This is a genomic window from Aliivibrio thorii (genome assembly GCF_057368585.1).
Genome location: NZ_CM170654.1, coordinates 403,700 through 461,370 on the forward strand (window position 1 = coordinate 403,700; position 57,671 = coordinate 461,370).

A 57,671-nucleotide genomic window follows, 5' to 3' on the forward strand; every position below is an offset into this window, starting at 1 on the left:
ATCTTTTGCTACCGTAATAAAGAAATTTAAAAATTGGATACTAAAAGAGTTTTAACCTGAGCGAACAGGAAGGAACGGAGAGAACAGATGTTTGAGCCGATGATGGAAATGTCCGACGACGCAGTAATTAAAGTTGTTGGTGTAGGTGGCGGTGGCGGTAATGCTATCGAGCACATGGTACGTGAGTCAATTGAAGGTGTTGAATTTATCAGTGTAAATACTGATGCTCAGGCACTTCGTAAGACTAGTGTAAATACAGTTATTCAGATTGGTGGAGACATCACAAAAGGTTTAGGTGCAGGTGCAAACCCGCAAGTAGGCCGTGATGCAGCTCTAGAAGATCGTGAAGCCCTTAAAGAAGTTCTTGCTGGTGCCGATATGGTATTTATCGCAGCGGGTATGGGCGGCGGTACTGGTACTGGTGCAGCTCCTATCATTGCAGAAGTAGCAAAAGAATTGAATATTCTAACTGTTGCTGTTGTGACAAAACCGTTTAGCTTTGAAGGTCGTAAACGTCTTGCTTTTGCTGAGCAAGGTATTGAAGAGTTATCAAAACATGTTGACTCATTAATTACGATTCCAAACGAAAAGCTACTAAAAGTACTAGGCCGTGGTATCACATTATTAGAAGCATTTGCAAAAGCAAATGATGTTCTACGTAATGCTGTTCAAGGTATTGCTGAGTTGATTACTCGCCCAGGTATGATTAATGTCGATTTCGCCGATGTTCGTACTGTTATGTCTGAAATGGGACATGCAATGATGGGGAGTGGTATCGCAGTAGGTGAAGACCGAGCAGAGCAAGCAGCAGAAGAAGCGATTTCAAGTCCTTTACTGGAAGACATCGATTTAGCTGGAGCTCGTGGTGTTCTTGTTAACATTACTGCAGGTCTTGATATGCGTCTTGATGAATTTGAGACCGTAGGTAATACAGTAAAAGCATTTGCATCAGATAATGCAACCGTTGTTATTGGTACCTCTCTTGATCCTGATATGACTGATGAAATTAGAGTGACGGTTGTTGCTACAGGTATCGGTACAGAAAAAAAGCCTGAAATCACGTTAGTGACAAATAAAGCAGCTGCACCAACTCAACCTGCACCAGTTGCTCAACCTGCAGTTCAGCCACAAGCGAAAGCACCAGTTGTTGAACCAACGGTAGAAAAACCGGCACAAAATGTGCAGGTGACTAAGCCAGCAGCACCGCAAACTACACCATCAACGTCGCCAGCGGCAGGTGTTCAGAATGCAGGTGCAGCGCAAGCTAAGCCAGATCAAAAAGAAGATTACTTAGATATCCCAGCGTTTTTACGACGCCAAGCTGACTAATTAATCATCAAGCGATTTGGTTTTATTGAAAGTTGTGTGCTAGAATATCAGACCAGTTCTTAGAATTGGTTTGAAATCAAGCATATTTATAGTTGAGATGAGCATATGATCAGACAACGTACACTGAAAAGTATCGTACAAATGACAGGCGTGGGTTTACACTCAGGTCGAAAAGTCACGCTTACTCTTCGTCCAGCAGCATCAAATACAGGTGTAATTTATCGTCGTACAGACCTTAATCCACCGGTAGATTTTCCTGCGGATCCAGAGTCAGTGCGCGATACGATGCTATGTACAGCGTTAGTTAATGATGAAGGCGTCAGAATCTCAACGGTTGAACACTTGAATGCTGCTTTAGCAGGCATGGGCATTGATAACGTTGTTATTGAAGTTGATGCACCTGAAATTCCAATTATGGATGGCAGTGCAAGTCCTTTTGTTTATCTTTTACAATCTGCGGGTATTGAAGAGCTTAATACGGCGAAGAAATTCATTCGTATTAAGAAACCTGTTCGCATTGAAGATGGTGATAAATGGGCCGAAATTCGTCCTTATAACGGTTTCCGCCTAGATTTTACTATCGACTTCAATCATCCAGCGATTGAATCAGATGACCAAAAGTTAGTGTTTGATTTTTCAAGCCAATCGTTCATCAAAGATATCTCACGAGCTCGTACTTTCGGGTTTATGCGTGATATTGAGTACTTACAATCACAAAACCTATGTTTAGGTGGTAGTTTTGATTGTGCAATCGTACTAGATGATTACCGTATTCTTAACGAAGACGGATTACGTTTTGATAATGAATTTGTAACGCATAAAGTACTAGATGCTGTTGGTGACCTATATATGTGTGGTCATAGTATCTTAGGTGAGTTAAGTGCTTACAAATCAGGTCATGCTCTGAATAATCAGTTACTTCGTGCTGTTCTTGCTGATCAAGAAGCATGGGAGTGGACAACCATTGAAGATGAACAAGAATCACCAGTTGCATTTATGCAGCCAGGAATGGTACTTGCCTAATCCATCATCAAATTAAAAAAGCCAAGCAAATTACTTGGCTTTTTTGTATCTATCGCATTTCTTATTTCTTATTTGCTAAAGCCGCTAAACTTTCTAATCGTTTTTTTAATTTTGGTGATGCGGTTTCTGCTACCATTTCTAATGCACTTGCTGCTGCGGCAGATAATTCTCGTTTGGCTTGTTTCTCTGATTTATAGACAGCTGGTTTCTCGCCAATAAAAGATCGGGCTAGATCTGGGTTGATCTTAATTTCTAAATTAGATAAACCAGGTAAGCCGTGACGGCGAAAAGCCGATAAAATAGCTAATCTTTCATAGTTAATTCGTGTCGCCCATACACTGCTAGATACTTCGATCACTAATGATCCTTGGCGGTAATTTGCCACACGGCAATGATCTTCACAGCCCGTAGGTAATGAATCTTTTAGTACTGTAGATAGTTTAGATAAAATAATCGCTTTTTCTTGAAGATCTTTGAAGCGAGTATTATTAAAAAAATCATTTGCAGGCTGAGGCCTGTGGTCTCGCATCATTGTGAACTCTCACTAATAGGACGTTATTTAACTGCGGTTTCTCAAAAAAAAGTCATAAATGCCAATTAGATCTGACTTTTTCAGAATTGAAATCAAACTCTACGGATTTAGCTTAGGATTGCTTCGCATTATCGCTTATACTTTCTTAATTATTACTTATGATGACTAGCAACACAACAATCATGATTGGCCTTGAAAAATCAAAGTCGAATCCCCATAAGGTAAGTATATAAAGAAGTTTTTTTCTTAGAGTAATTTCTCTAGGTGATTGATTCACATTTCAGATAAACCGATCAGAAATGATCATAGAGATAAGAGAAGCAACGGAATCATGTTTTCTAAAATTCTAACAAAAGTTATCGGTAGCCGTAATGATCGTACATTACGTAAGCTACGTAAAATCGTAGATCAAATTAATAAACTCGAACCACAATTCGAATCATTACAAGACGAAGAATTAAAAGCGAAAACAATCGAGTTCCGTGCACGTTTAGAGCAAGGTGAAGATTTAGATAGTTTATTGCCAGAAGCCTTTGCAACAGTTCGAGAGGCATCTAAACGCCTATATGGTATGCGTCATTTTGATGTTCAAATGATTGGTGGTATGGTTCTAAACGATAGTCAAATTGCTGAAATGCGTACAGGTGAAGGTAAAACACTAACGGCAACCTTACCGTGTTATTTAAATGCATTAACAGGTAAAGGTGTACACGTTGTAACCGTGAATGATTACCTTGCAAAACGTGATGCAGAGACAAATCGTGAATTGTTTGAATTCTTAGGTATGACCGTTGGTATCAACGTACCTAATATGCCACCTCAAGAGAAAAAACAAGCATATTTATGCGATATTTTGTATGGCACAAATAATGAATTTGGTTTTGACTACTTACGTGACAACATGGCTTTCCGTGCTGAAGACCGTGTTCAGCGTGAACGCTATTTTGCCGTGATCGATGAAGTGGATTCAATCTTAATCGATGAAGCTCGTACCCCTCTTATCATTTCTGGTCCAGCAGAAGATAGCTCAGAACTTTATACTCGAATTAATACATTGATCCCGCAGCTTGTTAAACAAGATGAAGAAGACAGTGAAGAGTATCGTGGTGAAGGTCACTACACATTAGATGAAAAAGGAAAACAAACTCACCTGACGGAAAACGGTCAAGAGTTTGTTGAGCAATTACTAAAAGATGAAGGCTTAATGGAGGCAGATGATACTTTATATTCTCCTGCGAATATCAGCTTACTTCATCATATTAATGCTGCATTACGTGCACATGTATTGTTTGAAAAAGACGTAGATTATATTGTAAAAGACGATGAAGTTATTATCGTTGATGAACATACTGGCCGTACAATGCCAGGACGTCGTTGGTCTGAAGGTTTACACCAAGCGGTTGAAGCAAAAGAAGGTGTGAAAATTCAGAATGAAAACCAAACATTAGCATCAATCACTTTCCAAAACTTCTTCCGTCTATACGACAAACTGTCAGGCATGACAGGTACTGCTGATACAGAAGCCTTTGAATTCCAATCTATTTATGGTCTTGATACGGTAGTTATTCCAACTAACCGTCCAATGACTCGTAATGATATGGGTGATTTAGTCTACATGACAGAAGCTGAAAAATTTGCAGCTATCATTGAAGATATTAAAGGGTGTTCTGAACGTGGTCAGCCAGTACTGGTTGGTACCGTTTCGATTGAGAAATCAGAGCTACTTTCAAATGCATTGAAGAAAGCAAAAATTAAGCACAATGTACTTAATGCTAAATTTCATGAAAAAGAAGCAGAGATTGTTGAAAATGCCGGTACATCGAGTGCTGTAACCATTGCTACTAACATGGCTGGCCGTGGTACGGATATCGTACTTGGCGGTAGTTGGCAGGCTGAACTTGCTAAAATAAATGAGCCAACTGAGGCTCAAATCCAAGAAGCTAAAGCTAAATGGAAAGAAGCTCACGATGCAGTACTTGCTGCCGGTGGTCTTCATATTATTGGTACTGAGCGCCATGAATCACGTCGTATCGATAACCAATTACGCGGTCGTGCTGGTCGTCAAGGTGATGCTGGTTCTTCTCGTTTCTACTTATCAATGGAAGATGCATTGATGCGTATCTTTGCTTCAGACCGTGTATCTAGCATGATGAAGAAGTTAGGTATGGAAGAAGGCGAAGCAATTGAGCACCCATGGGTAACTAAAGCCATTGAAAATGCACAGCGTAAAGTTGAAGGCCGTAACTTTGATATTCGTAAGCAACTTCTTGAGTATGATGATGTAGCCAATGACCAACGTAAAGTGGTTTATGAGTTACGTGATGAACTAATGAATGTTGATGATATTAGCGACATGATTGCACACAACCGTCAAGATGTACTTGAAGGTCTATTTGGCCAATACATTCCGCCTCAATCTCTAGAAGAGATGTGGGATGTCGAAGGGCTAACTACACGTCTACGTGCTGATTTTGATTTAGATATTCCTGTTCAAGAATGGTTAGACAGTGATGATAAACTCCACGAAGATAATTTACGTGAAAAAATCATCGAAACGGCAATTCAAGTATACAAAGATAAAGAAGAGTCTGTTGGCGAATCTGTTCTGCGTAACTTTGAAAAAGCTGTTATGTTACAAACGCTTGATGGTTTATGGAAAGAACATTTAGCAGCAATGGATCACCTTCGTCAAGGTATTCATTTACGTGGCTATGCTCAGAAGAACCCAAAACAAGAATACAAACGTGAGTCTTTTGAGTTATTTGAAGGCCTGCTTGATACCTTGAAGTTTGATGTAGTTTCGATTTTAAGTAAAGTACGAGTACAACAACAAGAAGATGTTGAGCGTATGGAAGAGAAGCGTCTTCAGCAAGCAGAAGCTGCGGCTCGCCGTCAACAATTACAACATCAAAATGCAGAAAACCAATTGGATGATGGTGAAACATCAGAAGATGGTCATACTCCTGTAGTACGTGATGAACGTAAAGTTGGACGAAATGAGTCATGTCCATGCGGTTCTGGTAAAAAATACAAGCAGTGTCACGGAAAAATCTAGTTGATATAGACTGTTTATAATTAATATAAAGCCGCTATTTTTAGCGGTTTTTTTATAACTAAAACGTATTGTAGGTAAGATTATTGATGAAACGATTACATATTGTCGCAGCGATTATTTTGAATCCTAAACTGGATAAAGTATTTATTACTAAACGTCCTGATAAAGCACATAAAGGTGGTTTTTGGGAGTTTCCTGGTGGTAAAGTCGAAGCTGAAGAAAGTGCAGAACAAGCATTAATAAGAGAGCTTAATGAAGAGGTTGGCATTAACTCAACTGAACTTCATTTATTTGAATCTTTATCTCATGATTACCCTGATAAATCGCTTTATTTTGATTTTTTTACTGTAACTCAATTTGATAATCAACCTTATGGGAAAGAAGGCCAAGAAGGCTTGTGGGTATCAATTTCCCAGCTTAAAAAGTATGAGTTTCCAGAAGCGAATGTACCTGTATTAAATAAAGTCGTAGAGCAATTTAGTTAGTAGTAATCTAATATGAATAAGTATAAAAAAGCGATCATAACGATCGCTTTTTTATTTTTATTAGTATTGTTCTTCAGACCAACCATCAGAATCTGACATGTCAGGTGCACCTGGAATTGATTTCTCTTCATCAGCCCACTCACCGAAATCAATCATTTGACATTTTTTACTGCAGAATGGGCGAAACGGGCTTTCGGTATTCCATATAACAGCAGATTGGCAAGTTGGACATTTAACTATAGTTGGTTTAGTTATTGATTGTTCGTTATTTGATTCTGACATGTTTTCCTCAGCAGACAGCAAGCATAAACTCAATGTCTTTTTCACAATTCTTATTAGTTTCGAAAGACATAAAGCGTAACGCAAAACGACTTTTATGCCCAGAGATCATTGGATAAACACCACTATCTATTGGGATCTCTAAACGTAATAGATTCGCATTTTCCATTTCGCTTTGCATAAAACCATTACGTGCTATTTGTGGTTCAAAGCGTGCAGTCTCTCTTGTTAATCGCAACCATAACGACAATGCATCAGAAAGAGAAAGTAGTTGGGACATCCAATTATGAGTATTCCTGCATCTTACTTCTAAAGGGAGATGTAGCCAATGGTGTAATGCAGGAAGATCAAAACAACAATCTCCACCAGGGATAAAAAAGCGCTGTTTTAAGGCCGATAAAAAGCGGTCTTCTTTTAAAGAATGACCAGGGCGAGTGGTTTGCATCAAATTATGATGAACTTGACTAATTTGCTCTAATACCGAAAGCAAAGCAGATTGATCAACACCTTCGATATCCATCCAAGCTCTGTATTGTAAACGAAGCTTTTCTAAATCTTTACCTAAGTCCGCTTTAACTTGAACTTGCTCTAGAATATCGAGCATATTAAAAAGGGAACTAAAGAAAACTTGGTATTCAAACGGTTGAGTTAAATCTGCAGAATGCCCAAGCTTACGAAAGAGAGATTCTATTCGTAAATAAATTCGAGTCCTTTCATTTAAAGGGTGTTCAAATTTTTGCATGCCCAATCCATTCATAGTCGTTATTGATTCTCTTCATTTATCGATTCTTGAGACAATAGCAGATATTTATTATGTAGCAGAGCTATTTCACTGTCCAAGTCATGAATATTGTGATCATTCTTAATAATGTCGTCAGCGATAGCTAATCGCTCAGCTCGTGAAGCTTGTGACATTAATATTGCCTTAGCCTGCTCTTGATTTACTTTATCACGATTCATGGTTCGATTAATTTGAGTTTGCTCTAAAACATCAACAACAAGAATGCGATTTGCTAAATATTGCAATTGGTTTTCAACTAATAAAGGGACAATAAGTAATACATAATCAGAAGTAGCTAACGAGAGCTGGCGTTGCATTTCTTTTCTAATAAGAGGATGGAGTAGATCGTTTATCCATTTTTTCTCTTCAGGGTTTGAAAAAATACGCTGCCTAAGTTCTGTTCTGTCTAAGTGACCATTATTTAATAAAATAGAATTGCCAAAATGTTCGATGATTTTAGTTAATCCAATAGTGTTTGGCTCAACAACTTCTCGAGCAATAATATCAGCATCAACAAGGTCAATATTATGATTATAGTGGAAATTATCTGCAACGGTGGTTTTTCCACTTCCAATACCGCCAGTAATAGCTACAACATAACTCATACTGGAAATCCTAATATTGAAGTAAAGTACCAATGGCTGATTTCATGTCCCCATAACAGACATATCCAACCGGCAATGGCGAGATATGGACCAAATGGAATGGCTTTATCAAAGCCATTTTTTTGAGCTCGGAGCATTGCTATACCAATAATAGCACCGACAACAGAAGAGAGTAGAACAAGTAAAGGTAATTGTTGCCAGCCAAGCCAAGCCCCAAGAGCGGCTAATAATTTGAAGTCACCATACCCCATGCCTTCTTTACCTGTTATAAGTTTAAAGCCCCAGTAGATGGACCATAAGATAAGATAGCCTGCCATTGCCCCCATAACAGAATCAATTAAAGAGACTGAGCTCCAACCAACTAAAGCGAGATATATTCCTGTCCATAATAGTGGCAAGGTTATTTGATCGGGCAGTAACATTGTATCTATATCAATAAAGGTGAGAGCAATGAGTACGAGGGTAAATAGAACGGCAGCAATTGCAAAATAAGAGAAGGGCAAGAAATAAGATACGGCGAAACACATAGCACCAGATAACAGTTCAATTGCAGGATATCTAAAACTAATTGGATTACTGCATTGACGACATTTTCCTTTTAGTAATAACCAGCTAATTACAGGAATATTATCGTAGAATTTAATTTGTGTATTACATTTTGGGCAGCGAGAGCGAGGGACACTTAAATTGAATGTTTCTTCTTGTTCAGATGTGTTTTTTTGAGGCTGTAAGTCAGGAAAACAATCGATGCACTCTTTTTTCCATTCTTTTTCCATCATTATCGGTAAGCGATAAATAACAACATTGAGAAAGCTACCCACAAGTAAACCAAAGAGAGTTGCAAAGAGTGGAAAAAGCCAAGGGTAGTAATCAAAAACAGCCATGTAAATGCATCCGATATCATTATAATTTAATGCATTTATTTTATCAGAGTTCATCTAAAGGAAGTAGGTAAGAGCAGGTATTTCCTGACGAAATAGAGTTAAGCTTATCCAATAACATTCATTAAATTGAAAATAGGGAGGTACATAGAGACAACAAGACCACTAATCATGACTCCTAAAAATAGAATAATAAAGGGCTCAAGGATCTTCCCTAAATTATCGACGGTATTATCAACTTCGTCTTCATACACGAACGCAATTTTATTGAGCATGTCATCCAATTGACCTGATTCTTCACCAATCATGACCATTTGCAATACCATCTCAGGAAAGGCTTGAGTGTGTCGCATTGCTAAATAAAGAGGCATCCCTGCAGCAGTGTTTTGTTGTACGGATAAGATAGCTTCTTGGTAGTAAAGATTGCCTGCAGTTTTACTAGTGGTTTGTAAGCTATGTAAAATAGGTAACCCCGAGCTAAAACTGGTGGCGAGAGTTCGACTAAATTTTGCAATGGCTGCTTTGGAGAGTACCGCTCCAATAATTGGCAGTTGCAAACTGCGTCGGTTGAGCATAAATCGAAAATAATAAGATTTCTTTTTTAATAAATGCAGCGATAGGGAAGCAAGCCCCAACATGAATAAAATCCAGAATCCATAATTTTGTAAAAAATGGGAAGCATTGACGACTTGCTGGGTAAACCAAGGAAGATCGGCCCCAAACCCTTTAAAAATCGATTCAAATTCAGGGATAACAAACATAAGCATTAAAACGGTAACCGCAATCGCGATTAAAAAAACCATTGTAGGGTAGATCATCGCTTTGACGACTTTTGCTCGTAATGCCTCACTTTTTTCTCTGTATTCAGCTAAACGAGCAAATGCGTGCGATAAACTGCCTGTTTCTTCACCTGTCGCCACTAAATCAATATAAAAAGAATCAAAGAGTGAGCAACTGGTAGAGAGTGCTTTTGAAAGTTGGGTTCCAGCCTCTATTGATAAACAGACCTGACCAAGTATGGATTTCATTTCTGCTTTAATATTATTTTCTGCGATGAGCTGTAATGATTGCACTATGGGCACACCAGCACCAAGCATTGTGGCTAATTGACGAGTGAAAAGAGTGATGTCTTTTCGTTTAACGGCGTGTTTCATTTTTTCAAAACTAGAAATGCTGCGCTTTTTAATTTTCTTTATTTGAATGCTTTGCTCGTTGAGCTTTGCTCTAACTTCTACTTCGGTAAGTGCAAGGATTTTCCCTGATACTTTTTTACCAGTGCTATTAATGCCACGCCATTGGAAGTTATGCAGGGTAAGCGTTTTTATTTTGTTTTTTGGTTTTAGCATAGGAGTACTTACTTAAGAATTAAAAATAAAGAACACGAGTGAGTTCTTGTAAGCTCGTTGTGCCATCTTCAAGTCGTTTAATGCCGGATGTAGCTAGGTTGTCCATACCTTGTTTGATGGCGAGTTGTTCAATTTGTCTTACTGTCGCTCCTTTAAGGATGGCGATTGATAATTCACGCGTAAAGGGCATAACTTCGTAAATACCGATACGGCCAGAGTAACCATGAGTACATTCATTACAGCCCTCAGGTCGAGCTTTAAAAATAGTACTTAATAAATCGATACTATATTCTTCTCGTGTTTCTGAACTCAGAGGGTCAACTTCTTTACAGTGAGGGCAAAGTCTCCTCGCTAAGCGTTGGGCGATAATTAAACTAAGGGAAGAAGCAAGGTTGAAGTTTTCTATCCCCATATTACCTAAGCGAACTACGGTTTCTGCTGCTGAATTGGTATGGAGTGTCGAAAGTACTAAGTGCCCTGTTTGCGCCGCTTTTACTGCGATTTCTGCCGTTTCGAGATCTCGAATTTCACCGACCATAACGATGTCTGGATCTTGTCGTAAAAAAGAACGTAAGGCATGAGCAAAAGTAAAACCAATTTTAGGGGCAACTTGTACTTGGTTTACCCCATTAAGATTTATTTCTACAGGATCTTCAGCGGTGGATATGTTTTTTTCTGTGGTATTTAAAATGTTCAAACCAGAATAGAGAGAGACGGTTTTACCACTGCCTGTTGGGCCAGTCATTAATATCATCCCTTGAGGGCGTTTTAATGCGTTAAGATAAAGCTCTTTTTGTTTGTCGCTGTAGCCTAATTTATCAATATCTAAACTTGGGGCACTGCTGTCTAATAAACGTAAAACGATTTTTTCTCCCCATAAGGTGGGAAGGGAAGAAACTCGCATATCTATCGATATATCACTGTTCAGTTTTAATTTAATTCGCCCATCTTGTGGTAAGCGACGCTCTGCGATATCAAGTTTAGCCATTATCTTTAAGCGAGCGGAAAGGCGACGACTTAAATGTGAAGAAGGTGAACTGTTCTCTACTAAGATCCCATCACAACGAAAGCGAACTCGATAAGTGTCCTCATAAGGCTCAAAATGAATATCAGAAACGCCTTTTCGGACGGCCTCCAATAGAATCTGGTTAATAAAGCGAGTAACTGGCGCATCATCTTGACTGAGATCTTCGGTAGACGTCATTTCATCAAGAGAGACATCAACCAATGAAGCGAGTTCATCTTGGGTGATGTCTTTACGATGTGATGAATCGGAAGTTGAAATTGAACGTCCATACAGACGACGAACAGCCGCTTCAAGCTGACCTTGGTCGGCTAAAACGAGAGTGATTTGTTTTCCTGTGGTAAAGCGAAAATCATCTTCAACTTGAGCAATACTTGGATCGCTTACCGCCAGTTGAATATTGCAACCATCGTTAGAAATAGGCAGCGCTTGATATTTAGTGATGAGATCACGTAAGCCCAACTTTTGACAACAATCAGCATAGTCATATTGGGTGATATTAATAACATCTAACCCAAAGATGTGAGCAAGATGGCTGATAAGTTCATCAGGGGTAAATATCCCTTGAGCTAAAAGAGCAGAAGGCACAGTGTACGTTTCTGCTTGAACTGACTCTATGATGCTGCTTTCTTGCGTCGCACTGATTAACTCAGCTTGACGCAAGATAGAGGCGAGGTTGGTGTGCATTTATTTACAGTGTTTTGGAAGTAGATCATCTGTTACTGGAGTTCCAGCAGGAGCATCACACTTCCAAGAACCATCTCCACCAGTTCTTGCTAGTTGAAATTTTTTATTTGTTAATAGAGTACTCACACCAGCAGAGGCAAAGGTATAAGTGATTGTACCTGAACCCGCAGAACTTGAAGCTGAAAATGCAATTGCACCACCAGGGATAGATGCAGGGACACCTAAATCACTCTCTGTACCACTAGCAGGAAAAGCTCCATTTTCTACTGAGTAAGCTTCTACATTAGTTTTAATCCCAGTTAAAGTAGCTAATGCAGAAGCTACCTCTGCTTTCGCCACATATTTTTGATATTGAGGCATCGCTATAGCCGACAGCACCCCAATCACCGCAACTACAATCATTAACTCAATTAAGGTAAAGCCTTTCTGTCCTTGATGTTGTTTCATTTTTCTCTCCAAGATGAATCAGGTTGATTCATGTTTTATTTGATGTGCAAAATAATAAATCGAATAAAAAGAGCGTGCAGAGAGAAAAGGATAAGGTTCGAGTGAGACACCACTTTATTATGTTGACAATGAAATTTGCAAAATCAAATACGATAAACTTCAAGTTATGACATTTTTTAGTTTATGTTCGATCGCAATTCTTAATTGAGAAACAAAGAGTTAATTAACTATATTGAAGTTGTGTAGTGCGGGGTTAGTCAAAGTTATTTATGGGGGATTATGTACAAAGAAATAAAAAAGGCTAACGTAATGTCAGCCTTTTTAATCAGTTAGATAGCGGTTACTTAAAACGCATTGATAAATCCATTGCGTTTAGATGCTTAGTTAATGCGCCGACAGAGATGTAATCAACTCCCGTTTCAGCGAATTCTGCAATCGTATCTAAAGTGACATTGCCTGAGTTTTCTAGTGCAGCGCGACTCGCATTTAATTTAACGGCTTCACGCATCATGTCGGTAGTGAAGTTATCCAACATAATAATGTCAGCACCTGCATCAATCGCTTGTTGCAGTTCTTCTAGGCTTTCTGTCTCTACTTCAACAGGCTTTCCTGGATTTAGCTCTTTAGCTGTAGAAATCGCTTTTTCAATACCGCCACAGGCAATAATGTGATTTTCTTTAATTAGATAAGCATCAAACACACCAATACGGTGATTGAAACCACCGCCACAAGCTACGGCATATTTTAATGCACTGCGTAAACCCGGAATGGTTTTGCGAGTATCAAGTAGACGACATTTGGTGTGTGCAATTTTTTCAGCGTAAATTGCTGTGGTGGTAGAACAACCAGAGAGTGTTTGAATGAAGTTCATCGCATTGCGCTCACCGGTTAATAGTGCACGTGATGGGCCTGTTAAGGTACAAAGTGTTTGGTTTGGTTCGACTTTATCTCCATCTTCTACGTGCCATTCGATAGAAACAGTACCTCCGAGTTGTTTAAAGACTTCATCGGCCCACATTTTTCCACAAAACACACCATGTTCACGCGTGATGATCGTTGCAACAGATTGTGTTTCTTCTGCGATTAAGCTTGCGGTAATGTCCGTACTTATATCGAGAGTTCCACCTAAATCCTCACGTAGTGTATCTGAAACGGCACGAGTAATTTCGGTTGGAAGCTGTTGTTTTAAATATTCAAGACGAGAGGCGCTGTCATGGGTTTTGATCATGGTGAGGTCCATTGAATTATTTGAAATAGAATTATGGTAACAATAATACTCGCGCTAGAGCAGAATTTCATCATAAGATACATACAAGTTGCACAAGATACTTTAATTGAGATAGGAATAAATGATGAAATTCACTTTATCAACAGATCATTGGCTTAATGAAGCAAAGCATGTGGTATCGCCATTTTATGATGCTCGTCCTGATGATAAAGATATTTCCTTACTTGTGGTGCATAACATCAGTTTACCGCCGGGGCAATTTGGTGGTCCTTATATTGAACAGCTATTTACGGGCACGCTAAATCCAGACGATCATCCATTCTTTAAGGTGATCCATCAATTTAGAGTATCGGCGCATTGTTTGATCAGGCGTGATGGCTGCGTTGTGCAATTTGTTCCTTTTAATGCAAGGGCTTGGCATGCAGGAACCTCCTTCTTTGCAGGACGAGAGCGGTGTAATGATTACAGTATTGGTATTGAGTTGGAAGGGACTGATTTTACTGCCTATACTCAAGAGCAATATGACAGTCTGGCCGTTGTAACAAACGTGCTACAAGACGCTTACCCATTGATTGTTGATAAGCGCATTACTGGTCACCAGTACATAGCCCCATTAAGAAAAACAGATCCGGGGTTATCATTTCATTGGGAAAAGTACCATAAGTTAAGGAAATAGAAGAGGTTAGCCCTTAAATTTATGGGCTCTAATTTCTTGATTTTGGCACATGAATCTCTATTTATAAATCAAACTAGTCAGACCAATTGTGTTTATTGTGTGGTTATATTGTTAATTAACAATGTAAACCAACTCCGTTCCATGATTCAAATCAACTTTTATCTAGACAAATTCCCTTTTTTTATGATAACTTGCACCTCAAATAAAATTGGTATTACCAATTATTTAAAGTGACGAATGACTCACGGTAATGTGGGAAGTAATCAACTTAAATTAGGTTGAGCTACGATGACATATCAAAGGATACGTCAGCCAAAGCTGTCCGATGTAATCGAGCAAGAGCTTGAACGGCTGATTTTAGAAGGAACCCTTTCTCCTGGGCAAAAATTACCAGCTGAAAGAGAGTTAGCAAAACAGTTTGATGTTTCTCGCCCTTCGGTACGGGAAGCAATACAACGTTTAGAAGCAAAGCATTTATTAACGCGCCGTCAAGGTGGTGGAACGTTTGTTAATAAAGGGCTGTGGCAAAGTTTCTCAGAGCCATTGTTAGATTTACTAGCAACGCATCCTGAAACACAGTTTGATTTATTGGAATCGCGTCATGCGTTAGAAGGTATTTCTGCTTATTACGCGGCTTTACGTGGTAATGAAGAAGATTTTAAACGGATTAAAGAGTCACATAAATTAATCCAACAAGCACAACAAGATGGTGATTTAAAAGCGGAAGCGTCTGCGGTTATGCATTGTCTTATTACGGTCACAGAATCGGCGCACAATGTGGTATTACTTCACATGGTTCGCAGTTTAGAGCCCTTGCTTGAGCAAAACGTATTACAAAATTTTACCTTATTAAATCGTCGTGAAGCGGTGGTAAAAAAGGTAAGAGAGCATAGAGCTGAGATTGTAGAGGCGATAGTGTCAGGAAAGCCTGAAGAGGCGCGTTTGGCATCACACTCACATCTTGCCTATATTGAAGAAACATTGTTGGAATTGACAAAAGAAGAGAGCCGCCGAGAGTGCTCGCTTCGTCGAATTCAACAAAGTAATGATATGGATTAATTCGATTCATTTCATTGTCACCCTATTTGAACCAACAAATAAAAGGATAGCTCGCATGTCTGACATGAAGCATGACGTTGATGCACTAGAAACTCAAGATTGGTTAGAAGCTCTTGAGTCAGTTGTACGTGAAGAGGGTGTTGAACGCGCCCAGTATCTATTAGAGCAAGTTCTTGATAAAGCTCGTTTAGATGGTGTTGATATGGCTACAGGTATCAATACTAACTACATCAATACCATCCCAGCAACGCAAGAACCTGCGTACCCTGGTGATGTTACTCTTGAGCGTCGTATCCGTTCAATTATTCGTTGGAACGCAATCATGATCGTTCTACGTGCTTCGAAGAAAGATTTGGATCTAGGTGGCCATATGGCTTCTTACCAATCTGCAGCTGCATTCTACGAAGTATGTTTCAACCATTTCTTCCGTGCTCCAAATGAGACGGACGGTGGTGATTTAGTTTATTACCAAGGTCATATATCTCCTGGTATCTACTCTCGTGCTTTCGTTGAAGGTCGTTTAACTGAAGAGCAACTAGATAACTTCCGTCAAGAAGTTGATGGTAAAGGTATTCCTTCTTACCCACACCCTAAACTGATGCCTGAATTCTGGCAGTTCCCTACAGTGTCTATGGGTCTTGGTCCTATTTCTGCTATCTATCAAGCGCGCTTCCTTAAGTACCTTGAAGGCCGTGGCATGAAAGAGACTGGCGCTCAGCGTGTATACGCTTTCCTAGGTGATGGTGAGATGGATGAGCCAGAATCACGCGGTGCGATCTCTTTCGCTGCTCGTGAAAAACTGGATAACCTATGTTTCCTAATTAACTGTAACCTACAGCGTCTAGATGGCCCTGTTATGGGTAACGGTAGCATCATTCAAGAACTAGAAGGCCTATTTAAAGGTGCTGGTTGGAATGTTGTTAAAGTTATTTGGGGTAGCAACTGGGATTCACTACTTGCTAAAGACACGACTGGTAAACTTCTTCAATTAATGAACGAAACTATTGACGGTGATTACCAAACATTCAAATCTAAAGATGGCGCTTACGTACGTGAGAACTTCTTTGGTAAATACCCTGAAACTGCAGCGCTTGTTGCTGATATGACTGATGACGAGATCTTCGCTCTTAAGCGTGGTGGTCATGATTCATCTAAACTGTTTGCTGCATTCAATAATGCAAAAGAAACAGGCGGTAAGCCAACAGTGATCCTAGCTAAAACTGTTAAAGGTTACGGCATGGGTGATGCAGCTGAAGGCAAGAATATTGCACACGGTGTTAAGAAAATGGACATGACTCATGTTCAACACCTACGTGATCGTTTAGGTCTAGAAGACATTCTTTCTGATGAAAAAATCAAAGAACTTCCTTATCTTAAACTAGAAGAGGGTTCTGCTGAGTACAACTACTTACACGCTCGTCGTGATGCGCTACACGGTTACACACCTAAGCGTCTGCCTAAGTTTACTCAAGAATTTAAAGTGCCTGAGCTTGATGCATTTGCCCCTCTATTAGGTGAGCAGAAGCGTGATATCTCAACAACGATGGCTTACGTACGTACACTAAATATCTTACTTAAAGATAAGAACATTGGTAAGAACATCGTTCCTATCATTTGTGATGAAGCACGTACATTCGGTATGGAAGGTCTATTCCGTCAGGTTGGTATCTACAACCCACACGGTCAAGATTACACTCCTGAAGATAAAGGCATTGTTTCTTACTACAAAGAAGCAACTTCTGGTCAAGTTCTTCAAGAAGGTATCAATGAACTAGGTTCAATGGCATCTTGGGTTGCTGCTGCAACATCATACAGCACAAACAACCTACCAATGATCCCATTCTACATCTACTACTCAATGTTCGGTTTCCAACGTATTGGTGACATGGCATGGTTAGCGGGTGACCAACAAGCACGTGGTTTCCTATTAGGTGCTACTGCAGGTCGTACAACGCTTAACGGTGAAGGTCTACAACACGAAGATGGCCACTCACACATCATGGCAAACACAGTTCCTAACTGTATTTCTTATGACCCAACGTTTGCTTACGAGCTAGCGGTAATCATGCAAGACGGTATTCGTCGCATGTACGGTGAGAACCAAGAAAACGTTTACTACTACCTAACAGTTATGAACGAAAACTACGCAATGCCAGCAATGCCAGAAGGCGCTGAAGAAGGCATCCGTAAAGGTATCTACAAGCTTGAGTCTCATGCTGGTTCTAAAGCTAAAGTTCAGTTAATGAGCTCTGGTACTATCATGAATGAAGTACGTAAAGCTGCACAGATCCTAAGTGAAGATTACGGCGTAGCGTCGGACATATTCTCTGTTACTTCTTTCAACGAGCTAACTCGTGATGGTCAAGATGCAGAGCGTTACAACATGCTACACCCAGAAGCAGAAGCTAAAGTACCGTACATCACAACTGTTCTTGGTAACGAACCAGCAATCGCTGCGACAGATTACATGAAGAACTACGCTGAGCAAGTACGTGCATTTATGCCAACTGAATCATACAAAGTACTTGGTACTGATGGCTTTGGTCGTTCAGACAGCCGTGAGAACCTACGTCGTCACTTCGAAGTTAACGCAGGCTACGTAGTTGTTGCTGCTCTAACTGAACTTGTGAAACGTGGTGATATTGAGAAATCAGTTGTTGCAGAAGCTATTGCTAAATTCAATATCGACACAGAAAAAACTAACCCGCAATACGCATAAGACTTCCATTAATTAAGGAAACAAACAATGACAATCGAAATTAATGTACCTGACATCGGTGCAGATGAGGTTGAAGTAACTGAGATTCTAGTTAAGGTCGGTGACCGAGTTGAAGAAGAGCAGTCACTGATCACTGTTGAAGGCGATAAAGCTTCAATGGAAGTTCCTGCGTCTCAAGCGGGTATCGTTAAAGAAATTAAAATTTCTGAAGGCGATTCAGTAACAACTGGTTCTCTAATCATGATCTTTGAAGCTGAGGGTGCTGCTGCACCTGCAGCTCCAGTAGTTGAAGCGGCTCCAGTAGCTGCTCCTGCTGCGGCATCTGTTGCTGAGCTTAAAGAAGTTCATGTTCCAGATATCGGCGGTGATGAAGTTGAAGTCACTGAAATCATGGTTTCTGTTGGCGATACAGTAGAAGAAGAGCAATCTCTTTTAACTGTTGAAGGCGACAAAGCTTCAATGGAAGTTCCTGCACCATTCGCTGGTACAGTTAAAGAAATCAAAATCGCTTCTGGTGATTCAGTGTCAACTGGCTCTTTAGTTATGATCTTTGAAGTTGCAGGTTCTGCTCCAGTAGCTGCTCCTCAAGCGGCAGCAGCACCAGTTGCAGCGGCTCCAGCAGTATCTGCTGAGAAAGAAGTAAATGTTCCAGATATCGGCGGTGATGAAGTTGAAGTAACTGAAATCATGGTTGCTGTTGGCGATACAGTAGAAGAAGAGCAATCTCTAATTACTGTTGAAGGCGACAAAGCATCAATGGAAGTTCCTGCTCCTTTTGCTGGTACTATCAAAGAGATTAAGATTGCAGCTGGCGATAAAGTATCAACTGGCTCTCTAATCATGACATTTGTTGTTGAAGGCGCAGCACCAGTTGTAGCACAAGCGACAGCAGCACCAGTTGCACAAGCAGCTCCTGCACCAGTTGCAGCGGCTTCTGCTCCAGCAGCTACGGGTGAATTTGAAGCAAACAACGAATACGCACACGCGTCTCCAGTTGTTCGCCGTCTTGCTCGTGAGTTTGGTGTAAACCTTGCTAAAGTTAAAGGTACTGGCCGTAAAGACCGTATCCTAAAAGAAGACGTTCAAAGCTTTGTGAAAGATGCGCTTAAGCGTCTTGAATCTGGTGCTGCTGCATCAGGTAAAGGCGGTGACGGTTCTGCTCTTGGTTTACTTCCGTGGCCAAAAATTGATTTCAGTAAGTTTGGTGAAACAGAAGTTAAGAAACTTTCTAAGATTAAGAAAATTTCTGGCGCTAACCTGCACCGTAACTGGGTAATGATCCCGCACGTTACACAGTGGGATAATGCTGATATCACAGAGCTAGAAGCATTCCGTAAAGAACAGAATGCAATCGAAGCGAAGAATGATACAGGTATGAAGATCACGCCACTTGTGTTCATCATGAAAGCGGTTGCGAAAGCACTTGAAGCATTCCCATCGTTTAACTCTTCATTATCTGATGATGGCGAAAGTATCATCCTTAAGAAGTACGTAAACGTAGGTATCGCAGTTGATACGCCAAACGGTCTTGTTGTTCCTGTATTTAAAGACGTGAACAAAAAAGGCATTTACGAGCTATCTGAAGAGCTAATGGCTATTTCTAAGAAAGCACGTGCTGGTAAATTAATGGCTTCTGATATGCAAGGCGGTTGTTTCACAATCTCAAGCCTTGGCGGTATCGGTGGTACAGCATTTACACCAATCGTAAATGCTCCAGAAGTAGGTATCTTAGGTGTATCTAAATCTGAAATTAAACCAGTTTGGAATGGCAAAGAGTTCGCTCCACGCCTACAGCTTCCTCTGTCTCTATCTTACGATCACCGTGTGATTGATGGTGCAGAAGGCGCTCGTTTTATTACTTTCTTAAACAGTGCATTATCAGACATTCGTCGCTTGGTACTGTAATTAGCGGTAATTGAAATAAACAATAAGGTGGCAAATAAGCCGCCTTATTGCTTCATAAATTGAAGGTTAACTTCAGTTTTTAGAATTAAATACAATTTGCGTTTTTTAACACTTTTTATAGGAAGTGTATTAACGTGAATTGTTGTCTAGCTCACAGGCTAACCCCATCTTGCTTTCACACTGTTAACATATATGTAAAATAAAGTCAGTCTGAAAACAATACTAGAACATCGGTCAGCCTGTTAGGGAAATGACTATAACGAGGTCAAAATGAGCAAAGAAATTAAAGCCCAAGTTGTGGTACTTGGTGCCGGTCCTGCTGGTTACTCTGCAGCATTCCGTTGTGCAGATTTAGGTTTAGAAACAGTTATCGTTGAACGTTACAACACGCTTGGTGGTGTATGTTTAAACGTTGGTTGTATCCCATCAAAAGCATTACTTCACGTAGCTAAAGTTATTGAAGAAGCAAAAGCGATGGCAGATCACGGCATCGTATTTGGTGAGCCTCAAACGGACATCGATAAGATCCGTTTATGGAAAGAAAAAGTAGTTACTCAACTGACTGGCGGTCTTGGCGGTATGGCTAAGATGCGTAAAGTAACAGTAGTAAATGGCCTTGGTAAATTTACTGGCGCAAACACTATTGAAGTAACTGGTGAAGATGGCAACACAACAATCAACTTTGATAATGCGATTGTTGCTGCGGGTTCTCGTCCAATTAAGCTGCCGTTCATTCCTCATGAAGACCCACGTATTTGGGATTCAACGGATGCGCTTGAGCTTAAAGAAGTTCCTAAGAAGCTGCTTATCATGGGTGGTGGCATCATCGGCCTAGAAATGGGTACGGTTTATCATGCGCTGGGTTCTCAAGTTGACGTTGTTGAGATGTTTGACCAAGTAATTCCTGCGGCAGATAAAGATATCGTTAAAGTTTACACTAAGCGTGTGAGCAAGAAGTTCAACTTAATGCTTGAAACGAAAGTGACAGCAGTTGAAGCAAAAGAAGATGGTATCTACGTTTCAATGGAAGGCAAAAAAGCACCAGCAGAAGCTGAGCGTTATGATGCTGTTCTTGTTGCTATCGGTCGTGTTCCAAACGGTAGCTTATTAGATGCTGAGAAAGCGGGTGTTGCTGTTGATGAACGTGGTTTCATTAATGTTGATAAGCAAATGCGTACTAACGTACCTCATATCCACGCTATTGGTGATATCGTAGGTCAACCTATGCTTGCTCACAAAGGTGTGCATGAAGGTCACGTTGCTGCTGAAGTTATCTCTGGTAAGAAGCACTACTTCGATCCTAAAGTGATTCCTTCAATTGCTTACACTGAGCCAGAAGTCGCTTGGGTTGGTAAAACAGAGAAAGAAGCAAAAGCCGAAGGCATTAACTACGAAGCTGCAAGCTTCCCTTGGGCTGCATCAGGCCGTGCAATCGCTTCAGATTGTGCTGATGGTCTAACTAAGCTTCTTTTTGATAAAGACACTAACCGCGTTATCGGTGGTGCAATTGTTGGTACTAACGCTGGTGAACTTCTTGGCGAAATCGGTCTTGCAATTGAAATGGGTTGTGATGCAGAAGATATCGCATTAACTATCCATGCTCACCCAACATTGCATGAATCAATTGGTATGGCTGCTGAAATTTATGAAGGTTCTATTACTGACCTTCCAAATGCAAAAGCAGTGAAGAGAAAGAAATAATTTCTCCTAATAACCATTAGAGTTTAAATATAAAAAAACCGCTGATTAATCAGTAATGCCAGTCAGTTAAGCTGACTGGCTTTTTTCTTTTTCCAGCAAGGGTACTTCACGGCTTTAGCTCGAACTCTCCTTGGATAGCGCCTATCTTCTCTCTTTGGCGGTAAAATGTAGTGAGCGGTATTTGCCTGTAAAGAGGCGATAGTCTTCGGGATATTACCTGCACTATTTAGTGACATTGTGTACAACATATTTATGATTGCCAGCGAGCATGATGTGAAACTTAATTGGTTTGCGTGAAGCCCCTTCACCGTATGTGACATCTTAACCATTTGATATCTAAGTAAGTTATAACCAAGTAATATCCCCCATAATTCTTGTCTAATCATCTCAGGCTTTTTACTTCGAAGGTGATGCTCACTATTTAGAAGCGTCTGTTTCATTTCTCTATAACCGACTTCTATCTCCCAACGCTCACTGTACAGCTCTACCATTTCAGACGATGGAAAACGCATTGGATCAACCATTGAAGTTAAAATTTGAGTCTCTTTTCCTTTCACTTTTTTACTCACTAACCGAGCTTCAATATATTCCGGCAGATCAAGGAACTTCTTTCTAGCTTGTGGCGATGTTTTTAAACGCACTAATTTATCTTGTCGACCTAAAGTTCGTACTTCCTCATATATTGTTCCTTTCTTCACAGGAAGCAACCAATGACGTTCCGATCCTGTTGTAGACCATTTATGAAGTAAGCCAAGGGAATAAAATCCTTTATCAAACAAAGTTATAGAGTTATCTGGAGTGGATGAGATAAGTTGTTCAGCTAAAACCATTTCACTGACTTTTGTGCTATCAAAAGCACTATTGATCAATAAATGGCTAGTGAGTTCCATTTGGCATACCATTCTGATTTTAGGGTAGCAGGTTTCGCCATGCTGATTACTTTTAGGTTCAAATACTTGAAGGTTTTCTTTTGTGTCAGGCGCTCGCCAAACTACGCCATCAACACCTAATAATTGTAAACCGTTCCATGTTGGATGGTTTGCTTCGGTATTCCAGATTTCAGCTGTTGATGTGAAAATATGTCTTACTGCTTCGCTTCCAAGTCTTTGTCTCGCTTGAACTACTGCACTCGGAGCCACTAGTGGCCGCTTTCCTGGCAGCATAAGCTGCATATTACTGGTAATGTCCCAGACTGACTCATCTCGATAGAAAGCCATGCCTAACACAACCCAAATCATCATATCTAATGGTAATCGGCGCTTACGGATCGTAGCTATCCCAGCCTCTTCTAAACATTGATTAATAAATTCAGGAGGTAATATATCACTGAGTTTTCCGAGAGAATCAGAATCAGGGACGAAATCATTAGCCAGTGTTAGAGCTTTAGTTAGTTGCATAAAAAATCCGATATTGGTTACCCAATATCGGATTTTGAAGGTTTTTAACGATCAGTCAAATGATCTGGAAAATTTCTTAACTGATCGGCATTACTGATTAATCAGCGGTTTTTTATTATCTACTTTCTGAGTTCTGAATATTATTTATAAATACACAGCATATTTAAGAAGCAGTTAGCCGTATCTTCAAGCTCTTCAGCTGCGTGATTACGGTTTGCTTGGATAAATACAGTATAGCAGATGCCATGAAGCATTTTCGCTAGGTTTTCAGGAGTATGGTCATTACATACTTCATTACGTTCAATTCCTTCAGTAAACATAGTGCGAATAATTTTTTGATTATTCACATGTGTACTTAAGAAAAGAGGCCATACTTCTTCACGAGTCGAAGTACTCCACTCAAACCATACCTTAATCCACTTATTACCAGATTGAACAGTATCAATAATGTTCATTAATAATGTATGAAGGTTTGATCGAACATCTACATCAAGATCAATGGAGTCTTTAACGAATTGATGAAATTGCTCTTCTACTTTATTTAATACATCATCAACAAGATCTTCTCTTGTTGGGAAATAATTAAATACAGTAGCGACTGAGACTTGCGCTATTTCAGCAACATCAGCATGGCCGCCACGACCAATACCACGTTGTGAAAATACCTCAATTGCAATATCAAGCAGTTGTTCTTTGCGCTTTTCTGGAGATAGCCTTGTTCTAGGCCTTTTTTGGATCGTATCCATATTATTATATCCTTGCCAACAAATTATTATTTTATATAGGGTTTTATTATTATTATGCTCAATAACTTTACATAAGGCAGCTTATATATTCAACAAATATTCACTTAATCAATTAAAAATATGACGTACTTAAAGGTTATTTATAAAAAATTGCAATGGTTTACCGTATTAATCCTTTTGATTTTAATTGATTTTATAAAATTAGATGGTTAGTCATAAAGTGGCATGAAAAACTTTTGTAATTCGACGCATGTCATTAGTGGTTTTGTTGTAGACTATATAGGTCTAAATCCTACCGTGGGTAGGTTCAACGAATAAGTGAGATGGTATGAAACATACAGTAGAAGTGATGATCTCTGAACAAGAGGTAAGCCAGCGAGTTAAAGAGTTAGGCCAACAAATATCTGAGCATTATAAAGCATCAGAAGGTTTAGTCATGGTTGGTTTATTACGTGGTTCATTTGTATTTATGGCTGATTTAGCTCGTGCGATTGAAACACCAATGACGGTTGATTTCATGACGGCATCAAGCTATGGCAATAGTATGGAAAGTACTCGTGATGTACGAATCTTAAAAGATCTTGATGATGATATTAAAGGTAAAGATGTTTTATTAGTTGAGGATATTATTGATACTGGTAATACTCTGAGTAAAGTGTGCGAGATCTTATCTATTCGTGAACCAAACTCAATTGCTATTTGTACTCTACTTGATAAGCCTTCTCGCCGTGAAGTTGATGTTAAGGTTGATTGGATTGGTTTTTCAATTCCTGATGAGTTTGTTGTTGGTGTTGGTATTGATTACGCTCAAAAATACCGTAACTTACCTTATATTGGTAAAGTCGTACCTCAATAATAAGTATTGAATTAAATAAACGCATTATTAAAGGCGGGGGATACAAAGTATTTTCCGCTTTTTTATTATCTATAGAACTACTAATTATAATATATAGCTAATAATAGTGTGGTTTGGATATATACAAAATATTTACTAAGTAAATAGTGAAGTTAATTCAGAATATCAGTGTGTTTATTTTGTTTTGTTTTTGTTGAAGTTTTGTGCTTGATTATTAATCACTAGCGGTTACAATTTAACCGTAAATCAAATTTACAACTTACCTATTTATAGAGTTAATTTTAAGTTTTAGGAGGTCAACATGACAGTTATTCATTCATACAAAATGTGTTGTGCCACCATTACATCGTTTACTACTGGTAACGATCAAAATTTATAATTAATTCGTAACCTTCTTGGCTGCGAATATTGCGGCTATCTAAGAAGGTATACTCCCATCTTTACTATTTTAGTCGCGTTATTTCTAGCCATATTTTGGAGAAATATTATGCGTCATTCACTATATCTACATTTAGCTACTTTATTAATTAAAGCCGATTTTGCACGAGAAGCACGCGAGTGGAAACGAAGAGTTCGTAAAGTTCAGTATGAAATCCCATGGGGAAATGAATATCTTTTAAAAGACATTGGCTTACATATTGATGGGCGTACTATTAGCCATTTTGAAGTCACTGAGATTAAAGCGGAACGTCAAGTTCGACATCTTCGCCGACTCATACGTTTGCGAATAACAACGTAATAAAAAGCCAGAGAAAGAAGATGTGAATACTTTCTCTGGCTAACTTTCTTGATGGTAAAAAGTAGAACTATTCGCTTTTTATCATCAATTATTCACATGAGTGATTACTGACATAGCTGCTTGATAGGATATTTCTAATGATTCACGGCTGTGGCCTTTAACGCCAAGATCATTTAATACACCATCTCCCATACCATAAACAACGCCGTGAACTTGAACATCTTGACCTCGTTCCCAAGCGGTTTGCATTACGGTTGAATTACCTACGTTATAAACTTGCTCAGCAACATTTATCTCACATAATTTATCGCCCCACTTTTCACGAGGGATTTGACCAAATACGGTTCTATGTTTTAGGTATAAGTCTCTAATATGAAGTAACCAGTTATTGATTAACCCTAACGGTGGGTTTTCGATGGCAGCATTAACACCGCCACACCCATAATGACCACAAACAATAATGTGCTTAATTTTTAATACATCGACAGCGTATTGTAATACGGATAAGCAATTTAGATCGGTATGAATCACTTGATTGGCTACATTACGGTGCACAAATAACTCACCTGAATGTAGTCCTGTTAAACGCTCTGCAGGAACTCGACTGTCTGAGCAACCAATCCATAGGAACCCTGGGCTTTGTCCTTCCTCAAGTTGGGCAAAATATTCTGGACGTCCAGCTTTAATTGATTTAGCCCATTTAGAATTGTTTTCAAAAAGCTCTTTGATCTCTGGCATTTTAAATTTTTCATCCCTTAAATACATAAGAAGAAGGGGTTTTACCTAAACTTCTTTCTGTTAAAAACGTCAACAGGTTTATTTACTATACACAATGTTACAATTTCAATCTGCTAAAAAGTTACTCTAAAAGCACTCATCTGAGGAGTAGAAGCTTGAAATAAGGCGCTTTATGGTGAGTACTAGATAAATAGGACACAAGGAAACGTGAATGGTTCTAATTAACCGTTATGAGAGGTGAGTTACATTTGTTAAATTAAGTATCTTATCTTTGAGTTCATTATTTATAAAAACAAATAACATAACAAAGTTACCATTATTTATTGCAGGGAGTGATTTGTGTTTGGGCAACGATTTGAAAATATAAATCTAAAGGGTGATTTGTTTGGTGGCGTTACAACCGCCATCATTTCATTGCCATTAGCGTTGGCGTTTGGTGTTGCTTCAGGAGCAGGAGCAGAGGCGGGTCTCTGGGGCGCAATAATGGTTGGTTTTTTTGCGTCCTTATTCGGTGGATCTTCAACATTGATCTCGGAACCTACCGGGCCAATGACCGTGATTATGACCGCGGTCTTAACCAGTATGGTTGCTAAATACCCTGAGACTGGAATTGCAATGACCTTTACCGTCGTAATGATGGCGGGTGCTTTCCAAATATTATTGGGGACATTAAAGCTAGGGAAATACATTACATTAATGCCTTACAGTGTAATTTCAGGCTTTATGTCTGGGATTGGCGTTATTCTCATTATCTTACAGCTTTCACCTTTACTGGGTCATGCGGCGCCATCTGGTGGTGTCATGGGTACGCTTACTGCTTTACCTGATACATTAGCTAACTTAGACATTAAAGAATTATTTCTTGGCTTACTGACGCTCGCAGTTCTGTTTCTTTTTCCCCTGCATTATCGTAAATATGTTCCTGCGCAATTAGTCGCTTTAGTCGCAGTAACCTTCATTTCAGTCATTATCTTTGATATGAGTTCTATTCGCCGTATTGGAGAGATCCCTGCCGGTTTGCCCTCCATTGTCATTCCTACCATTAACAGTGATATGTTTATGACCATGGTGATTGATGCACTTGTTTTGGGGACATTAGGGTGTATTGATACGTTGTTAACCGCAGTTATAGGCGATTCTTTAACTCGTAAAGAGCATGATTCAGATAAAGAATTACGAGGTCAAGGTTTGGCTAATATGATCTCTGGGCTATTTGGTGCTTTACCGGGGGCGGGCGCAACAATGGGAACGGTAACGAATATTCAGGTTGGCGCTCGTTCTCCTTTATCAGGTGTATTTAGAGCTGCAGTACTTGCTTTAGTCGTATTAGTCGCTGGTGGGTTAACTGAACCTATTCCAATGGCTGTATTGGCAGGCATTGCTGTATATGTTGGTTTTAATATTCTGGATTGGAGTTTTATCCAACGAGCGCATAAAGTAAGTTTTGCAGGTATGGCGATCATGTATGGCGTAATGCTACTGACGGTATTTGTTGATTTGATTGTTGCGGTTGGTCTTGGTGTTTTTATTTCAAACATTATTATTATCGAAAGGTTGAGTCGTGAACAAGCAAGACAAGTTAAAGCAATTAGTGATGCTGATGAAGACGACGTACCTTTAACAGATAGTGAAAGAGCGCTGCTTGATAAGGCAAACGGAAAAGTATTGTTCTTCTATCTATCTGGCCCGATGATCTTTAGTGTGTCAAAGGCGATCTCACGTCAACATAGTAGTATTTCTGACTATGAGGTGATGATCTTAGATTTAACGGATGTGCCGATGATTGATGTTACTGTTGGCTTAGCCTTAGAGAATGCAATTAAAGATGCGTTAGATACAGATTGCCAAGTGTACTTACTATGCCCTAATGAGAATACGAGAATGCAGTTAGAAAAATTCCATATCTTAGATTTAATTCCGGAGCAAAAAACCTATTCTTTTCGTTATGAAGCACTTAAATCAGCGATTAAACAAGTCTCGCCCAATATTGATTAGGAGTGTGAGTTGAACTTTAAAAATGGCTAAATATTATATTTAGCCATTTTTTATCCAAGCGATTTCTTTTTTGATGATTCAATACGTTTAGTAATAGATTGTTTTGATTAATCGCAATCATGCAATTGCATTCATCGTCATTCAACGATAAGCTAGTTGTATTAATAGATGCTTAATCTAGGTGCTAGGTAAATATATGTACGCATTAGAAATAGAACAATTAAGAAAAACCTATGCCGGAGGCTTTGAAGCTCTAAAGGGCGTAGATTTAACGGTTGAAGAAGGTGATTTTTACGCTTTGTTAGGACCAAATGGGGCTGGGAAATCAACTACTATTGGGGTTATTAGTTCACTTGTGAATAAAACCTCTGGCCGAGTGAAGGTGTTTGGTCATGACATTGGTACTCATCTGGTTCAAGCAAAGCAACAAATTGGATTAGTACCTCAAGAATTTAATTTTAATCCATTTGAAACGGTGCAACAGATAGTTATACAACAAGCTGGCTATTATGGTGTATCTCGAACTCTTGCTAAAGAGCGAGCTAAAAAATACTTATCTCAACTCGATCTTTGGGATAAAAAAGATGATCGAGCACGTAATTTATCTGGTGGTATGAAGCGTCGCTTGATGATTGCTCGTGCATTAATGCATGAGCCAAAGTTATTAATTCTTGATGAGCCAACAGCGGGCGTTGATATTGAACTGCGTCGTTCTATGTGGGAGTTTTTAAAACAGATCAACGAACAAGGGGTCACTATTATTTTAACAACGCATTACCTTGAAGAAGCGGAAATGCTATGTAGGAATATCGGGATTATTAATAAAGGGGAAGTCATTGAAAATACCTCAATGAAACTGCTGCTTAATAAGCTTCAAGTTGAGACCTTTATTTTAGATTTGGCTGAAGGTAGCCCTATTCCTCAGCTAGAAGGCGCGAAAGTAACAAGCAGTAAAGAAGGATCTATAGAGGTTGAAATCGATAAGTCTCAAGGATTGAATTACCTTTTTGAGCAATTGAATCATCAAGGTGTCAATGTGCTTTCTATGAGAAATAAAGCGAACCGATTAGAAGAGTTATTTGTCAGCATTGTTCGTAATGGAGAAGCTAAGTAATGATGAATTTATATTGGACTGCGTTTAAAAGTCTTATTTCTAAAGAGATAAATCGATTCACTCGTATCTGGGTACAAACGCTTGTACCACCTGCGATCACCATGACTCTTTACTTTATTATTTTTGGTAACTTGATTGGTTCTCGAATTGGTGAAATGAGTGGTTTTAGTTATATGGAATATATTGTTCCAGGCTTGATTATGATGTCAGTTATTACGAATTCTTACTCTAATGTGGCTTCTTCATTCTTTAGTGCTAAATTTCAAAAGAACATAGAAGAGCTATTAGTTGCTCCTGTACCTAATTACATCATTATTGCAGGTTTTGTTGGCGGTGGTGTTGTTCGTGGACTATTGGTTGGAGCTTTAGTTACTTGCGTATCACTGTTTTTTGTTGATATTCAAATTGCTCACCTTGGTGTAATAATGCTAACCGTATTAATGACATCAATTGTGTTCTCTTTAGGTGGATTAATTAATGCCGTTTTTGCGAGAACATTTGATGATATTAGTATTATCCCTACTTTTATTTTAACGCCATTAACGTATTTGGGTGGTGTGTTTTACTCTATTAATTTATTGCCTGAGTTTTGGCAAGGAGTATCAAAGTTAAACCCTATTGTTTATATGGTGAACGCTTTCCGTTATGGCTTTTTAGGGGTGTCGGATGTAGGTATTGGAACTGCTTTTTCTGTGTTAACGGTTTTTATTCTTGCTTTGTACGCTATTGCTTTTCGTTTAATATCAAAGGGAACCGGCTTAAGAAGCTAAGGGATATGTTTTAAAAAAGGGCTGATGATTAATAATCATCAGCCCTTTTCAATATGGTGATAGATTTAGAACTACTCTTCTGTTTCTTCTTCGTTTGCTGCAATATGAAGTTCAACAACCAAGTTATCGATTAATCGAACTTGGCCTAGAAAGGCTGCCATTAAGATAACGGCTTGAGTTGTTTCTTCGTTTGGCTCTTGAAGTGTTCTTGCATCACGAATGAAGATTTCATCAGGTTGTAAATCAGCCGCACGCAGTTGATCACTGGCATCTTCAATTAGTGAAGCGTAATCTGTACGACCACCGCGCATTTGACTGCTGATCCAACGCATTGTGCGCGCTAAAACGGGAGCTCGTTGACGTTCATTTAATGTCAGAAGATTATTGCGTGAGCTCATAGCTAAGCTATCAGCTTCACGCACCGTAGCAACGCCTACAATCTCAATATCTAAGGCCATATCAATCACCATCTGACGGATAAGAGCAAGTTGTTGGAAGTCTTTCTCGCCAAAACAAGCAACGTCAGGTTGAACGATATTAAACAACTTATTTACAACAGTAGAAACACCTTTAAAGTGCCCAGGACGAGAAGCGCCTTCTAAGATAGTCGAGATAAAAGGAACATCAACCGTTGTTTGTTTATCTAATCCTTCTGGATACATGATTTCAGGAGTAGGAGTAAAAACTAAATCTACTTTTTCAGCCGTTAGTTTCTCTACATCATCATCAAGGCTACGAGGATAGTTCGTTAAATCATCAACATTGTTAAATTGCATTGGATTAACAAAAATACTCGCAATAACAATATCTGCGTGTTCGCGTGCAGTGCGAACAAGGGTAAGGTGACCTTCATGCAGATTGCCCATGGTAGGAATAAAAGCAATACGCTTTCCTTCACGTTTCCATGTTTTAATCTGCTCACGTAATGGCAGAATTTCAGAAAAAATGTCCATTACGTTCCTTAATTAAATGTATGTTCAGCAGCAGGGAATAGCCCTTGCTCAACATCTTGAATATATTTAGTTACCGCGGTGCGCATATCACCGGTTTCAGCTAAGAAGTTCTTAGAGAATTTAGGCATGTAGTTCGCAGAGATACCAAACATATCGTGCATAACTAGGATTTGACCATCAGTGCTGTTACCTGCGCCAATACCAATTACTGGAACTTTACATGCTTTAGTGATGCGGTCAGCAAGTGAAGCCGGAACGCATTCTAGTAAAATAATTTGAGCCCCTGCTTTTTCAAGCGTTAATGCATCTTTTACCATTTGATCTGCTTTTTCTTGATTACGGCCTTGGATTTTGAAACCACCAAAAATATTAACTGATTGAGGCGTTAAACCAAGATGTGCACAAACAGGTACTGCACGTTCAGCAAGGATGCTAATCGTTTCTGCTATCCATTCACCACCTTCAATTTTCACCATATTAGCGCCAGCTTGCATTAATTTAGCAGCGTTTTCACAGGCTTGTTGAGGGGTTGCATAGCTCATGAATGGCATATCAGCCATTACTAAGCTATTTGGGCTCCCTGCACGAACACAGCGAGTATGGTAAGCGATCTCTTCTGTTGTTACAGGTAATGTGTCATTTTTACCCTGTAAAACCATACCTAATGAATCACCAACAAGTAAAACAGGCATTTCTTGCTGTTCAAATAGTTGAGAGAAACTAGCATCGTAAGCCGTTACTGTTGCAAATTTACGACCTTCTTGCTTCCATTTCATTAAGTCATTAATAGAGATTTTTTTCATAAAACATCCTTACTAGAAGCGATTACGCTTTCCAAATCGTTAAGCCATTTCTGTCTACTTTTTTGAGTAGTTGAGAAAGTGTTGTTCCGTCTGGAAATGTTAAATCGTTATAAATTTCTGCGAGCGGATAAAGAACAAATTCACGTTTTTTCATGCCGTAATGAGGCACCGTTAATCGCTCATTGTCGATCGTTTGATCGCCAAATAAAATAATATCGAGATCGAGGGTTCTTGGTCCCCAACGTTCATCTTTACGAACACGACCTTGCTCAAGCTCAATCTTTTGAGTGAGGTCAAGTAGGTCAAGAGGTTCAAGGTTTGTTTCAAGCTCAACAACGGCATTAATGTAATCGGGTTGATCTTGAGGGCCCATTGGAGAGCTACTGTAAAGCGAAGACGTTACTGTCACTTTAGAGTTTGGCAGGTGATGAAGTGCTTCAATCGCAACTTTCGCCTGCTCTACTGGGTTTCCAAGATTACTCCCAATTGCAATAATTACTTTGATCATGAGTCGTTATTTGCTCTTTTTTTCTTACGATATGGACTACGACGCTTGCGTGTACCTGTAGAACGACCGCCATGTAAACCTTGAATCATGTTATTACGATGTGGGGCTGGGGCATCTTGGAATTCAGTCCACCAATCAGCTAAAGTTTTCACTTCCCCACCTTCGACCGCCCCACGCATTTCTAAGAAGTCATAGGCAGCTCGGAACTTTTGCTGTTCAATAAGAACAAAGGCGCGTTTTCCATTACGACGAGGAAGTCGAAGCTGAAGTTGCCAAACGTCACGAATAGTCGCGGTTAGTCTGCGTGGAATCGCAGTACTTTTAACTTGAATATCAAGCATGATATTAGACGCTTCCATAATGGATTCGTAGTGATCATACTTTGGATTCTCATCTTGCACTTCTTGCGCTTTAGCTGTTAATGGATACCATAACATTGCTGCAAACATAAAGGCTGGGTTAACACGCTTGCCACTATTAATACGCTTGTCTGTTGAGCGTAATACTAGTTCGATCATTTGCTCTGTTGGGCTATTACCTTCTTCAGTTAAGAAAGGAGTAAGCGCAGGGAACAATTGCTGAAATAAATTAAACTTACGTAGCATGTAGTAGGTGTTTAGCCCCTTACCTGCTTGCAGTAATTTTAGTGACTCTTCAAATAAACGAGCGGCAGGGATATCACGCAATAGTGGTGATAACTCAACCATTGGTTCTGCCGTTTTATCGCAAATCGTCATATCTAATTTAGCAGCGAATCGCACCGCTCGAAGCATACGAACTGGGTCTTCACGGTAACGCGTTTCAGGATCACCAATTAAACGTACAATGCCGTTATTTAGATCTTCAATACCGTTGGCATAATCGTGAATCGAGTAGTCAGCAATATTGTAATACATTGCATTTATTGTGAAATCACGACGCTGTGCATCTTCTTCAACTGTGCCATATACGTTATCACGTAATAGCATGCCTTCTTTAGATTGAGATGATATGTTTTTTTTCTCTGACTCTTCTTCTTTATGGTGACCACGGAAAGTCGCCACTTCAATGACATCTCTACCAAAAAGAATATGAGCTAGACGAAATCGGCGACCAATTAATCGACAGTTTCTGAATAGTTTTTTGATTTGCTCTGGTGTGGCATTTGTAGCGATGTCGAAGTCTTTAGGTTCTTGGCCTAGAAGAATATCGCGTACACCTCCGCCTACTAGATAGGCGTCATATCCAGCATTGCTCAAACGGTAAAGTACTTTTAGCGCATTATCGCTAAGGTCTTTACGTGAAATATTATGTTCTTGGCGTGTGATTACGTTCAGTTTCAAATCCTCTGTAGAGCAAATATCACTGTTGTTTTTGAGTAAATTACGACAAAAACGGGCAACTTGATTAAAGATAATTTACCTCGATATTCAAGTGAGCAGTCAAAAATAGGCGCACATCATAGCTTAAATTGCAGGTTTTGAGAATGGGGTAGTGATCTCAAGCCCAGTTGGAAGCTGTTTTAGTTGCCAATTTTTGATTGCCCATTGAAAAATTTCATTCAATGTGGCGGTTTCTATGTCCTTTGGTAAGGAAAAACCTAAGAATTGTAACGCAGCAAGTAACGTTGGTTTTGGATCCGCGTTATCAATAGCAGGAGCATAGTTTTGTTTTGATAGTTTATTCCCTGAATCATCAACAGCAAGTGGTAAGTGAAGATAACTGACTTCTTTTTTACCTAATTGACGATAAAGAGAGATTTGACGTCCTGTAGGTTCAATTAAATCTGCCCCTCGAACGACTTCTGTTATTCCTTGTTCAATATCATCCAATACAACTGCTAGATTATAAGCAAACAAGCCATCCCGACGTTTGATAATAAAATCTTCTTGAGCTAATTGAGATGGTATTTGAATAGTGCCATGTTTCATATCAGAAAATGATTCAACAGGGTGTTGCATAACAAGACGGACGGAAGCGCTTTCTTTTGGATGTTGCTTATGTTTGCAATGCCCTAAATAAAATCCACCATCCTCCTTGATTTGTTTACGAGTACATTGACAGAAATACGCGTTATGCTCTTTAACCCATTGGTCGATTTGAGATTGATAAAGATCATGTCTTTGGCTCTGATAAACAATCTCACCATCCCATTCAAATCCATAGCTTGCTAGGGTTTCGATAATTAGACTTGACGCACCTGCGATTTCTCTAGGTGGGTCCAAATCTTCAATACGAACTAGCCACTGGCCTTGTTGAGACTTTGCTTGTAAATAACTGCCTAAAGCAGCAACAAGAGAACCAAAATGCAATGGGCCTGATGGAGATGGTGCAAAGCGACCTATGTATTGAGTAGTCATCGTATATCACTGTATAAACGTAAAAAAGGGAGCCAGCGCTCCCTTTTTATTATTTTGATTGGTATTAGCCAGCCATTTGCTTTTCTTTGATTTCTGCAAGTGTTTTACAGTCAATACAAAGATCAGCGGTTGGGCGTGCTTCTAGGCGACGAATACCGATTTCAACACCACAAGAATCACAGAAGCCGAAATCTTCTTCTTCAATTTTGTTTAGTGTTTTTTCAATTTTTTTAATTAGACGGCGTTCACGATCACGATTACGCAGTTCTAAACTAAATTCTTCTTCTTGAGCGGCGCGATCTACTGGATCTGGGAAATTCGCTGCTTCGTCTTTCATGTGATTTACTGTGCGTGCAACTTCATCCCTAAGTTGATTACGCCAAGCTTCTAGAATCTTAGTAAAGTGTTCAACTTGAGCTTGGCCCATGTACTCTTCACCAGTTTTTTCTTGGTAAGGTTCAACACCAGCGATAGCTAGAATACCTAGCGTTCTTTTTGTATTGCTCTCAGGCATTACAGCTTCTCCTAAACGTCTTTGACTTTCACCAGCCAATGAGGCCGCTATCTATAACAGAAAGAAAAGGGGCAATCAAATATTGAATACACCAATTGAGATCTAGTAGCAAGAACGTAGCACTTTTCTTAAAAAGAATGTAATGATTGCTTATTAAAGCAACTAAATACTAAAAGGTAGCTTACGCACGATCTTCATCTCTTTTGGTGACATCTCTGCTTGGTAACAGAGAACCGTAACCCCACTTTCAATCGCATCTATTAATAAAGAATTATATTTTTGGTCTATATGGTGTGCGATTGATACTTTTTCAATACCTGAATGTAAAACAGCGAAAAATAAAACGGATTTTTTTCCATTTAATGCCATTTCACTCAGTTCTCGTAGGTGTTTTTGTCCTCGAGTGGTCACTGCGTCAGGAAAATAACCCTGACCTTCCCTACCTAATAAAGTAACGCTCTTCACTTCAATATAGCAGTCAGGTAATGAATCTTCACTAAGAAGAATATCAATACGGCTATTTTCTGAACCATATTTCACTTCTGTCTTAAGTGTGTTGTATTCATTTAGCTCATCAACTTGTTTATTTTGAATTGCTTCAACGACGAGTTGATTCGCTCTAATGGTATTAACGCATATTGTGTGATTCTTTTCTGTGACGCTTAACTCCCAACTATTAGGATATTTGCGCTTTAGGTTACTGGATGTCGAAAAAAACACCGTATTGCCAGGGGTTGCACAGCCAGTCATCGCACCAGTATTGGCACAATGGATAGTTCGCTCGCTTTTATCTGGTAATTCAATGTCGGTTAAAAAGCGTTTATAGCGTTTTATTAACACTCCAGATTCTAATTCAGGTTCAAATTTCATTTAACTACTGTTTTTTTGTACAATGGTTTAATTCGAGATAATGCCATAAGGCGAAACGATTGTCACAGTTACCTATTGAAAGAGTGATCCCGTCATTAATTGAAGGGTTATGTCACCATTCTCAAATTATTTTAAAAGCATCTACAGGCGCAGGTAAATCTACGTATCTGCCTTTAATGCTGTTAAAAGAAAATGTGATTGAGGGTAAAATCATTATGTTGGAACCTAGACGGTTGGCTGCGCGAAATATAGCTAATTATTTAGCTTCTCAACTAGGTGAGTCAGTGGGGGAGCAAGTTGGTTTTAGAGTGAGAGGTGAGACTAAAGTCAGTTCAAAGACTCGTTTAGAGATCGTAACTGAAGGTGTGATGACTCGAATGATCCAAGCTGACCCTGAATTATCAGGGGTAGGGCTACTAATATTTGATGAATACCATGAACGTAGTTTACATGCTGATACTTCTTTGGCTTTTTCTCTTGAGGTTCAAGAAGCCTTAAGGGATGACTTAAAAATAGTAGTCATGTCGGCAACGTTAGATCAAGAATCACTAAAAAGTTTATTACCTATGGCTCTCTATCTTGAGTCTGACGGTCGATTATTTCCTGTTGAGACCTTCTATGCACCCTTGAAAGTAAACCAAAGAATAGTCGAAGCGGTTGAATCTACAATTCGTCGAGCTCTTAGCGATGAGCGAGGTTCGATACTTGTGTTTCTTTCTGGTGTTGGTGAAATAAAGCAGTTAGAAGAGCGATTAAGCGATCTTCCTTCTGATATCGTGATTGCCCCCCTGTATGGTCAGCTTGATCCTAGAAAGCAACAGCAAGCTCTAAAAGCTGCGGCTAAAGGGCAACGTAAAGTGGTGTTAGCGACCAATGTTGCTGAAACCAGTTTGACGATTGAAGGGATAAGGATTGTTATTGACAGTGGCTATGAACGTAAAGCCACATTTGATGTTAAAACTGGCATTACAAAGTTAGAGCATAGACGTATAGCACAGTCATCTGCAGAGCAAAGAAAAGGGCGCGCAGGACGTTTAGAGGTGGGTATTTGCATTCGTTTATACAGTGAGTCGCAATACTTGCAACAAGCTTTACTGCAATCACCAGAAATTGAATCTTCAGATTTATCTTCTTTGGTATTAGAGCTTACTAAGTGGGGGGTGACGAATCCACTCGATTTACAGTGGTTAACACCACCGCCAACTGCAAATACGGAACAGGCTCGTTCTTTATTATGTCAATTAGGATTTATTGATTTACAGGGTCAATTGACTGCACTTGGTGAGCAATCACAACGATTAGGCCTTGAACCTAGACTTGCGGCTATTATTTTACAAGCTCAACAGCATTCAATTGAATACTTGCATACTGCTTTGTATTTACTTCCTATTATTGAAGAACCTGCAAAATCTATTTCTTCGAAAGATTTGAGCTTTCATCTTTCTTTATTGATTGATGGTAAGTATCCAAAGCAAGCTTATTATCAACAGCGTATTCAACGTTTAGCAAAATTACTATCCGTAAAAGAAGAGGCCAAACTTGCGTCTATAGATATTATTGGCGAAGTTCTTGCTGTTGGGTTTCCAGAACGATTAGCGATGGCTAAAGGTTCTATAGGGCAATTTCAATTAGCAAATGGTCATGGCGTTCAAATGGATGAAATTGAGTCTATTGCACAAAGTGATTATCTAGTCGTGGTGGATTTGTTAAAAGGCAATCAAAATCGAAGTTATGTATTTCTTGCGGCATCATTATCTAAATCATCATTAATGAACGCCGCATCTCATTTAATCACCGAAAATGAATATGTTGATTGGGATGAAAAATCAAGCAGGATGGTGGCTGAAAATAGACGTTATCTAGGGAGACTAATTCTTGAAAGGAAAAGCATAAGTTCACCTGATCCTGAAAAAATATCTTTCGCATTACTTAGTATGCTCAAACGAAAAGGCTTGATGTGTTTGGATTGGAATAAAGACGTTCAAGCGTTACATTCCCGTTTATTGTGTTGTTGTGAGTGGTTGCCCGAAATTTCTCTCCCTGCTATGCGGGAAAGTGACCTGCTTGAGAAGGTTGATGAATGGCTATTGCCTTTTATGAATGGGATTAAAAGCGATAAGCAACTTAAAAGCCTTAATCTGATTGATGTGTTAGAAGCGTATGTTGGTTGGGATAAGATAAAGCTGATTAATGAGTATTTTCCAACACATTATTTATTACCTACAGGGACAAAGGCAAAGATCTGTTATGAGTTGCAATCTGATCCTAAAATTTCAGTTAGAATGCAAGAAGTCTACGGTGAAGCTCAAACGCCGTTATTAGCGAAAGGAACAAAGAAATTAGTGATGGAGTTATTATCTCCAGCTAAAAGACCGCTGCAAACGACCAGTGATTTAGCTGGGTTTTGGAGTGGTTCATACAAAGAAGTACAAAAAGAAATGAAAGGACGGTATCCCAAGCATATTTGGCCTGATGATCCCGCAACTCATCAAGCGACAAAAAAAACAAAACGTCACTTTAATTAATTTCTCAATTTAAAAGATCTCTCATGGCTGAAAAGAAAAAAACACCAGTAAAGGCTGCGCCGAAAAAGGCGACGACAAAAAAGAAAGCGGCAACCAAAAAGAAAACGACAACTAAAAAGAAAGTACAATCCTCTCGTTCATTTTGGAAAGGGTTATTGGTGCTGTGCTTTAAGCTAGGTTTAATTTTGCTAGCTATTCTCGTTATCGCTGGTATTTACCTAGATACCGTGGTTAAAAAGCGGTTTGATGGACAATTATTTAGCTTGCCGACGGTGGTTTATAGCCGTGTTCTGACATTATCTCCTGGACAAAGTATTAGCCTGCAGTCAGTTAAAAAAGAATTGGATTTATTAAAGTACCAAAAAGTGAGTCAACCTCAACGATCTGGTGAGTATTCATCATCATCAACAAAAATTGAATTGATCCGCCGCCCTTTTGAGTTTCAACAAGGGCCTGAGCCAGATCGTCATGTCATGTTGTATTTTAATGCTGACGAGTTACAAAAGATTGAGAATAGAACTGCAAAAAAACAAATGGGTTTTTTACAGATAGAGCCTCAATTTTTAGGAATGTTAGATGCGGATGATGATCAACAGCGTTTATTCTTACGAAGAGAACAGTTTCCTGAAGTGATGGTTGATGCGTTATTAGCGACAGAAGATAGAGATTTTTATCAGCATGATGGTGTATCACCGTTGGCAATTGCTCGTGCTGCATTAGTCAATGCAAAAGCAGGAAGAACAGTTCAAGGTGGAAGTACTCTAACTCAGCAATTAGCTAAAAACTTATTTCTATCTAGAGAGCGAACCTTATGGCGTAAAGTTCGCGAAGCCTATATTGCTTTAATACTTGATTATCGTTATAGCAAAGACCGTATTTTAGAAGCATATTTAAATGAAGTGTATCTAGGGCAAACTGGTGGAGAGGCTATTCATGGTTTTGGGTTGGCTGCTCAAGTGTATTTCGGACGTCCAATTGAAGAGTTACGTATTGATCAACTTGCTATGTTAGTTGGCATGGTAAAGGGACCTTCTTATTACAATCCAATGCGTTTTCCTGAAAGAGTAAAAGAGCGCCGAGATTTAGTATTACGTCTTATGATGCAAGAAGATATTTTATCCCCTCGTCAATATGAGATGGCCGCGGGTCGTTCTTTAGATGTAAAAAAACGAGCAACGATTGCGACCAGACAGCCAGCATATTTCCAACAACTCAAATGGGAATTGAAAGAGAAGGCAGGAGCTGCATATCAAAAAGGAGTGGGTTTACGAGTGTTCACTACTCTTGATCCTTTATCTCAACAAAAGGCAGAGCAAGCGGTAGAGAAGAGGATCCCTCAATTAGAGAAACGAGCGGGTAAAGGCTTAGAAGCTGCTATGGTGATCGTTGATCGTCAAAGTGGAGAGATCAGAGCTATGATCGGTGGAAGTCGCACTGGATTTGATGGGTTCAACCGTGCGATTAATGCTAAGCGTCCAATTGGCTCTTTAGTGAAGCCTGCTATTTATTTGTCTGCACTAGAAAGTCCAGATAAGTTTTCTTTAGCTACGACTTTAGATGATAAGGCTATTTCATTAAAAGGGAGTAAAGGGACAACTTGGACCCCTCGAAACTTTGATCGTAAATTCAGAGGGCAAGTTCCTTTATATTACGCGCTCTCTCGCTCGTTGAATGTACCCACTGTAAATTTAGGCTTGATGGTTGGTTTGAGTAAGGTGACTGATACCTTGGTTAAATTAGGTGTAGATGCGCAAGAGATTAATCAAGTACCAAGTATGCTGTTAGGGTCACTTAACTTATCGCCATATCAAGTTGCTCAGATGTATCAGACTCTTGGTAATGGAGGAAAGAAGGCAAAGTTAACAGCATTAAAGGCGGTTGTAGATAATGATGGTAACTTACTATATGAAAACTTCCCACGCTCTTCTAGTGTCGCTCCTGAACAGGCAACTTGGTTGACTATTTATGGTATGAAAAAAACAGTGAGTGAAGGGACAGCAAGGTTTTTGAATAGTAAATACAGCTGGGCAGGTTTGGCGGGCAAGACTGGGACGAGTAATGACTCTCGAGATAGTTGGTATGCTGGGATTGATGGACGAGAAGTTGTTATTACTTGGCTTGGTCGTGATGATAATAAACCGATGAAATTAACCGGTTCAAGTGGTGCATTAAGAGTTTATGCTGATTATCTTGATTTGCGAACGCCAGAAGCATATCAATTGCCATGGCCTAATGACGTAACAACCGCTGGATTTGATTTGGAAAGAAATAAAACGCTAGAACCAAATTGCAGAGGAAGCGTAAAGTTACCTATATGGGATAAAAGTGGTCAATATAAAGCAGAGTGTGATAGAAAAAACAGCCCAGCGGCTTGGTTAACAGATGTTTTTGGGCTATAAATAACGTCTAATTATGATTGATACCATAATGCTAATTACGAATGAAAGTGATGTTTGATCTTATCTATCAGTGTTTTGTTTAATGAAACGTTATAAAAACAAGCATTCAGTACGTATTTTCATCAAACGAACTTTTATTTGTAATTATAGGTTGACCTAAAGGTGTAAAAGCCGTTTAATACACCTCGTTGCCCGGATAGCTCAGTCGGTAGAGCAGAGGATTGAAAATCCTCGTGTCGGTGGTTCGATTCCGCCTCCGGGCACCATATTAAATTGTTGGTGCTTAGTGATTTATTAACACGAGCAATAAAAAAATTAGTGTGCCGACTTAGCTCAGTAGGTAGAGCAACTGACTTGTAATCAGTAGGTCACCAGTTCGACTCCGGTAGTCGGCACCATTAATTCTCCTAGTGAGATGTAACACCTGTTCCCTTTTAGTTCAGTTGGTAGAACGCCGGACTGTTAATCCGTATGTCGCTGGTTCAAGTCCAGCAAAGGGAGCCACATTTAAAGCCTCGTCAGAAATGACGAGGCTTTCTTCGTTCTTGTTATAGTAAAATATACTCGTTTTAAATTACGCCATATATTAATTGATGTATCTTCCGATATAAAAAAGGCACACCAAAGTGGCATGCCATTTATAATTTATTCAGCAGTTAACTAGTTTTTGACACGAAACTTATTTAGCCAGGTCTCTAGGTCATCAGCTAGTTCCGTTAATGTATGAGTACTGTCTTTACTTTCAGCAACAACATTTGCTAACTTCTGACCACTTTCTTCAATCATATTTACTCGTTGAGTAATGTCTTCACTAACATGCCGCTGCTCTTCAGAAGCCGTTGCAATTTGATGACTCATGCTTGATATAGATTCAAGAGCAGTAACGATTTGTTGTAGAGCATCAGAAGCATTTTGAGATTCTGATACGGTACTTTTGCTTGTTTCAGCACAAATTTCCATTGTTGAAATGGCGTTACGAGAACCTTCTTGCAAGTTAGATATCATTTGCTGTATTTCTTTAGTGCTGCCTTGGGTTCTTCCTGCAAGGTTGCGAACTTCATCTGCTACCACTGCAAAACCACGTCCTTGTTCTCCTGCTCGAGCGGCTTCAATCGCTGCATTTAAAGCAAGTAGGTTAGTTTGCTCTGCAATATCACCAATAACATCAAGCACTTTAACAATGTTATTAACTTCACTATCTAATTCGGCTACTGCTGTACTTGCAGTGTTTAGTTGTTCTGCTAGTCCTTCTATATTGTGGACAGTTGCAGTAATTAACGTTTGAGTAAGAACACTTTGTTTATCTGCTTCATCCGTATTCATTGCCGTCTGCTGTGCTGATTCTGCTACATTATTTGCAGAGGAAGCCATTTCTGTTATTGCGGTGGCGATCATTTCGGTTGATTGATGCTGGCTTTCCGTTAATTGACTTACAGATCCTGATCTTGAATGTACATCTGCTAATTCTGCTTTTAAAGCTAACATTGATTGAGTTAAGTGTTGAACTAATTCAGCTAATGAAAGATTCATCGTTTGTACTGCGTGATAAATACTGCCTTCAGTTGCTTTTGTATCAAATTGAGTAACTATCTCTCCAGCCGCAACAGTTTGGATTGCAGCATGCACATCCTTTGGTTCTCCGCCTAATAAAGAGATCATGCGCTTCATAGATATCATCAGAATACTAAAAATTAAACTAGCAATAATAAAAGCTAATCCAAATTGCCATTGGGCGGTAGACCAAAAACGAGCATTTACTTCTGTTTCACCGATTCCTGTACCTACGATCCAATTCCAGTCTTTTGTTTTTTCTGCAATAGATAGCTTTTTATCAATACTGCCGTCAGGCATTTTTAATGACCAAGTATATTCAGCGATACCATTTGGAGTTTTAGAAATGGCATCATCTAAGATTTGTCCAACACTTTGGCCTTTACTATCTCTAAATTCATGAAAGCTTGTGCCATGAAGCTGAGGATCAAGAGGGGCGGCTAAGAACATTAAATTATCATCAGCGACGTAAACATATTCATTATCTTTATAAATATTATTACGTAAGATAGCTATGGTGAGTTTTTTTGCTTTATTTTCTTCAATCTTACCTTCTCTTACCATTTCTTCCATTGTGGTAATTAAATTATAAGTTGTTTGAAAGATTTCTGTGACTCGAGCTTTATTGTCTATAGTACTCGCTACTCGTAGCGTCCATAAGCCAGTCGCAGTCATTGTTATCAGCGAAAATAAAATAATAGCAGCAAGAACATATGATTGTGTTTTCAACTTCATGTCGTTTGTCCTAAATATAATGGTTATCCTTAAACTACTAAATCGGCTGATAAATAACTTTAAGGAATGATTTCGGGATTCTTGATAGATCGAGCTTATATAGCACTAAAAGGGGGGGGTGTGTAGATCTAAATCATGATTTCCGTTGGTTGTAGAAATAAAAGATATCTTTATAAAATACTTAGTTTTAATTGTTTTTGTTTTAAACTGAGACTATTTGAACGTTATATATACGGAAATTTCGTATTTTGGTGGTTTTTTCCTCATTTGAATTGAAAAATAGTTTTAATTTAATAAAAGAGCTTGCCAATGTGTTCGAACTCTCTATAATGCGAGCCCACTGACATGGAGAGCCTACCCCATAAGGGGGTTGCAATCTAGAGTTAGTAAGATGGTTTAGAAATTAAGTTTTAAATAAGTGCTTGACACTGAGACTTAAATCGATAAAATGACCGTCCTCTTCACAGAAAAGCGAAAACGCTTTGAAAGTAGAAGAAAAGCTCTTTAATAATTTGAAACCTATTAATCTGTGTGGGCACTTGTGAATTGATAATCACTAGTTTTTTCACTTTTCGAAGTGATGATAAACAAAATAATCAATGAACTGAGTGACTACACAAAATTACTTTTATGTAACAATCAGTATTAATCATTGAGCTGGTTTTGTTTCTGCTTCTCTTTATAGAAAAGACAGAGCAGCCAAAAAAACTTTAATTGAAGAGTTTGATCATGGCTCAGATTGAACGCTGGCGGCAGGCCTAACACATGCAAGTCGAGCGGTAACAGGAATTAGCTTACTAATTCGCTGACGAGCGGCGGACGGGTGAGTAATGCCTGGGAATATGCCTTAGTGTGGGGGATAACTATTGGAAACGATAGCTAATACCGCATAATGTCTTCGGACCAAAGAGGGGGATCTTCGGACCTCTCGCGCTAAGATTAGCCCAGGTGAGATTAGCTTGTTGGTGAGGTAAGAGCTCACCAAGGCGACGATCTCTAGCTGGTCTGAGAGGATGATCAGCCACACTGGAACTGAGACACGGTCCAGACTCCTACGGGAGGCAGCAGTGGGGAATATTGCACAATGGGCGAAAGCCTGATGCAGCCATGCCGCGTGTATGAAGAAGGCCTTCGGGTTGTAAAGTACTTTCAGTCGTGAGGAAGGGTGTGTAGTTAATAGCTGCACATCTTGACGTTAGCGACAGAAGAAGCACCGGCTAACTCCGTGCCAGCAGCCGCGGTAATACGGAGGGTGCGAGCGTTAATCGGAATTACTGGGCGTAAAGCGCATGCAGGTGGTTCATTAAGTCAGATGTGAAAGCCCGGGGCTCAACCTCGGAACCGCATTTGAAACTGGTGAACTAGAGTGCTGTAGAGGGGGGTAGAATTTCAGGTGTAGCGGTGAAATGCGTAGAGATCTGAAGGAATACCAGTGGCGAAGGCGGCCCCCTGGACAGGCACTGACACTCAGATGCGAAAGCGTGGGGAGCAAACAGGATTAGATACCCTGGTAGTCCACGCCGTAAACGATGTCTACTTGGAGGTTGTGGCCTTGAGCCGTGGCTTTCGGAGCTAACGCGTTAAGTAGACCGCCTGGGGAGTACGGTCGCAAGATTAAAACTCAAATGAATTGACGGGGGCCCGCACAAGCGGTGGAGCATGTGGTTTAATTCGATGCAACGCGAAGAACCTTACCTACTCTTGACATCCAGAGAATTCGCTAGAGATAGCTTAGTGCCTTCGGGAGCTCTGAGACAGGTGCTGCATGGCTGTCGTCAGCTCGTGTTGTGAAATGTTGGGTTAAGTCCCGCAACGAGCGCAACCCTTATCCTTGTTTGCCAGCACGTAATGGTGGGAACTCCAGGGAGACTGCCGGTGATAAACCGGAGGAAGGTGGGGACGACGTCAAGTCATCATGGCCCTTACGAGTAGGGCTACACACGTGCTACAATGGCGCATACAGAGGGCAGCAAGCTAGCGATAGTGAGCGAATCCCAAAAAGTGCGTCGTAGTCCGGATCGGAGTCTGCAACTCGACTCCGTGAAGTCGGAATCGCTAGTAATCGTGAATCAGAATGTCACGGTGAATACGTTCCCGGGCCTTGTACACACCGCCCGTCACACCATGGGAGTGGGCTGCAAAAGAAGTGGGTAGTTTAACCTTCGGGAGGACGCTCACCACTTTGTGGTTCATGACTGGGGTGAAGTCGTAACAAGGTAGCCCTAGGGGAACCTGGGGCTGGATCACCTCCTTAAACGATAGATTGCGATTTATGAGTGTTCACACAGATTGATTAGGTTTTAATAAGTTGAAGTGACAGAGCTTTAATTAATGATTTCGATTATTGATTAAAGCTTTTTGCTTTAAGCTCTTTAACAATTTGGAAAGCTGACTGATTTAAATAACTTACGAGTTGTCTAAATCAAAATTTAAAAGTTCTTAATATCTTTTGTTTATCTTTAGATAAACAAATTAAAAACACATTCAAGTGTTCTTGTATTTTGAATCCGGCGAAAAACCAGAACTCGCAATGACGAGTTCAACCTTGGTTGCTGTTTTGTCTTCACTTTTGAAAAGTGAAAGCAAACGGTCCATACGAAACCTCTTGGGGTTGTATGGTTAAGTGACTAAGCGTACACGGTGGATGCCTTGGCAGTCAGAGGCGATGAAAGACGTATTAACTTGCGATAAGCGTAGATTAGGTAGTAAAAACCATTCGAGTCTACGATTTCTGAATGGGGAAACCCACTAGCATAAGCTAGTATCGCTGCGTGAATACATAGCGCAGCGAGGCAAACCGGGAGAACTGAAACATCTAAGTACCCCGAGGAAGAGAAATCAACCGAGATCCCGAAAGTAGCGGCGAGCGAAATTGGGTTAGCCCTTAAGCTTTTAATGAGACAGGTGAAGCCTCTGGAAAGTGGCGCGATACAAGGTGATAGCCCTGTAACCGACATCTCATCATCAGTGAAAACGAGTAAGGCGGGACACGTGATATCCTGTCTGAATATGGGGGGACCATCCTCCAAGGCTAAATACTACTGACTGACCGATAGTGAACCAGTACCGTGAGGGAAAGGCGAAAAGAACCCCTGTGAGGGGAGTGAAATAGAACCTGAAACCGTGTACGTACAAGCAGTAGGAGCATACTTGTTATGTGACTGCGTACCTTTTGTATAATGGGTCAGCGACTTATATTCAGTGGCAAGGTTAACCGTTTAGGGGAGCCGTAGGGAAACCGAGTCTTAACTGGGCGTTCAGTCTCTGGATATAGACCCGAAACCAAGTGATCTAGCCATGGGCAGGTTGAAGGTTGAGTAACATCAACTGGAGGACCGAACCGACTAATGTTGAAAAATTAGCGGATGACTTGTGGCTAGGGGTGAAAGGCCAATCAAACTTGGAGATAGCTGGTTCTCCCCGAAATCTATTTAGGTAGAGCCTCGGACGAATACTACTGGGGGTAGAGCACTGTTAAGGCTAGGGGGTCATCCCGACTTACCAACCCTTTGCAAACTCCGAATACCAGTAAGTACTATCCGGGAGACACACGGCGGGTGCTAACGTCCGTCGTGGAGAGGGAAACAACCCAGACCGCCAGCTAAGGTCCCAAAGTTATAGCTAAGTGGGAAACGATGTGGGAAGGCTCAGACAGCCAGGATGTTGGCTTAGAAGCAGCCATCATTTAAAGAAAGCGTAATAGCTCACTGGTCGAGTCGGCCTGCGCGGAAGATGTAACGGGGCTAAGCTATACACCGAAGCTGCGGCAATGCAATTTATTGTGTTGGGTAGGGGAGCGTTCTGTAAGCCGTCGAAGGTGTGCTGTAAGGCATGCTGGAGGTATCAGAAGTGCGAATGCTGACATGAGTAACGATAAAGGGGGTGAAAAACCCCCTCGCCGGAAGACCAAGGGTTCCTGTCCAACGTTAATCGGGGCAGGGTAAGTCGACCCCTAAGGCGAGGCTGAAAAGCGTAGTCGATGGGAAACGGGTTAATATTCCCGTACTTCCTATAATTGCGATGGGGGGACGGAGAAGGCTAGGTGGGCTTGGCGACGGTCGTCCAAGTTCAAGTGCGTAGGCTAAGAGTTTAGGTAAATCCGGACTCTTGTTAGGCTGAGACACGATGTCGAGCTACTACGGTAGTGAAGCCATTGATGCCATGCTTCCAGGAAAAGCCTCTAAGCTTCAGATTATAAGAAATCGTACCCCAAACCGACACAGGTGGTCGAGTAGAGAATACTAAGGCGCTTGAGAGAACTCGGGTGAAGGAACTAGGCAAAATGGTACCGTAACTTCGGGAGAAGGTACGCTCCTAGCGGTGATGAGACTTGCTCTCTAAGCTGCCGGGAGTCGCAGATACCAGGTGGCTGCAACTGTTTATTAAAAACATAGCACTGTGCTAAATCGTAAGATGACGTATACGGTGTGACGCCTGCCCGGTGCTTGAAGGTTAATTGATGGGGTTAGACTTCGGTCGAAGCTCTTGATCGAAGCCCAAGTAAACGGCGGCCGTAACTATAACGGTCCTAAGGTAGCGAAATTCCTTGTCGGGTAAGTTCCGACCTGCACGAATGGCGTAATGATGGCCACGCTGTCTCCACCCGAGACTCAGTGAAATTGAAATCGCTGTGAAGATGCAGTGTACCCGCGGCTAGACGGAAAGACCCCGTGAACCTTTACTACAGCTTGGCACTGAACATTGACCCTACATGTGTAGGATAGGTGGGAGCCTTTGAAACCAGTACGCTAGTATTGGTGGAGGCAATCTTGAAATACCACCCTTGTATGCTTGATGTTCTAACGTTGGCCCCTTATCGGGGTTGCGGACAGTGCCTGGTGGGTAGTTTGACTGGGGCGGTCTCCTCCCAAAGAGTAACGGAGGAGCACGAAGGTGGGCTAAACACGGTTGGACATCGTGTGGTTAGTGCAATGGCATAAGCCCGCTTGACTGCGAGAATGACAATTCGAGCAGGTGCGAAAGCAGGTCATAGTGATCCGGTGGTTCTGAATGGAAGGGCCATCGCTCAACGGATAAAAGGTACTCCGGGGATAACAGGCTGATACCGCCCAAGAGTTCATATCGACGGCGGTGTTTGGCACCTCGATGTCGGCTCATCACATCCTGGGGCTGAAGTCGGTCCCAAGGGTATGGCTGTTCGCCATTTAAAGTGGTACGCGAGCTGGGTTTAGAACGTCGTGAGACAGTTCGGTCCCTATCTGCCGTGGGCGTTGGATGATTGAAAGGGGCTGCTCCTAGTACGAGAGGACCGGAGTGGACGAACCTCTGGTGTTCGGGTTGTTACGCCAGTAGCATTGCCCGGTAGCTAAGTTCGGGATCGATAAACGCTGAAAGCATCTAAGCGTGAAGCGAGCCTTGAGATGAGTCATCCCTGATACTTTACGTATCCTAAAGGGTTGTTGGAGACTACGACGTAGATAGGCAGGGTGTGTAAGTGCTGCGAGGCATTGAGCTAACCTGTACTAATTGCCCGTGAGGCTTAACCATACAACACCCAAGGGGTTTTGAACGGATTTGAAGTAACAAGAAACAGATTGAATGTGATTAAGAACAGCTCTTTATATAGAGAAACAGCTTTCCAGATTATTATTTATCTCTTATTGAGGTAGATAGAAAGAATTTGCTTGGCGACCATAGCGTTATGGACCCACCTGATCCCATGCCGAACTCAGAAGTGAAACGTAATAGCGCCGATGGTAGTGTGGGGTTTCCCCATGTGAGAGTAGGACATCGCCAGGCTCCTATTTATTTTTACTTTTTAATAAAAGTAAAATCAAAAATAGCATTATGCTGAATAGACACTGCGGAGTGGTAGTTCAGTTGGTTAGAATACCGGCCTGTCACGCCGGGGGTCGCGGGTTCGAGTCCCGTCCACTCCGCCACTATACCCAAAAAGCCCTAATCGAAAGATTAGGGCTTTTTTACGCCTGTATAAAAGTAAAAGAATGCTAAATAGACACTATGAAGCGGCAGTTCAGTTGATTAAGCTTTTTATCTCCTCTCTCATCCTGTATTCTTTTTATATCAATATTTCAAGGATGATCTTATGCGCTTCAAGCCTCTCCTACTTTCTTCTATTTTTTTATGTATATCTTATTCAACAGTCTTAACTGCTGAAACTCGCCCTAAAATTGGTCTTGTACTTGCTGGGGGCGGAGCTAAAGGGGCTGCGCATATTGGTGTATTAAAAGCATTAGAAGAAATGCATATTCCTATTGATTATATTACTGGCACAAGTATGGGAGCTTATATTGGTGGTTTATATGCTTCAGGAATGAGTGCTGATGAAATAGAAGAGTTTATCGATACGGTTGATTGGAATAGTGGTTTTGTTGATAAAGTAGAGAGAAGTGAAAGAGAAATTAGAGATAAAGAGTATGAAGACCGTTATCAAATAGGTACTGATATAGGTTTTTCATTCACAGAGTTAAAGGCTCCGAAAGGTCTTGTTCAAGGCCAAAACATGGCAAAGATTCTTCGTACAACGTCGGGGAATGTATCTTACTTACAATCATTTGATGATCTTCCTATACCATTTAGAGCAGTCGCTACTGATATTGAAAAATTAGAACCCGTAGTTTTAGATAAAGGCAATTTGGCAGAGGCAATGATGGCAAGTATGTCAGTACCTGGTGCTTTACCCCCCGTTGAATACGAAGGGCGTTTACTCGTTGATGGCGGAAGTGTAAATAATATGCCTGTAGATGTTGCTAGGGATATGGGAGCAGATATCATCATCGCAGTAGATATTGGTTCTGATTATTTAGAAGCAAAAGATATCTCAAGTTATTTATCAGTAATGGGCCAATTAACAAATTACATCGTAAAAAATAGCACAAAAGAGCAAGAAAAATTATTAACTAATGACGATATACTTCTTTCTCCAAATGTAGGGAAAATGGAAACGGCAGAGTTTAGTAAGATGCCTTTTGCGTATGGAAAAGGTTATGATATCGCTTATGAGCAGCATTTAGAGTTAGATAAATTGGTATTACCTACTGCTGAATATCAAACTTATTTAAAAGAAAAAGAACAAAAAACCAGTCAGTTAAAACGTGGTGATAATCTTAAAATAGATCATGTAACGTTAAATAATAACAGCTCATACAGTGAACGTATGTTATTTGAATATCTTCAAATAGATGAGGGTAAAACTTATACTTCAGAACAATTAGAAGCTAAAGTTAGAGCGCTGTATACGATTGATAGGTTTGAAAGAATTGATTATTTTTATCAGACAACCAATGATGGATCTACAGAACTCGTTGTTGATGTAAATGAAAAAAGTTGGGGACCAAATTATTTAGATTTTCGTTTTTCATTAGAAGATGACTTTTATAATCAAAGTAAATACTCGCTTGGTTTTTCTATCAATTTTACAGATATTAACATAATTGGTTTATCTGAAAACAGTTCTGAGTTAAGGACAAATTTTGAATTAGGTACAGATAAGTTGATGCAAGCAGAGCTATATACACCTTTTCTTAGTAATCAATTATTGTTTTCTTCTTTAAAAGGGACTTATAGCGTTACTCAAACTCAATTTAGGCCAACTCCTACTCTTGATAATATAGATAACTACCTACCAACTGAATATAACGAACTTGAATTTGAAGCATCTCTAGGTATACAACCCGCGCTTTGGAGTGATTTTAGGATCGGGGGGAGATATACAACGGGTGATTTAGTTTTAAATATTATTCCAGATTATAATAGTGATTATGAGAGACAAGGAATATTTGCACAATATCGTTTAGATACGTTGGACAATTTTACTTTTCCGACTAAAGGTTTTTATTTATTTACTGAGTATTTATATAGCGAAGATACATTAGGCGAAATTAGTAGTAGCGATACGATTGATGATTCAGTTGTAGAGTTAACCGTTAATGGGCGATTTGCTTATACAATAAAGCGTCATACTTTAGTCGTGCACGGTGAGTATGGTGTTGTAGAAAATAAAAATGGAGGTATTCCTCTTGAGCCTAAATCTCTGGGGGGCTTTCTACATTTATCAGGGATATCAAAAGATAGTTTATCTGGTGAGAATTTAGCATTTGCAAGTTTAGTTTATCGTTATCGTTTAATGGACAATGATTTTGGATTATTCCAGTCACCTATATATTTAGGTGGATCTCTTGAGCAAGGAAGTGTCTGGAATGATGAACATTTTAGTGATACCCCTATGTATACAGCAGGCTCTATTTTTGCAGGAATAGACTCACCAATAGGCCCTATTATTTTCGCTTATGGTCGCACAGAACAAAATCATGAATCAGTATATTTAAGTATTGGTGCAACTTTATAATGTTTAAAAGTGCGCCATAAGTCGTATGTTGTTTGATGTGGTGAGATTTTAATTTTGAGTTAAATTTGGTATCATCTCGCCACATTTTTAGTCTATTCCGATACATATTCTCTTGTTTTATTGAGATTTATAACAGAATTAAAAAGTTAATGGATATAAACTGAATTGTTTCCAAGGATGTTTACTCATTAAGAGTAGACCAGAAAGTGAGGAATTAAGTCGTGCTTGAAGCTTATCGTAAACACGTCGAAGAGCGTGCTTCAGAAGGTGTGGTCCCAAGACCATTAGATGCTGAGCAAGTAGCAGCATTAGTTGAATTAGTAAAAAATCCACCGCAAGGTGAAGAAGAATTTATTCTTGATTTGCTAGAAAATCGCATTCCACCGGGTGTTGATGAAGCGGCTTATGTAAAAGCGGGCTTCTTAACTGCAATCACAAAAGGTGAAGTAGCGTCTCCATTAGTTAGCAAAGCAAAAGCGACTGAACTGCTTGGTACTATGCAAGGTGGTTACAACATTGAACCTCTAGTCTCTCTACTAGACGATGCTGAGCTTGCTCCAATCGCTGTTAAAGCATTGTCTCATACTCTACTGATGTTCGACGCATTCTACGATGTAGAAGAGAAAGCGAAAGCAGGTAATGCTTCAGCACAACAAGTACTTCAATCTTGGGCTGATGCTGAATGGTTTACTGCTAAAAATAAAGTAGCAGAAAAAATTACTGTTAAAGTATTTAAAGTCACTGGTGAAACCAACACCGATGATTTATCTCCAGCGCCGGATGCATGGTCACGTCCTGATATTCCAGTACACGCAAAAGCGATGCTGAAGATGGAACGTGATGGCATTACTCCTGATGAACAGGGCAGCGTTGGTCCAATTACTCAAATTGAAGAAATGCAAAAAGATGGCATCCCACTGGCTTATGTTGGTGATGTAGTTGGTACCGGTTCTTCACGTAAATCTGCAACTAACTCAGTACTTTGGTTTATGGGCGAGGATATCCCATTCGTACCGAACAAGCGTACTGGCGGTGTTTGTCTTGGTGGTAAAATTGCACCAATCTTCTACAACACAATGGAAGATTCAGGCGCACTACCCATTGAACTGAACGTACAAGACATGAACATGGGCGATATCATTGATATCTACCCGTACGAAGGTGTTGTTCACAAGAACGGTTCTGTGATTTCAAACTTTGAGCTAAGCAAAGTACTTCTTGATGAAGTGCGTGCTGGTGGCCGTATTCCATTGATCATCGGTCGTGGCTTAACGGGCCGTGCTCGTGATGCTTTAGGCTTAGCTGAAACTGACCTGTTTGCTAAGCCAGTCGACCCTTCTGCTTCTGATAAAGGCTACACGTTAGCTCAGAAGATGGTAGGTAAAGCGTGTGGCGTTGAAGGTGTGCGTGCGGGTCAGTACTGCGAACCTAAAATGACAACGGTAGGCTCTCAAGATACTACGGGTCCTATGACACGTGATGAGCTTAAAGATCTGGCGTGTCTTGGTTTCTCAGCAGACCTAGTAATGCAGTCTTTCTGTCATACATCGGCATACCCTAAGCCGGTTGATGTAAATACTCACCATACGCTACCTGATTTCATCATGAATCGTGCGGGTGTTTCACTGCGTCCAGGTGATGGTGTTATCCACTCATGGCTAAACCGTATGCTTCTGCCTGATACTGTAGGTACAGGTGGTGATTCGCATACTCGTTTCCCTCTAGGTATTTCATTCCCTGCAGGTTCTGGCTTAGTTGCATTCGCGGCAGCAACGGGTGTAATGCCTCTTGATATGCCTGAATCTATTTTGGTTCGTTTTAAAGGTGAAATGCAGCCAGGTATCACGCTACGTGATCTAGTACACGCAATTCCTTTATACGGCATCAAGCAAGGCCTTCTGACAGTAGAGAAAGCAGGCAAGATTAATGAATTCTCTGGTCGTGTGCTAGAAATTGAAGGTGTTGAACACCTATCTGTTGAGCAAGCATTTGAGCTTTCTGATGCATCGGCTGAGCGTTCTGCTGCAGGTTGTACCGTTAAGCTTTCTGAAGAGTCTATCTCTGAGTACTTGAACTCAAACATCGTTATGCTTAAGTGGATGATCGCTGAAGGTTACGGTGATGTTCGTACTATCGAGCGTCGTATTACGGCAATGGAAGAGTGGCTAGCGAACCCTGAGTTGCTTGCTGCTGATTCAGATGCTGAATACGCTCATGTTATCGAGATTGACCTTGCTGATATTGATCAGCCAATCCTATGTGCACCAAACGATCCAGATGATGCTCGTCTTCTTTCTGATGTTCAAGGTACTGAGATTCAAGAAGTGTTCATCGGTTCTTGTATGACCAATATCGGTCACTTCCGTGCTGCAGGTAAGATGCTTGAAGAGTTTAATGGCTCTTTGAATACTCGCCTATGGGTTGCTCCGCCAACTAAGATGGATAAAGACCAACTGACAGAAGAAGGCTACTACGGCATCTTCGGTCGTGCAGGGGTTCGTATTGAAACTCCGGGTTGTTCATTATGTATGGGTAACCAAGCTCGTGTTGCTGACGCTTCGACAGTAATGTCGACGTCTACTCGTAACTTCCCGAACCGTTTGGGTAATGGTGCGAACGTTTATTTAGCTTCTGCTGAGCTTTCTGCTGTTGGCGCGATTCTAGGTCGTATTCCAACGAAAGAAGAGTACTTAGCGTACGCTGAGAAGATCAATGCAACCGCTGCCGATACATACCGTTACTTGAACTTCCATAAAATGGGTCAGTATACAGAAAAAGCAGATACGGTTATCTTCCAAGAACCCGCTTAATTTTTGTTGATAAATGAAAAAAGCAGCCAGTTCGGTAATGCCAGTCAGTTAAGCTGACTGGCTTTTTTCTTTTTCCAGCAAGGGTACTTCACGGCTTTAGCTCGAACTCTCCTTGGATAGCGCCTATCTTCTCTCTTTGGCGGTAAAATGTAGTGAGCGGTATTTGCCTGTAAAGAGGCGATAGTCTTCGGGATATTACCTGCACTATTTAGTGACATTGTGTACAACATATTTATGATTGCCAGCGAGCATGATGTGAAACTTAATTGGTTTGCGTGAAGCCCCTTCACCGTATGTGACATCTTAACCATTTGATATCTAAGTAAGTTATAACCAAGTAATATCCCCCATAATTCTTGTCTAATCATCTCAGGCTTTTTACTTCGAAGGTGATGCTCACTATTTAGAAGCGTCTGTTTCATTTCTCTATAACCGACTTCTATCTCCCAACGCTCACTGTACAGCTCTACCATTTCAGACGATGGAAAACGCATTGGATCAACCATTGAAGTTAAAATTTGAGTCTCTTTTCCTTTCACTTTTTTACTCACTAACCGAGCTTCAATATATTCCGGCAGATCAAGGAACTTCTTTCTAGCTTGTGGCGATGTTTTTAAACGCACTAATTTATCTTGTCGACCTAAAGTTCGTACTTCCTCATATATTGTTCCTTTCTTCACAGGAAGCAACCAATGACGTTCCGATCCTGTTGTAGACCATTTATGAAGTAAGCCAAGGGAATAAAATCCTTTATCAAACAAAGTTATAGAGTTATCTGGAGTGGATGAGATAAGTTGTTCAGCTAAAACCATTTCACTGACTTTTGTGCTATCAAAAGCACTATTGATCAATAAATGGCTAGTGAGTTCCATTTGGCATACCATTCTGATTTGAGGGTAGCAGGTTTCGCCATGCTGATTACTTTTAGGTTCAAATACTTGAAGGTTTTCTTTTGTGTCAGGCGCTCGCCAAACTACGCCATCAACACCTAATAATTGTAAACCGTTCCATGTTGGATGGTTTGCTTCGGTATTCCAGATTTCAGCTGTTGATGTGAAAATATGTCTTACTGCTTCGCTTCCAAGTCTTTGTCTCGCTTGAACTACTGCACTCGGAGCCACTAGTGGCCGCTTTCCTGGCAGCATAAGCTGCATATTACTGGTAATGTCCCAGACTGACTCATCTCGATAGAAAGCCATGCCTAACACAACCCAAATCATCATATCTAATGGTAATCGGCGCTTACGGATCGTAGCTATCCCAGCCTCTTCTAAACATTGATTAATAAATTCAGGAGGTAATATATCACTGAGTTTTCCGAGAGAATCAGAATCAGGGACGAAATCATTAGCCAGTGTTAGAGCTTTAGTTAGTTGCATAAAAAATCCGATATTGGTTACCCAATATCGGATTTTGAAGGTTTTTAACGATCAGTCAAATGATCTGGAAAATTTCTTAACTGATCGGCATTAGCCAGTTCGGCTGCTTTTTTATTGCGTTGAATCTTAAGTTAATTATTTTTTAATATACATCGAATAAATTGCAGCGACATTTCTTGCTGTATTTTCAACATTAATAGCGGCTTCTTTTAACGCTGTTTCTAATGATACAGAGCGAGGAACAACACTGAATACTGCATCAATACCATATTCATGAACAATAGCGCAATCATCAGATAAGCAACCAGCAATACCAATAACAGGTAAATCAAACTTTTTCGCTGTTCTTGCTACACCAATAGGCGTTTTGCCATGAATGGTTTGGCTATCGATACGCCCTTCACCTGTAATCACTAAATCTGCTTTAGCCAGCACATCACTTAAATTAACTGCGTCCATTACGATTTCGATACCAGGTCGAAGCGTGGCATTAAATAAACCAAGTAACGCAGCACCAAGGCCACCTGCAGCACCTGCGCCTTCAGTATCTTTTACGTCTTTATTCAATTGTGATTTCATCACATCAGCATAATGATTTAGGTTTGAATCTAATGTTTTGACCATTTCTGGTGTCGCCCCTTTTTGTGGGCCAAACACGAAAGATGCACCTTTAGGGCCACATAATGGGTTATCAACATCGCATGCGACTTCAAGAGTAATGTCATTAAGACGAGGATCTTTATTTGAAGTATCGATCGTTGCAAGGTGCTCTAATGAACCGCCACCAAATGCAAGATCATTACCATCTTTATCCAGAAGTTTGATACCAAGAGCTTGAGCCATACCAATGCCGCCATCGTTAGTTGCACTGCCACCAATTCCGACAATAATATGTTTTACACCTTTATCGAGAGCCGCTTTAATTAACTCGCCAGTGCCATAGGTTGTGGTATGTAAAGGGTTACGTAAACTTGGTTCAACAAGGTGCAAGCCTGATGCTGCAGCCATTTCTATAATTGCGGTTTGGCCATCGCCAAGTAATCCATAGAATCCAGTTACTTTCTCACCAAGAGGTGCTGTAACCGCATGTTCAATTATAGACCCACCAGTAGCGTCAATTAGAGATTGAACTGTCCCTTCACCGCCATCGGCCATCGGTAACTTAATATATTCAGCGTTAGGTAATACTTGTTTAAATCCAGCTTCAATTGCCGTAGCGACTTCCATCGCCGTTAAACTTTCTTTGTATGAGTCAGGAGCAATAACAATTTTCATAATAAAGCCTTATTAAACAAATAAACCGAAAACACCAAAAATAAGAGTAGAAACAGTTGCGATCATAAGACCTACTGCTGATTCATATGGGATAAGTTTTAAACGCTCTTTCATGTCCATGTGAACTGCGCCACCTGTTGCATGAAAGAAGCTGCCGTGTGGCATGTGATCTAATACTGTCGCACCTGCGTGGATCATTGCAGCACCAGCAAGAGCGGGAACACCAAGCTCTAAAATAGTATGACTAAAGACACTGGCTGCAACTGCTGTACCTGCGGTCGTTGATGCCGTCGCGAGTGACATCATTGCGCCTGAAATTGGTGCTAATAAATAAGAAGGAAGACCCGAGGCGGTTAATACATCAATCAGCCCTGATTTAAGTCCAGAGTTCGCAATAATACCTGCAAGAGTACCTGTACCAAGTAGCATTACCGCAACTGGAGCCATACGAGAAAGGCCTGATACAGCAAAGTGATTGGTGTCTCTAAAGCGTCCCATAGCAACGGCACCTAACAAGCCGCCAAGTGGAAGTGCAATGAGTGGGTCAACGTTAATTCCAGCGAT

The 57,671-nt window shown here is 40.2% G+C and carries 42 protein-coding genes, 4 tRNA genes and 3 rRNA genes (2 of these 49 running past the window's edge); 26 read left to right on the plus strand and 23 right to left on the minus strand.

Annotated features, from left to right (window positions below; genetic code table 11):
• The 3 genes from ftsA to lpxC form a co-directional block, all read left to right on the plus strand.
• Positions 1 to 55, plus strand: partial view of a cell division protein FtsA gene (gene ftsA, locus AC2IP4_RS01820; RefSeq protein WP_060994098.1) — the final stretch only. The gene continues 1,208 nt to the left of window position 1, outside the view; 55 of the gene's 1,263 nt are visible here — the last part of the coding sequence; its start codon lies off the left edge, out of view; the stop codon is at positions 53 to 55.
• 32 nt (positions 56 to 87) lie between these two features.
• The gene (ftsZ, locus tag AC2IP4_RS01825; protein WP_105055497.1) at positions 88 to 1,329 is read left to right on the plus strand and encodes a cell division protein FtsZ; all 1,242 of its coding nucleotides are present in this window, start codon (positions 88 to 90) and stop codon (positions 1,327 to 1,329) included.
• 105 nt (positions 1,330 to 1,434) lie between these two features.
• Positions 1,435 to 2,352: a UDP-3-O-acyl-N-acetylglucosamine deacetylase gene (lpxC, locus tag AC2IP4_RS01830; protein ID WP_105055496.1), complete on the plus strand. Its 918-nt coding sequence runs from the start codon at positions 1,435 to 1,437 to the stop codon at positions 2,350 to 2,352.
• A gap of 61 nt (positions 2,353 to 2,413) precedes the next feature.
• On the opposite strand, the gene AC2IP4_RS01835 is transcribed toward lpxC, so the two are convergent.
• Positions 2,414 to 2,884 carry a DUF721 domain-containing protein gene (locus AC2IP4_RS01835; protein ID WP_258132541.1) on the minus strand — a complete coding sequence of 157 codons (471 nt, stop codon included), beginning with the start codon at positions 2,882 to 2,884 and terminating at the stop codon, positions 2,414 to 2,416.
• A gap of 331 nt (positions 2,885 to 3,215) precedes the next feature.
• On the opposite strand from AC2IP4_RS01835, the gene secA reads away from it, so the two are divergent.
• Complete coding sequence (gene secA, locus AC2IP4_RS01840; RefSeq protein WP_375321220.1) at positions 3,216 to 5,939, plus strand: preprotein translocase subunit SecA; 2,724 nt, start codon at positions 3,216 to 3,218, stop codon at positions 5,937 to 5,939.
• Positions 5,940 to 6,025: 86 nt separating this feature from the next.
• Complete coding sequence (gene mutT, locus AC2IP4_RS01845; RefSeq protein WP_375321219.1) at positions 6,026 to 6,424, plus strand: 8-oxo-dGTP diphosphatase MutT; 399 nt, start codon at positions 6,026 to 6,028, stop codon at positions 6,422 to 6,424.
• 60 nt (positions 6,425 to 6,484) lie between these two features.
• Here the strand turns inward: mutT and yacG are convergent, their stop codons facing one another.
• The 8 genes from yacG to nadC form a co-directional block, all read right to left on the minus strand.
• On the minus strand, positions 6,485 to 6,706 hold the full coding sequence (gene yacG / locus AC2IP4_RS01850; RefSeq protein WP_375321218.1) for a DNA gyrase inhibitor YacG: 222 nt from the start codon (positions 6,704 to 6,706) through the stop codon (positions 6,485 to 6,487).
• Positions 6,707 to 6,713: 7 nt separating this feature from the next.
• Entirely contained in the window at positions 6,714 to 7,460 is a 747-nt protein-coding gene (gene zapD, locus AC2IP4_RS01855) for a cell division protein ZapD (RefSeq protein WP_105055492.1), read from the minus strand.
• Between the two features lie 5 nt (positions 7,461 to 7,465).
• Positions 7,466 to 8,089 (minus strand): dephospho-CoA kinase, encoded by a 624-nt coding sequence (gene coaE / locus AC2IP4_RS01860; RefSeq protein ID WP_375321217.1) that lies wholly within the window; start codon positions 8,087 to 8,089, stop codon positions 7,466 to 7,468.
• On the minus strand, positions 8,086 to 8,973 hold the full coding sequence (locus AC2IP4_RS01865; protein WP_486306750.1) for a prepilin peptidase: 888 nt from the start codon (positions 8,971 to 8,973) through the stop codon (positions 8,086 to 8,088). Before AC2IP4_RS01865 ends, coaE begins: the two co-directional genes overlap by 4 nt.
• 104 nt (positions 8,974 to 9,077) lie before the next feature.
• A complete protein-coding gene (locus AC2IP4_RS01870; protein WP_375321215.1) occupies positions 9,078 to 10,316 on the minus strand; it encodes a type II secretion system F family protein in 1,239 nt (412 codons plus the stop codon).
• A gap of 19 nt (positions 10,317 to 10,335) precedes the next feature.
• Complete coding sequence (gene pilB, locus AC2IP4_RS01875) at positions 10,336 to 12,027, minus strand: type IV-A pilus assembly ATPase PilB (RefSeq protein WP_486306749.1); 1,692 nt, start codon at positions 12,025 to 12,027, stop codon at positions 10,336 to 10,338.
• A complete protein-coding gene (locus AC2IP4_RS01880) occupies positions 12,028 to 12,474 on the minus strand; it encodes a pilin (RefSeq protein ID WP_375321213.1) in 447 nt (148 codons plus the stop codon). It lies immediately after the preceding gene.
• Between the two features lie 340 nt (positions 12,475 to 12,814).
• The gene (gene nadC, locus AC2IP4_RS01885) at positions 12,815 to 13,702 is read right to left on the minus strand and encodes a carboxylating nicotinate-nucleotide diphosphorylase (protein ID WP_375321212.1); all 888 of its coding nucleotides are present in this window, start codon (positions 13,700 to 13,702) and stop codon (positions 12,815 to 12,817) included.
• A gap of 124 nt (positions 13,703 to 13,826) precedes the next feature.
• On the opposite strand from nadC, the gene ampD reads away from it, so the two are divergent.
• The 5 genes from ampD (at position 13,827) to lpdA (ending at position 21,762) form a co-directional block, all read left to right on the plus strand.
• Positions 13,827 to 14,378, plus strand: a complete 552-nt coding sequence (gene ampD, locus AC2IP4_RS01890; RefSeq protein WP_486310736.1) for a 1,6-anhydro-N-acetylmuramyl-L-alanine amidase AmpD — start codon at positions 13,827 to 13,829, stop codon at positions 14,376 to 14,378.
• 288 nt (positions 14,379 to 14,666) lie between these two features.
• Positions 14,667 to 15,437, plus strand: coding sequence for a pyruvate dehydrogenase complex transcriptional repressor PdhR (gene pdhR / locus AC2IP4_RS01895; protein WP_105055485.1), 771 nt, complete (start codon positions 14,667 to 14,669; stop codon positions 15,435 to 15,437).
• A 55-nt stretch (positions 15,438 to 15,492) separates the two neighbouring features.
• Positions 15,493 to 18,156: a pyruvate dehydrogenase (acetyl-transferring), homodimeric type gene (gene aceE / locus AC2IP4_RS01900; RefSeq protein ID WP_105055484.1), complete on the plus strand. Its 2,664-nt coding sequence runs from the start codon at positions 15,493 to 15,495 to the stop codon at positions 18,154 to 18,156.
• A 27-nt stretch (positions 18,157 to 18,183) separates the two neighbouring features.
• On the plus strand, positions 18,184 to 20,061 hold the full coding sequence (aceF, locus tag AC2IP4_RS01905) for a pyruvate dehydrogenase complex dihydrolipoyllysine-residue acetyltransferase (protein ID WP_375321211.1): 1,878 nt from the start codon (positions 18,184 to 18,186) through the stop codon (positions 20,059 to 20,061).
• Positions 20,062 to 20,331: 270 nt separating this feature from the next.
• On the plus strand, positions 20,332 to 21,762 hold the full coding sequence (lpdA, locus tag AC2IP4_RS01910; RefSeq protein ID WP_105055482.1) for a dihydrolipoyl dehydrogenase: 1,431 nt from the start codon (positions 20,332 to 20,334) through the stop codon (positions 21,760 to 21,762).
• Between the two features lie 62 nt (positions 21,763 to 21,824).
• Here lpdA and AC2IP4_RS01915 read toward each other — a convergent pair whose 3' ends face one another.
• Positions 21,825 to 23,159, minus strand: a complete 1,335-nt coding sequence (locus tag AC2IP4_RS01915; RefSeq protein WP_486310247.1) for an IS4 family transposase — start codon at positions 23,157 to 23,159, stop codon at positions 21,825 to 21,827.
• A gap of 140 nt (positions 23,160 to 23,299) precedes the next feature.
• Positions 23,300 to 23,905 carry a TetR/AcrR family transcriptional regulator gene (locus AC2IP4_RS01920; RefSeq protein ID WP_105055481.1) on the minus strand — a complete coding sequence of 202 codons (606 nt, stop codon included), beginning with the start codon at positions 23,903 to 23,905 and terminating at the stop codon, positions 23,300 to 23,302.
• A gap of 328 nt (positions 23,906 to 24,233) precedes the next feature.
• On the opposite strand from AC2IP4_RS01920, the gene hpt reads away from it, so the two are divergent.
• On the plus strand, positions 24,234 to 24,761 hold the full coding sequence (gene hpt / locus AC2IP4_RS01925) for a hypoxanthine phosphoribosyltransferase (protein ID WP_105055480.1): 528 nt from the start codon (positions 24,234 to 24,236) through the stop codon (positions 24,759 to 24,761).
• 487 nt (positions 24,762 to 25,248) lie between these two features.
• Positions 25,249 to 25,500 (plus strand): DUF1127 domain-containing protein, encoded by a 252-nt coding sequence (locus AC2IP4_RS01930; RefSeq protein ID WP_375321210.1) that lies wholly within the window; start codon positions 25,249 to 25,251, stop codon positions 25,498 to 25,500.
• An 84-nt stretch (positions 25,501 to 25,584) separates the two neighbouring features.
• On the opposite strand, the gene can is transcribed toward AC2IP4_RS01930, so the two are convergent.
• Complete coding sequence (gene can / locus AC2IP4_RS01935; protein WP_181044595.1) at positions 25,585 to 26,238, minus strand: carbonate dehydratase; 654 nt, start codon at positions 26,236 to 26,238, stop codon at positions 25,585 to 25,587.
• Between the two features lie 339 nt (positions 26,239 to 26,577).
• Between can and AC2IP4_RS01940 the strand changes: the two genes are divergently transcribed.
• The 3 genes from AC2IP4_RS01940 (at position 26,578) to AC2IP4_RS01950 (ending at position 30,117) form a co-directional block, all read left to right on the plus strand.
• Entirely contained in the window at positions 26,578 to 28,233 is a 1,656-nt protein-coding gene (locus AC2IP4_RS01940; protein WP_375321209.1) for a SulP family inorganic anion transporter, read from the plus strand.
• 196 nt (positions 28,234 to 28,429) lie between these two features.
• Entirely contained in the window at positions 28,430 to 29,347 is a 918-nt protein-coding gene (locus tag AC2IP4_RS01945; protein WP_375321208.1) for an ABC transporter ATP-binding protein, read from the plus strand.
• The gene (locus AC2IP4_RS01950; protein WP_375321207.1) at positions 29,347 to 30,117 is read left to right on the plus strand and encodes an ABC transporter permease; all 771 of its coding nucleotides are present in this window, start codon (positions 29,347 to 29,349) and stop codon (positions 30,115 to 30,117) included. Before AC2IP4_RS01945 ends, AC2IP4_RS01950 begins: the two co-directional genes overlap by 1 nt.
• Before the next feature lie 71 nt (positions 30,118 to 30,188).
• On the opposite strand, the gene panC is transcribed toward AC2IP4_RS01950, so the two are convergent.
• The 7 genes from panC to sfsA all read right to left on the minus strand — a co-directional run bounded on the left by panC (position 30,189) and on the right by sfsA (position 36,104).
• The gene (panC, locus tag AC2IP4_RS01955) at positions 30,189 to 31,070 is read right to left on the minus strand and encodes a pantoate--beta-alanine ligase (RefSeq protein WP_375321206.1); all 882 of its coding nucleotides are present in this window, start codon (positions 31,068 to 31,070) and stop codon (positions 30,189 to 30,191) included.
• Between the two features lie 8 nt (positions 31,071 to 31,078).
• A complete protein-coding gene (gene panB, locus AC2IP4_RS01960; RefSeq protein ID WP_375321205.1) occupies positions 31,079 to 31,873 on the minus strand; it encodes a 3-methyl-2-oxobutanoate hydroxymethyltransferase in 795 nt (264 codons plus the stop codon).
• A 22-nt stretch (positions 31,874 to 31,895) separates the two neighbouring features.
• The gene (folK, locus tag AC2IP4_RS01965) at positions 31,896 to 32,381 is read right to left on the minus strand and encodes a 2-amino-4-hydroxy-6-hydroxymethyldihydropteridine diphosphokinase (protein ID WP_375321204.1); all 486 of its coding nucleotides are present in this window, start codon (positions 32,379 to 32,381) and stop codon (positions 31,896 to 31,898) included.
• Positions 32,378 to 33,703: a polynucleotide adenylyltransferase PcnB gene (gene pcnB, locus AC2IP4_RS01970; RefSeq protein WP_105055471.1), complete on the minus strand. Its 1,326-nt coding sequence runs from the start codon at positions 33,701 to 33,703 to the stop codon at positions 32,378 to 32,380. The genes folK and pcnB overlap by 4 nt, the downstream gene beginning before the upstream one ends.
• Positions 33,704 to 33,826: 123 nt before the next feature.
• Positions 33,827 to 34,720 (minus strand): tRNA glutamyl-Q(34) synthetase GluQRS, encoded by an 894-nt coding sequence (gluQRS, locus tag AC2IP4_RS01975; RefSeq protein ID WP_105055470.1) that lies wholly within the window; start codon positions 34,718 to 34,720, stop codon positions 33,827 to 33,829.
• A 64-nt stretch (positions 34,721 to 34,784) separates the two neighbouring features.
• Complete coding sequence (dksA, locus tag AC2IP4_RS01980; RefSeq protein ID WP_105055469.1) at positions 34,785 to 35,234, minus strand: RNA polymerase-binding protein DksA; 450 nt, start codon at positions 35,232 to 35,234, stop codon at positions 34,785 to 34,787.
• Between the two features lie 162 nt (positions 35,235 to 35,396).
• A complete protein-coding gene (sfsA, locus tag AC2IP4_RS01985) occupies positions 35,397 to 36,104 on the minus strand; it encodes a DNA/RNA nuclease SfsA (protein WP_105055468.1) in 708 nt (235 codons plus the stop codon).
• Positions 36,105 to 36,163: 59 nt separating this feature from the next.
• Here sfsA and hrpB point away from each other — a divergent pair, with 59 nt between their 5' ends.
• From hrpB to AC2IP4_RS02010, 5 genes are all read left to right on the plus strand, one after another.
• Positions 36,164 to 38,629: an ATP-dependent helicase HrpB gene (gene hrpB / locus AC2IP4_RS01990; RefSeq protein WP_486310506.1), complete on the plus strand. Its 2,466-nt coding sequence runs from the start codon at positions 36,164 to 36,166 to the stop codon at positions 38,627 to 38,629.
• 23 nt (positions 38,630 to 38,652) lie between these two features.
• Entirely contained in the window at positions 38,653 to 41,028 is a 2,376-nt protein-coding gene (mrcB, locus tag AC2IP4_RS01995; protein ID WP_486306748.1) for a penicillin-binding protein 1B, read from the plus strand.
• A gap of 190 nt (positions 41,029 to 41,218) precedes the next feature.
• Positions 41,219 to 41,294, plus strand: a tRNA-Phe gene (locus tag AC2IP4_RS02000).
• Positions 41,295 to 41,350: 56 nt separating this feature from the next.
• Positions 41,351 to 41,426: transfer RNA gene (locus tag AC2IP4_RS02005), tRNA-Thr, on the plus strand.
• A 30-nt stretch (positions 41,427 to 41,456) separates the two neighbouring features.
• Positions 41,457 to 41,532, plus strand: a tRNA-Asn gene (locus AC2IP4_RS02010).
• Between the two features lie 156 nt (positions 41,533 to 41,688).
• Here the strand turns inward: AC2IP4_RS02010 and AC2IP4_RS02015 are convergent.
• Positions 41,689 to 43,314 (minus strand): methyl-accepting chemotaxis protein, encoded by a 1,626-nt coding sequence (locus tag AC2IP4_RS02015; protein ID WP_375321201.1) that lies wholly within the window; start codon positions 43,312 to 43,314, stop codon positions 41,689 to 41,691.
• A gap of 711 nt (positions 43,315 to 44,025) precedes the next feature.
• Here AC2IP4_RS02015 and AC2IP4_RS02020 point away from each other — a divergent pair.
• From AC2IP4_RS02020 to acnB, 6 genes are all read left to right on the plus strand, one after another.
• Positions 44,026 to 45,568: ribosomal RNA gene (locus AC2IP4_RS02020) — 16S ribosomal RNA — on the plus strand.
• Between the two features lie 363 nt (positions 45,569 to 45,931).
• A 23S ribosomal RNA gene (locus tag AC2IP4_RS02025) occupies positions 45,932 to 48,822 on the plus strand.
• Between the two features lie 136 nt (positions 48,823 to 48,958).
• Positions 48,959 to 49,074 (plus strand): 5S ribosomal RNA (rrf, locus tag AC2IP4_RS02030).
• Together the 16S, 23S and 5S rRNA genes with 1 tRNA gene alongside form the textbook arrangement of a ribosomal RNA operon.
• 66 nt (positions 49,075 to 49,140) lie before the next feature.
• Positions 49,141 to 49,217 (plus strand) — tRNA-Asp (locus tag AC2IP4_RS02035).
• 164 nt (positions 49,218 to 49,381) lie between these two features.
• Positions 49,382 to 51,643, plus strand: a complete 2,262-nt coding sequence (locus AC2IP4_RS02040; RefSeq protein ID WP_486306747.1) for a patatin-like phospholipase family protein — start codon at positions 49,382 to 49,384, stop codon at positions 51,641 to 51,643.
• Positions 51,644 to 51,864: 221 nt separating this feature from the next.
• Entirely contained in the window at positions 51,865 to 54,453 is a 2,589-nt protein-coding gene (gene acnB, locus AC2IP4_RS02045; protein ID WP_486306746.1) for a bifunctional aconitate hydratase 2/2-methylisocitrate dehydratase, read from the plus strand.
• A 44-nt stretch (positions 54,454 to 54,497) separates the two neighbouring features.
• Here the strand turns inward: acnB and AC2IP4_RS02050 are convergent, their stop codons facing one another.
• The 3 genes from AC2IP4_RS02050 to AC2IP4_RS02060 form a co-directional block, all read right to left on the minus strand.
• Entirely contained in the window at positions 54,498 to 55,832 is a 1,335-nt protein-coding gene (locus AC2IP4_RS02050; RefSeq protein WP_375320795.1) for an IS4 family transposase, read from the minus strand.
• A gap of 135 nt (positions 55,833 to 55,967) precedes the next feature.
• Positions 55,968 to 57,107, minus strand: a complete 1,140-nt coding sequence (locus AC2IP4_RS02055) for a glycerate kinase (RefSeq protein WP_375321198.1) — start codon at positions 57,105 to 57,107, stop codon at positions 55,968 to 55,970.
• Positions 57,108 to 57,119: 12 nt separating this feature from the next.
• On the minus strand, positions 57,120 to 57,671 hold the final stretch of the coding sequence (locus AC2IP4_RS02060) for a GntP family permease (protein WP_130046224.1). 714 nt of this gene lie beyond the right edge of the window; 552 of the gene's 1,266 nt are visible here — the last part of the coding sequence; the start codon falls outside the window, past its right edge; the stop codon is at positions 57,120 to 57,122.

Excerpts from the sequence above, each read along its gene's own strand:
- aceF (WP_375321211.1), top strand. The coding sequence starts at position 18,184 with ATGACAATCGAAATTAATGTACCTGACATCGGTGCAGATGAGGTTGAA.
- can (WP_181044595.1), bottom strand. The coding sequence starts at position 26,238 with ATGCCAGAGATCAAAGAGCTTTTTGAAAACAATTCTAAATGGGCTAAA.
- AC2IP4_RS01915 (WP_486310247.1), bottom strand. The coding sequence starts at position 23,159 with ATGCAACTAACTAAAGCTCTAACACTGGCTAATGATTTCGTCCCTGAT.
- lpxC (WP_105055496.1), top strand. The coding sequence starts at position 1,435 with ATGATCAGACAACGTACACTGAAAAGTATCGTACAAATGACAGGCGTG.
- AC2IP4_RS02050 (WP_375320795.1), bottom strand. The coding sequence starts at position 55,832 with ATGCAACTAACTAAAGCTCTAACACTGGCTAATGATTTCGTCCCTGAT.
- panB (WP_375321205.1), bottom strand. The coding sequence starts at position 31,873 with ATGAAAAAAATCTCTATTAATGACTTAATGAAATGGAAGCAAGAAGGT.
- ftsZ (WP_105055497.1), top strand. The coding sequence starts at position 88 with ATGTTTGAGCCGATGATGGAAATGTCCGACGACGCAGTAATTAAAGTT.
- sfsA (WP_105055468.1), bottom strand. The coding sequence starts at position 36,104 with ATGAAATTTGAACCTGAATTAGAATCTGGAGTGTTAATAAAACGCTAT.
- folK (WP_375321204.1), bottom strand. The coding sequence starts at position 32,381 with ATGATCAAAGTAATTATTGCAATTGGGAGTAATCTTGGAAACCCAGTA.
- AC2IP4_RS01950 (WP_375321207.1), top strand. The coding sequence starts at position 29,347 with ATGATGAATTTATATTGGACTGCGTTTAAAAGTCTTATTTCTAAAGAG.
- AC2IP4_RS01835 (WP_258132541.1), bottom strand. The coding sequence starts at position 2,884 with ATGATGCGAGACCACAGGCCTCAGCCTGCAAATGATTTTTTTAATAAT.
- pilB (WP_486306749.1), bottom strand. The coding sequence starts at position 12,027 with ATGCACACCAACCTCGCCTCTATCTTGCGTCAAGCTGAGTTAATCAGT.
- nadC (WP_375321212.1), bottom strand. The coding sequence starts at position 13,702 with ATGATCAAAACCCATGACAGCGCCTCTCGTCTTGAATATTTAAAACAA.
- secA (WP_375321220.1), top strand. The coding sequence starts at position 3,216 with ATGTTTTCTAAAATTCTAACAAAAGTTATCGGTAGCCGTAATGATCGT.
- yacG (WP_375321218.1), bottom strand. The coding sequence starts at position 6,706 with ATGTCAGAATCAAATAACGAACAATCAATAACTAAACCAACTATAGTT.
- AC2IP4_RS02040 (WP_486306747.1), top strand. The coding sequence starts at position 49,382 with ATGCGCTTCAAGCCTCTCCTACTTTCTTCTATTTTTTTATGTATATCT.
- AC2IP4_RS01945 (WP_375321208.1), top strand. The coding sequence starts at position 28,430 with ATGTACGCATTAGAAATAGAACAATTAAGAAAAACCTATGCCGGAGGC.
- AC2IP4_RS02055 (WP_375321198.1), bottom strand. The coding sequence starts at position 57,107 with ATGAAAATTGTTATTGCTCCTGACTCATACAAAGAAAGTTTAACGGCG.
- hpt (WP_105055480.1), top strand. The coding sequence starts at position 24,234 with ATGAAACATACAGTAGAAGTGATGATCTCTGAACAAGAGGTAAGCCAG.
- AC2IP4_RS01870 (WP_375321215.1), bottom strand. The coding sequence starts at position 10,316 with ATGCTAAAACCAAAAAACAAAATAAAAACGCTTACCCTGCATAACTTC.
- zapD (WP_105055492.1), bottom strand. The coding sequence starts at position 7,460 with ATGAATGGATTGGGCATGCAAAAATTTGAACACCCTTTAAATGAAAGG.
- AC2IP4_RS02015 (WP_375321201.1), bottom strand. The coding sequence starts at position 43,314 with ATGAAGTTGAAAACACAATCATATGTTCTTGCTGCTATTATTTTATTT.
- AC2IP4_RS01930 (WP_375321210.1), top strand. The coding sequence starts at position 25,249 with ATGCGTCATTCACTATATCTACATTTAGCTACTTTATTAATTAAAGCC.
- ampD (WP_486310736.1), top strand. The coding sequence starts at position 13,827 with ATGAAATTCACTTTATCAACAGATCATTGGCTTAATGAAGCAAAGCAT.
- AC2IP4_RS01865 (WP_486306750.1), bottom strand. The coding sequence starts at position 8,973 with ATGGCTGTTTTTGATTACTACCCTTGGCTTTTTCCACTCTTTGCAACT.
- AC2IP4_RS01920 (WP_105055481.1), bottom strand. The coding sequence starts at position 23,905 with ATGGATACGATCCAAAAAAGGCCTAGAACAAGGCTATCTCCAGAAAAG.
- panC (WP_375321206.1), bottom strand. The coding sequence starts at position 31,070 with ATGGACATTTTTTCTGAAATTCTGCCATTACGTGAGCAGATTAAAACA.
- gluQRS (WP_105055470.1), bottom strand. The coding sequence starts at position 34,720 with ATGACTACTCAATACATAGGTCGCTTTGCACCATCTCCATCAGGCCCA.
- mrcB (WP_486306748.1), top strand. The coding sequence starts at position 38,653 with ATGGCTGAAAAGAAAAAAACACCAGTAAAGGCTGCGCCGAAAAAGGCG.
- AC2IP4_RS01880 (WP_375321213.1), bottom strand. The coding sequence starts at position 12,474 with ATGAAACAACATCAAGGACAGAAAGGCTTTACCTTAATTGAGTTAATG.
- mutT (WP_375321219.1), top strand. The coding sequence starts at position 6,026 with ATGAAACGATTACATATTGTCGCAGCGATTATTTTGAATCCTAAACTG.
- dksA (WP_105055469.1), bottom strand. The coding sequence starts at position 35,234 with ATGCCTGAGAGCAATACAAAAAGAACGCTAGGTATTCTAGCTATCGCT.
- lpdA (WP_105055482.1), top strand. The coding sequence starts at position 20,332 with ATGAGCAAAGAAATTAAAGCCCAAGTTGTGGTACTTGGTGCCGGTCCT.
- coaE (WP_375321217.1), bottom strand. The coding sequence starts at position 8,089 with ATGAGTTATGTTGTAGCTATTACTGGCGGTATTGGAAGTGGAAAAACC.
- pdhR (WP_105055485.1), top strand. The coding sequence starts at position 14,667 with ATGACATATCAAAGGATACGTCAGCCAAAGCTGTCCGATGTAATCGAG.
- aceE (WP_105055484.1), top strand. The coding sequence starts at position 15,493 with ATGTCTGACATGAAGCATGACGTTGATGCACTAGAAACTCAAGATTGG.